Genomic DNA, 43539 nt, shown 5'->3' with positions numbered 1-43539 from the left:
CGGGGCTCTACCAGGAACGACAGTGGAAAGGCTGGGCAGACCAGCGGCTGCCGGCTACCCATAACCTGGTTGTCCGCGCGCCGCAGGCGCACGGACCACCCACAAACCACGTCGGTGGATCCGGGCTCAGCCGCCGCGGTCATGAGAAATTCGCCCCGTTCGACGAATGGTGGAGTACCAATGTCATCGACGCCGCCGCCGGGCCGAAGGTCTATTCCCGGCGGCGGCTCATCCTGGACATGGCCAACAAGGATGGCGGAGCCCATGTCGATCCCAGTGGTCCCCCTGCCGTCTACGTAGGATTCGCCAGGACCGGACACGGGATTTCGTACGCCGACAATGACTCCTTCTCAAATATGCGGCCCTTTGCTGGGAACGCAGCAGCGGAGTCAGTGCGGCAGGTGGCCTGGGAAGTCTCGCAGACGGTCGAGACTGATCCAGCGATCCAGAGTTGGCTTGCTGTTAACTGAACCTTGGTTGGTTATGTAATAGCGAAATCCGGCCAAGATCTTGACTCAAGACATGTTCGGCGTGGTGATCTGCTGGGTGGGGATGGCGGTGATCGTACTCTCATGACCGAACTGATCCGAACACCGAAAGATATTGTGACTCAACGTATTTTGCGTGCGGTGGTGTTGGGGTCGCGGAGGTCGGTGTGGCCGTGTTGGTCGCAGTAGGCGGTGGTGATGAAGCGGGGGCAGCTGTTGTGGGCGAAGTCGGCCCACCAGGTTGCGGGTGCGCCGCAGGTTTGGCAGCCGATCCCACCGTCGGGTAACGGGGCGTAGTGACGGACGCTGCGGCGGGTGGGGCGGCCCATTATTCGGTCACCGCCTTGAAGACGCCTGCGCGTTCTGTGTCGGTGCATCCGGCGAGGTAGACGCGGGTATGGATGGCGGTGTGCCCTTCGATTGGGCGGTAGGCGAAGAGCCATTGGTCGGCGGGAACGGTGTCGGGGACAGGGCCGTGTTCGCTGGTGGAGGCTATGAACTCTTCGAGTTGGCGAAGGTGGGCGGCGATCGCTGCTGGGGCGGAGCCGTGTTCGGCGATTGCCGCGTCGTCGGGTGCGTAGGTTCGCCAAAGCAGATTGCGTAGGTGGTGCAAGCCTCCGACGATCTGGCCGTCGAGTTCGGCGGGTTGGGTGATTTCGTGGGTGGAGATGTAGGCGATCATTGCGGGTCTCCAGGGTGTGAGGTGCCGAGGTGGCGGGGGTGGCGGGCGCCGTAGGTCAGGCCGTTGGACAGGGTGCGGTCGAGTTCGGCGGAGGTGAATTCGTGCTGGCCGATGTGGGGTGTCGCCGCGGTGGTGAGTGCGGTGCGGGCGTGGTCTTCGGTCAGGTATCCGGCGGCGGTGAGTCGCCCGAGGGTGAATGCGGCCTGGAACAGGGTTCTGTTTCGGAAGTGGTTGGCGGCGTGGGTAACTCGTGTGGCTTCGGATGAGATGATCGCTGCGACATAGGCGTTCGGGCTGGCTGGTGTGGGTGCGGGGACCAGTGGTGGTAGCGGGGGTGCGAGCTGGTCGGTGAGCCAGTGCGGCAAGGCGGCAGGTGGGTGTGGGTCGAGGATTCGGTAGCGCCTGGCAGCGGTACTCGAGCCGGGGGCGACGATGTAGCCGCCGTCGCCACGGGTGTCGATGCCGGGCGCGAGGCGGCCGACGGTGCAGCGCCGTAGTTCGGGGGTGACGGGTGCCTGGAAGTACAGGTGCCGCCCGTGCGGGCTGCGCACAGTGAACGTGGCAGGGATCTCGATGCCGACCCGATCAGCCAGGCGGACAAGGGGATCGGGATCGGTGTGGGTATCGATGTCGATGACGTACAGGTCGCTGGGTCCGGTCGCGACACCGATGTTGCGGTGCGGGTCGGAGGTCCACCAGCGGTTGATCCGGGCGGGATCGGTGGTGGCGAACTGGGGCCAGCTGGCGATGGCGGGGGTTTTGCGGCCCGGACGGAGTGGGAAGACGAACCATCCCCGCGCTGCCGCCCAGAGTGCGGCGTCGCGAAAATCATTGGTGGACAAGACAACACCTCCGTGGATGGGGTGATGGGCGAGGTGTGAAGGTGAAAGTGGGCGGTATCAGAACCCGATGTGTGTCAGGTTCTGATACCGCCCGAGAAGGAAGGTGTCCTACAGGTCGGATCCAACGGGCTAGTGCCTACACCAAAACTGTTGGTGGGCAAGATATCCCGTCAGCTGATCGCTCTCATGCCGCCGGCTGTCGCTGATCCGACTCCGATACTGCCGGTGGCGAGAGTGCTGACTAGTGGCGGGTGTGGCACCGAGCTCGTCCGATCCGCGTATCCGGTGGGGCCGGTCAGTCGTCGGGCTAGAGGGTGTCGGGGTCCAGGTCGCCAGCGGCTGACTGTTCGACGGGCATCAGGTGGTGGCCCAGCTCGGCGAGGAAGTGCAGGTAGTGCGCGGTCGCGGTGTCCTTGTGGGCCCAGCCGTCCTTGCTGATGCGTGCTTCGTGGGCGGCGAACACGAGTGTGAGGAGCATGACGGTGCAGCGTCCCGGGCGGGCTTTGGCCGCAGCGTCGGCCAGCCCGGCTCGCCAGCCGGTGATCTTCAGCCAGTCCAGGGCGTTCTGGGTGGCCTTGTAGTCGTCGGGGCCGATGAGGTGCACGCCGGAGGTTTCCAGCAGGAACCGTTGCGCCGAGGTCGGTGCGGTGGTGCGTTCGGCGAATGCGCGCAGGAAGTCCTCGCGGGCGGCGGTGGCGGAGGCGAAGTTCTTGGTCAGCGCCTCATGCCGATCCCTGAGCCGCTTGGCCTCTAGTGCTGCGGCTTCCAGTTCGGCCTGTCGCTGCCTGGCCTGAGCCTGAAGTTCGGCGACCCGAGCCTCGCGCGCGGCTCGGGCAGCCTCGTCCTCGACAGGGTCGTCCTGGTGGGAGTCATCGTGCCCGGCATCGCTGTTGTCTCCCGGCAGTGTTCGCGCGGGAGCATAGTCGGAATCAGTTGCAGTGCTGCTATTTTCGGTCTCGGCGCGCGCTGGCGGATCGATCTCCTCGGGTACCGGGACTGGTGCTCGGTGGTACTCGCCGGTGTCGACGAGATTGACGGGCAGGTAGTAGCGCGGTGCCCAGATATGCCGGTGTTCGACGGCATTGGCGTGCAGCAGCCCCTCGGCGGGGGCGTCATCAGGGTGGTGCTTGGTGGTCCAATCGACAGCGTCGGTATCGATGACAGCCCCGGTGGCGGTCTCGACTAGGACTGCGTCGGCTTCGGTGTCCAGGTACGCGACCCATCCGGCAGGGTTCGCGTGGAGTACCTCGGGTGTGACGGGTTCACCGTCGGTGGTGACCACGTCCTGGGCGAGGACGTAGAGCGCGTCCGAGCCCAGGGTTTGCGGTTCCATAACCGCGATCGCGAACCCGGCGGCCGCGTAGGGCAGGCTGGCGGCGAACCGAGCGCGGTCTTCCTCGCGTTCCTGGCGGATCTGATGTGCCTGGTACAGGAACGTGGTGCGTGGGGCGTGCTGGAGTTGTTGGACCGCGGCGGTATCGCCGAGGGCGTCGAACTCGGCGAGGATCGCGGCTTGGTCGATATCGAGCTGGTTGTCATCGAGCATGCTGCGGGCGGTGCGGGAGCGGCCGACCTTTCCGGCTTTGCGGATCTTGTCGAGGTCCCGGATCGCCAGTGCATGGGAGATCCGGGTGACCGGGACGCCCAGGTCGAGCATCTGGGCGATGCCAGCGCCGCGGTCGCCGTCGGTGAGCGGGGCGCGGTGGTCGTTGGCGTTGATCTGTTCGATGATCCTGGCGATCTTGCGGTCCTTGGCGGTCAGGTCGGGGGCCGGTTCGGCCCACACGGGAACCACCGGGCATCCGACCTCGAGTGCGATCAGTACGCGGCGTTGGCCTTCGAATACCAGCAGCCGGCCGTCCGGCTCGCGATACGCCTTGACCGCGGCTTTGACTCCGTTGACGCGGATGTCCTCGACCGTTTCCGGGAAGTCGTCGAGGGTGAAGTTCTCTCGGACGTTGTCATCCAGGATCAGCTCACGGGGATCTACGTACAGGGCCTCGGCGGCGGGGATCTGTTGTCCCGCAACGTGATCGCTGGCTACGGCATCGGTATCGGCGGGATCGGGCACGGTGCTGTTGCCGGGTTCGAGGGTGGTTGTCATCGGGGTGCTCCTATCGTGGAATGGGTAGGGCCCGGCCAGCTAGTCCCTGGCCGGGCCCTACCCGGGGTGGTGAAACGGTGACGAGGTTGTTCAGGTGGCGGGGACGTTCTGGAAACGCGGCAAGCGGCGGTGTCCGGTGACCAGTTCGGTGATCAGCTGGTCGTAGCCGACCATCAGATCGGCCATTGCGGTATCGAGCTGGCGGGATTCGACACCAGCGGTGTGCGGATCGATGACCGCCCGCGTGACCGCGAACGTCACGAGCCGGTCGATGACCGCCGAAAGCGGCTCGGTGTGCATCGGCACGCCGCGCCGGGCCCGCACCGGTAGCGCGGCGAGAGTGAGCCGGTCGAGGGTGGCGATCAGCTCGTCGTGCTCGAACGCCACCTGCGTGGGCGAGATCGGCTCGCGCGGGTCCGCGGTGTGTTCGTGCATCGCCAACGCCGCCAAATCCCGTACCGCGTCCAGGATTTCGCTGTCGCCGCACGGAACGATCACCTGCGAGCACGCGGCCACGACCGCCGCCGCGGACGGCAACCGGGTGCGTGGACCCTGTGTCCAGGGCTGCCTGCGGATCACGAATATCGCTGCCCGCCTGCGGGACACAGGCCGCGCGGACCGGCTGCCCGAGGTCGCCGCGGTGCGGCGGCGTGTCGGGCAGGTGAGTGCGGCGACCATGTCCCGCCAGCCCGGGAAACCGAAAGCGCGCGAGACGATGTCGCGTTCGGCCGGGGTGATCGGGCGCGACCGTTCGGCGGGCCCGGTCATCGCGAGCCTTTGGTGCGGGCGGCGAGGTTGATCGGCTCGATGGTCATCAGCTCGGAGTCCTGTGCGATCAGGGTGTACCGCCAGTAGCGGCCCTTCCAATCGGAATGCTCACTGCGCCACCGGTGCGCGATCTCCTCGCCCAGCTCGGAGACCGGGCCCGCGGCGCCGAGGTAATGCAGGCGGTCGTACTCGGCGCGGGGAACAGTCGTGGTCATGATGGGTACCTCCATTCGATGGGTGATGAAACCTGTTGCGGTGCAACAAGACACAGTGGTTCAGACGAGGGCCATGGCGCGCAGGGCCAGGTCGTCGAGGGTGTCCGCGCGGGCGGGGTCGGGAACGGTCTGGGAATAGCTGGTGACCGCATTGGCGATCCCGGCCGCGGAGAGTTGTCCGGCGGCGATGAAATGGGTCAGGATCCCGGCGCGTTCGGTGTCGGTGAACCCGACCTGCTTGCCGACCACTTCGAGGGTCTTCTCCGGCTCCCGCACCGGGGTACCGGCCTGCTCCTCGAGTTCAGCGACCCGGTCGGCCAGGAACGTGGGGGAGAGCCACTCGGTGACGGTGTCGCGAGCCTCGGCGGTGATGACCGCCAGCTTCTTGCGGTAGGTGTCCTGCGACCAGCGGTGTGGATCGTCGGTCAGCCTCTCACCCAGGTGCCGCCGGGTGCGGGCGAACAACGGCAGCGACAGGCCGTTTCCGCACACCTGCACCACCAGTTCGGGTTTGAGCGTCAACAGGTGGTGTCCGGTCTCGGAATTGGCGAAACGGAACCCGGCGAACACGATCGGCTCGTCCCCGGGCCGATACCCCTGGCCTTCGCGTTCAGCGATCGGACGCCACTGCTCCAACTGCGAGACCGCGGCGAGCCGGTCGGCTTCGAGATCGGGGTTGGTAAACGGGTTGCGGTATCCGGCAAGGAAATTCGGTGCCAGCGCCGTGACTTTCGGGGCGTAGACCTTGCAGTGCATCGAGGTCTCGCTCAGATCGCATTCGCGGACCTCGGCCTGGGTGTCGGCTTGGCGGATCCCGTCCAGGACCGCGACCAGCACGTCGAGGTTGTCAATGATCCCGTACCGATCCGACAGGAACGCCCGCAGCACCCCTTGCTCGCCGGGCTCGGCGGTGAACAGGCGCAGCAGGAACGAGCGTTGATCGGGCCCGGCGATACCGGGGGAGCCCTGGAGCAGGCCGTTGACGTTGGCGTCGTACAGATCCAAGCGTGCATCCGCACGCAGCCGGGTCAGGTAGCGGCCGGGAACATCCAGCTTGGACGCGATCTGCGTATCCGCGGACCCGGTCGGCCGATAGACCCCGTCGATCGCGGTCACACCGCGTTCGTCGAGAACCGGTGCGATCCCGGACAGTTCGATCGACCCCTCGCGGGCGCGAATCGCGGTCGCGGGCACCACGAGATCGACCTTTGCGGTGCGCTGCTGCTCGAGCAACCTCACCATGCCGGGTAAGTCCGTATGACGAGCAATGGTGGAAACAGACATCGAGATACTCCCTTCGAAATGAACTGGATGGATGTGAAAGATGTTGCTGTGCAACCCAATTACGTGGCAGGTGCTGAGACCGCCCGGATAGGCTGGGTGCGGGAGACGGTCAGGTGCTGGGGTCGGTGGCCTGTGGCGGGATCGGTGAGAGGTCGCCGATATCACGGCCTGCTCGCCAGTTCGCCCAGGCCCGATCGATCGCGGGTCGGGAGGTGTCGCTGGCGACCAGGAGCGCGAACGCGAGCCCGAATTGGACCGCGTCACGCGAGCTGACGCCGAGGGCATCGCAATGACCACGGGCGTAGCCGATCGCCTCGAAACCCAGGTCACGGGCCAACCGATTATCGGCCAGAAGCCGCGACCACCTCTCGTAATCCGGTCGGCTCATTGCCCACTCCCGCCGATCACCGTGTGCGAACACCGTCGCGCACGATCGAGCAAAGAACAACGCGACATCGTGGTGAGAAATTCAGGGACCCAACGGGTTTGAACGATCACGTGGCTGTTCATCAGGCATTCTCTTCCGGAGTCGTGGAATAGGCCTCTGGTAAGGGTCATGGCGCGAAATTGTCTGGGGCACTTGTGATCTCGGACTCGCAGATCACTGTGCGCTCGAGTTGGGGTGCGGGAGACCGAGAGTGGTCCGGGCGGGGAACGGCAGCACCGAGGGCCTCGGGTGTGCGCGCAGCACGGTCGGGTCGGTGAAATCAGCGAGCGCGACCTCGGTGCGGACCGGGAGGTGATGCCAGTCCCGGTCGTACAGTGAGGTATCGATCCCGCAGCTGGGTGTGAGGTTGATACCGGTTCGGGCCACGAAATTCGAATACTCGGCACTGTGGGGGTTAGCCTGGAAGTGGTCGTGCTCCGACCGCAGGAACGGCGTACTGGCCTGCGGGATCAGGAACACCCCGTGCCGAGCGAGCCGGGCGGCCAACGCGATGACGTGATATTCGAACCGGCGACCGGTGTACCCGGGACCGCTCCCCGAACGGGTGGCATGCCCGTAGGGCGGGTTCGCGATCGCGGTATCGAACCGGAATCGACGCGGGGCCAGAGCGAACATGTCCTGGCACACCCAGAGCGCTTCGGGCACCACCTTCATCCCGACCCGCACCAGCTCCGGATTCTGCTCCACACAAACGAATTCACGGACAGGTTCGCCATTGTGCCTGTGGTCGAACAGATTCCGGCACGCGAACGCCAGATGTCCGATACCCGCACCCAGATCGACGACCCGAGTACCGACCACATGAAGCGTCATCGCCCGCGCCAACGCCGACGGGGTGAAGAACGCCCCAGCAGCGCCCTGCTCGGGCACCGTCGACTCCTGGAAATTATCGAGCACGAACTGCTTCTCGACTTCGGACAACTCCCTCGATAACTCCACCAACCGACACGCCTCGGCGTGCGCGGCGGCAGCAGCCTTACTCAACCCGTGCATAGAAAGCCTCCTGACATAGTGGAAAAATGTTGTGCACCAACGGGATCAGTGGATGGACTGGACCTATCGGTGTACGAGAACAGGTCTGCCCCGCCTGCCCGGCATCGTCATGGGGCTACGGTCGATGGTCAGGTGCAGCGATACATGACCGACGGAAGCTGTTGGGGCACACTGGATTTAGACAGTCCGTGGACGGTTACTTCCGCATGTTAGGGCCGATACGAGCGGACTCTTGCAACCTCAGTTGGTGTGCCGGGGCTGGGCCGGTGGCCGCCGCGCCCTCAACACCGGCGGCGCAACGGGTCCGGTCAAGCCTCGGCTTGACCGGACCGCCGCCGGTGTACCCTCGGCGCGGCCCACCGGCCCGCCCGGCACACCCACGCCCTCACCTGACCGCGCAACCACCACCCTGCATCAAGCGGCGGATCAGCCTGGTACTCAGGGAATTACTGCTCGATGCCCGAACCTGTCGAGGCATCGGCGGGTGAGTGCTCGAGCCCGGACAGGATGTCCTCGACGGACGTGACCAAGGTGGTCGTCCCGAACTGGATGAGTCGGTGACAGCCCGCGGAAGCAGGGGCGGTAACCGGTCCAGGCACCGCGAACACAGGGCGACCCAGGCCCCGCGCCCACGCCGCGACATCGACAGCGCCACTACGTAACCCGGCCTCGACCACCACCACAGCACCGGACAACGCGGCCAGCAGACGCGAGGTGTCCCGCTGCCGGGGCCGAGCCAGCGGAGTGCCCGGGGGAAATTCGCTGATCACCATTCCGAGATCTGCGGCCCGGTTGACCAGCCCGCGATGCATCGCCGGATACGGCCGGTCCACCCCACACGCCTGCATCAGCAGGGGAGCACCCCCGCTATCCATCACCGTCCGCATGACCTGGCCATCGATCCCGAACCCACCAGTGGAGATCACCGGCCACCCACGCTCGGTCAGCCCACCCGCGATGTGGACCGCGACCTGCTCCCCGTACTCGGTGTTGCACCGCGCACCGATGATCGCGATCGGCCACCGCTCCCGCAACAACCTGGGCACGGCACCGCGGACCCACAACGCCACCGGCGGACTGTACGACCGGTCCGCACCCGCGGAGCACGGCTGCTCAGTGGACACCACCGCACCCCAGGCCGGATTGTCCCGGGTCAGCAGCCACCCGCCGACACCGGTCAGGACCTCGAGATCCTGCCGCACCGCCTCTGCGCTGACGGGCTCCAGCCCAGTGGTGTCGATGTTCGCGGGTAACCGTCCAGCCAGCAGCCGCTCAGCGGTCTCCACGGGCCCGAGCGTCTCAGCTAGAGCGAGCAGATGCGGATTCGGACCCAGCACGGCCCTCGACAGGACCGCCCACGCTCGCAGCGAGTCCTCAGACATCGTCCACCTCCGTGGCATCGGACGGGATGAATGACGTAATAGCAAGTTGCAGTAGGTGATTCATAGAGGAACCTGCCTTCGGAATACAGATCGAAGCCGAGCGGATTCGGTCGGTGTTGATGTGCTTAGCTGAGATATGGTGTGGCACAGCAAAGTTCGGCGATATCGTCCGACCCGATTGCTTCGGCGCGGCATTGAAATATCGATCCATGCCAGTCGTTGCTCGGCATACGGGCCCTGTCTGATGGATCGAACCGCTGGCTGATGTGCGATGTCGCCGAATATGTTGTGCGGCAATGTGATACCGACTATCTGCGCTGTCCGTCACCGGGCAGTGTGACTCCCAGCTCCTTAGCTCGGACCACGGCATTGCGGGCGAGCTGTTGGATATCGCGAGGCGGGAGACCGGCACCCAATGCGACCCGGAGAATTTGCCCGATCCGGTGCTGCGGATTCGCCTCGAGCACGATATCCAGCGCGATGCCCGCCAACGGGCCCGAGCCATTGGCGTACGCCCCCAGGGCCAGCAGAGCGGCGGCCTCGGCCCGCGCGGGAGCGGGGAGGGAGCGCGTCAAGTCGATCCACAACCGCTGCGCCATGACAGCCGAACTGGTAGCGGCCAGTCCGGCCAAGCAGTCCCGAATCTGCGGATTCTGAAGAGCCACAGCTACTTCAGCCAGTCGCGCTGGCGTCAACTGCGTAGTCGTATCCAGATAGGACAGCACCAATTCCACACCCCGGCGGATATCGGCATGCGGATCCTGCTCGGTCACCGTTGCCGCGTATCGGCGGTCCGCGTCGGTGGCCTCGGCCAGATGCGACCGCACCGCTTCGACAACTGCCGTATCCTGCTTGAGCGACGCGACAACCTCGGCACGAGATCCGTAGACCCGTTGTCCCGCAGCCGCTTCGGTCGACCGGGCGGCCACGGAATCGGCCGGATCGGGGATCACACCGTGCTCAGCGTCCAGAAGCTCCACCAGTATTCCCGCGCGTGGATCACCGGGGTGAACCACGCCCCCACCAGTTCGATGTCGGTTTCCGACAGTGCGATGTGAAGCCGGGCGAGAAACTCCCGGCACGCCTTCCCCAGCTCGCTGGTAGCGGCGCGGAGCGCCTCATCGACGACCAGCACGGCGACGTGACTGACGTTGTTACTCAAGCACACTCGCACCGTGCCAGGGATGCCGATCGAATTTCGGTCCAAGCACGAACCGAGGTCGGCCCGCATCACCGCATCCACCTGCAACTGATGCCTCGAAACTTCCTCCGGCGGCGGCGCACACGCCACCAGTACCACCGAATTCTCCGGATAGAACCCCAACAACGCTGGCACAGCGGCGATCAACTCACCCACATTCCTCACAGAACTACGCGATGCACCCACAGCCAACTCCTTCCATACACGGAACGACGAATGGCTGATCCACGAAACCAGCTGCTCAGCAACGGAAAACAGCACCGGAACCGAAGACCAGACCCCCACCCCCGACACGCGCGATCGCGTCGGCCCGGGGCGGTGGGCGCACTCGCCCCACACCGGCGGCGCGCCCGCGTGGGGTGCCGCAACGCTCCACCGCGGCACCCCACGCCGCCGCCGGTGTAGAGTGCGCCGCCCCACCGCCCCGGGCCGACGAGGCCTGTGGGCCCTGTCGCTGCGCATTCTGGTGGCCGGGCGCGGCGAAGGTTCCGGTAGAGGAGAAGGTCCTGAACCTGGTTGCGTGCGATCCTGGCGCCAACCCGGTACTGCCCCAAGGACAATGGTCCGTGGTTGTGTAGTCGAAAATTCTCGAGTTCGCGGCCGGTCCGCCGATCGAATCCGGCTGGTGTACCGACGGGGACTGACTGGAATCGAAATACGTTGTTGCTCAGAGTATCCGGAGGAGATGAATCTCGAGAGACTGTGTCGGCCTCAGATCAGCGATATCCGGGCAAATCGGTTTCGGGTCGGGTGGCGGATTCCTTGGGCTGCAATGTTTCTCGATCACCGCGTGCCTGCGGTGTGACTCGGTAGCATCGGCGCTATGTCGATTGCCGACTCATACCAGGGTTTGCGTGCAACCTACCGTGCGATGCAGAGGCTCGATGGTTTGACACCGCAGAGGCGAGGCCAGCAGTTCAACGAATGGCTGGCGGATCTCCTGCGGGCCTGTGGCCTCGAGGCCAAGGCGAGTCAACGATCCGCTGGGGAGATCGATGTCGTCTTCTCGATCGGCGATGTCCGTTACATCGTGGAAGCGAAGTGGACGAAGACCAAGGCGGACACCGGACAACTCGCCAAACTGCAGAAACGAGTGCGGCAGCGGCTCTCCGGCACCTACGGTGTCTTTGTCTCGATGGCGGGTTACACCGACGAGGCGCTCAAGGATCTGATCCACGGCGACCGGCTCGAGTTGCTTCTCCTGGACCAAGAGCACATCGAAGCCCTGCTGAGCGAAGAGATCAGCCCGCAACAGTTGCTGTCCGATCTGCGAGACGCAGCGGCCTTCACCGGGCAGCCGTACACGAAGATGACGGACCTGCGATCCGCCGGAGGATCCGGGGCATCGTTATCCGCAGACCGGATGTCGCCGCGAGTTCACCCAATTTCGAACGCAGAACGCGATAGTGCGGGTACGTGGGATCCGCACCAGTCCTCGCGCGGGAACCCGACTGGCCAATACGTTGCATTCAGCGGCTACCAAGCCATCTACTGGGCACTGGTCGGAATCCTGGTCTTGCTCGCAGCCATCACGACCGTGCTAGCGATCGGCGATCAAGGGTTCGGGCGGATCTTCGCCGTCGTCGCTGTTGTCTTCGAAGTCGTGCTCATCATGGGATTCTGGCGGCTGGCAATGCATCCCATCCGGCTCGAGGTCGGTCGAATGGGAATACAGGCATTCTTCCCGCAGGACACCGCGTGGATGCCGTGGGACCGTATCGATCGCGTCGATGTGGTCCGAGTGAACGGGAACCTCGCGGTGGTCGCTTGGAGCGAGTACGCCAAGTTGTACCCGACAACCGGCGAGGCCGGCCAAGGGCCGCACTATGTTCCGACGTTCGACGCTGTCGCGATCTGTCCTCTCGGACCACTACGCGCCAGACGGCATGAAATCGTTCGAGCTCTGCAGAGCTATGGACAGAACCGCTGCTGAATGCCGAGTTGCCATCGACCAAGGAAACCAACCCACCCGGGCCCGTGGAACCCGGCTGTCAGCCCGCTGCGCGGGCCGACAGCCCTGCCTACAACCCGGGAACTACGATCGAAACACCAATCCGAACCCGATCAGGCCAGGCCATAACCCCGGTGAAAGATTGAGGTTGGAGGCAGGGGCGTGGTAACACGCCCCCGCTACCCGCCGAACGCTGGTTCGGATTCCTCACTGACCAGCTGTTGCGCTGCGGAGTCCACACACAAAAGCGTTGCGGCACTGGAGAAAGACCTCACGGCGTGGATCGAGCAGTGGAACGCCGAACCGAAACCATTCGTCTGGCGCAAAACCGCAGAGGAGATCCTCGAATCACTCGCAGAATATCTTCTACGCATTTCAGACGCGGCACACTAGGTTTTCGGAGGCGTTGCCCGGACCTCTTCGATCGCCCCGGTATGGACAGCCTTCTACTGCCGCAGGTCCGGCGGGTCTGCCGGACCACGCTCAAGGCTGAACGCCTGGAAATCGGATGTCTTGGGAGGTTGGGCCATCCGGTGACAATCGCAGTCCTACTGCCTCTTGATGGCTACCACCCTGACCTCGGTGTTCATCGTGCGAAGTTTTATCAGCGACCTGACTAGTGAGATCTGAGAGAACGCAAACAGCGAATCGGTTGTGATTTCCTCGCCCTCGTTGAGCAGGATTGCGAACACGACTTTCAGGGTGCCGATGTCCCGGACCATCGGGTGGTCGGGGTTGTGGCGCGCGATGCGGTCGCGGAACTTCTTCGCGACGTCCTTGTCGGTGCGCAACGCCGTGACCGCGTTGACAGCCTGAGCGAACAGGTGGCTCAGCGGTGCACTGGTGGTGGCCTTCTTGACGCAGATCAGCTCGCAGTCGGGGCCGAGGACGTCGCAGATCTCGAGCCCGCCGCCGCGGTAGAAGCTGGTGACGATGTTCTTCTTGTCGAAGAGCTGGTAGCCGGCCTGCTCCGCGACCCGGTGGTTGAACCAGTCTTCGTCGTGGGAGTCCCGGCCCTTTTTCGGTCCGCTGGTGAGCTTCGGGCCTTTGGTCCAGACCGGGATGGTGATATCTATTGTGGCTGTGAGGAGTTCGTGAAGTTCTTCGCGCAAGGTTTCCAGGTGCCAGGCACCGATTTCGTGCCAGTAACCCTGCCCGTAGTAGTAGCGGACGTCGTCGGATTCCACTTCTGCGACCAGCCAGTCGGTGCCGCGGGTTTCTGGACCGACCGGCACGCTCTGGTCCTGGTCCTCGTACATGGTGATCCGGAGTCGGTGCAGGTCGGGTACGCGGCGGTGTTCGTCGCGGTCGTGGATCTGTGCCAGCAGCACGCCGAGGCCGATGTCGTCGACGGTGATCGCTCTGCTGCCCAGCGTGATACGGAACCGACCGCGCGGCACTGTAGTGGTCGACGCAGTTGTCGGGCAGGGTGATGCCGAGCCGTGCGTTGTCGGGGTCGCTCAACAGTTTCGCCAAGGTCTGGTCGGCGGCCAGGGCTGCTGGGCTGTTCTTGTTCAGTTTCCGGAACTTCTGGACGAAGGTGAGGCCGTGGAGCGGGTCGTCCTTGTCGCAGATCCGTTCGATCTCGGCGAGGTCGGCGAGGAACTGGGCCGGAGTGGCCGCGAGCGGCAGTTTGATCGCATGGCCAGAGCATTCGACCCGTACCGCACGCGACGTGCGGGGCTGGGCGGTGAGGTTCAGATGCGCGCTGCCGCAGATCCTGCGGACCAGCGAGCTGAACTTGTCGAGACCAAACCCGGCGATGTCGCTGCCGCCCAGCATGGTGTAGTCCTCGACGCGGCCACGCCGGTCCATAATCTCGCTGCGGAACCGGGTGACGTCGTTCTCGTCGAGGCAGCGGACGGCGAACCCGAGTCCGAAGTCGTCGTCGCGGTAGGCAGGATCGAGGATGTGGTGTCCGAGGCTGCCGTAGGTCAGCGCATAGAGCCTGCCGGTCGAGCGGGTGAGCAGTAGGCCGCCGGTCTGGCTGGTGTGCACCGAGACCCGCAGACCGGTGAGCGCTTGTGCGGCCGGGCACCATTCGGCACGCTCCGGAGTCTTCGCGCCGCTGATCAGCAGTCCGGTCAGGCCGTCGCGGCTGAATTCCCGTACCTCATAGCTGTCGTCGTCAAGGTACTTCTCGCGAACGAAAGTGCGCAGTTCGAGCGGGTCGTCGGCGGGGTCGATCAGACGGTGCAAGCTCGACCACCAAGTGGCCGCCTTTCGTGCCGCTGTGCTGTCGTCGTCATGATTTTCGTCGGTCACGTTCGCTCCGTTCCGACCTCCGTGACGGAGGCCGTTGTGTGAGACTCCGAGATGACAGATGTCACCGCGAGCGCAACTCGGCCAGAAATCACCCGGTTCCGCGCGCGGCGCGTCACAAGGTGGGGTAGCGTCGGGGGGTCCTGCCAAGACACACCCGAGGCTCTGCTGGGAGTTCCGCTTCCGGCTCAGCCTTCGGCGTCGTTCCGTAGGTGTTCGGTTGTAGAAAGCCCTGAGGTGGACTTTCGTCCATGCACACAGGATCCCACACCCTTTCGGTAAGATCACGGCTCGATAACGCCCGTAGTGCGTGAAGCGAATGACCGTAAAACGGTGATTCCCGCAGGCTGAGGCGGCTCCGTTCTTGAATTCCTTCCGTCGGCCACCCTCTGTCATGTGACCAATATTACTGCATTATTGTTACCTGGATCACTTGACAATTTGGATGGGAGCCTGGTTTGAGAATTTAATTCCAATTGCCAGGTGAGGGTTGGATCTCGGCCTTGATGTTCGGTGACTATCGACTGCGAGCCGGGTGATCCGCCAACTGGCGGTCAAGTCCGCTCGGCGCCTACAAGTGCGCACAGAGTGTCGACCGGCTAGGCGGGGCTCCGACGGACTCGGGTCTGGACTTCGATCCGAGTCTGGGGTGGGGCGGTGGGCTCGGGGGTGCGTGGTTGCTGAAGGGATGCTGTGGTGAAAATCGGTCGGCGTGTTGAATTGCGACACGCCGGGGTGTGTATGTGATTGGTCTACCGCATCGTGTGGGGCGGACTGTGGGCTGAGATGATTCCGGGTCTGCGGTGGCGCGGTCGAGGCGTCTATGCGCTTGGCTCACGCTGGGGCGCGAGGCGAGTGGTCTGATGGCAGGCTGCGATCCGTTTCCAATGTCCGCAAGACTGCAGGGTTGGAGGAACGAAAGCGCGGCGGGTTGGCGGGGCCTGGTACGTACTCGACCGACAGGACCTGCCTCGGCTTGAACCTCTTGGGTGCTAATTCGCAATACCCCGTATGGGTATGGTGGAGATCCCGTGATTGCCCCGTTGTATATGTCGAATCGTTGGGATTTCTTGGGAAGCATTGGGAAGTTCTGGATCGAATTTCAGCAGGTAGAGGCGCGAAAAAGCCCCCTAACAGGCGGCCTGCGGCGCAACCGAGATCATGAAGGAGATCATCGGGCGTTCGCTGAAACTTGCCTGATAGGGGGCGGTTTCGGGGATCAGGAAGCGGCGGAAATCCCGTATTTATCCCGTCCCAGGTCTGAAATTGCTTCGTTTCGAGAGGGGTACCCGACTTGGGTACCCCTTTCCGGGCGGGTGAAGGTTCCTTCGATCGCATCTCGCGTGTGGCCGTCCTGCTCCGGCCACAGGTGGGTGTAGACCCGCAGCGTGACGTCCGGGGGAGTCGCCGAGCCGGACCTGGACGGTCTTGACCGAAGCGCCCTGCTGAATCTTGCAGGTTCGGGTTCTCGCGCGGCCGGAATTGCCATGGCCTACAAGCTGATCGAGGCCGCCCGGAACCGGTGGCGCAAGATCAACGCGCCCGAACTCGTTGCGCGTGGTCCGGGTCGGCGCGTACCACGGCGAGCCGGTGACACTACCGCACCGTACCTGCGGCCGGACCTTGCGAACCAGATCGACGGGCGTATCGACGTGTTCGCGCTGGAGCCCGCCGCCGAAATCTTCACCGCGCTCGTCGTGGTTCTCGAAGCCGAGCGCGCTCGGCCGCGGACCGGGATTCACCGCATGTCGCGTCCGTTCGGGTGGGTCGGCGCGGTCGTGCCGGGTGGGTCGGCGCGGTCGTGCCGGGTGGCGAGACCGTCGAGAACGATGCCCAGGTGGCGCTCGAACCTCTGATCACTATCGTCGCGAAGGTGCCCGGCCACCTTGGTCAGCGGCGCGTGCTCGCCCAAGCCGGCGTCGCGTTCGGCGAGCGAGTACCGCGTGGGATCGGTGTCGGCGGACTGGAGCCGTTCCTGTTCCTCGATGACGAAGCCGACAACGAACGCGACCACCACGTCCAGCGCGTCGTCCGCCTGTACGAGCGTGAGTCCCGCTTCTGTCCAGCTTCGGTACAGCGGCTCCTTGATCCGCACCACCACCTCGGGATCGGACACCCGCGCACCGCTGAAGACTCGGGCGCCGTCGCGGTGGCGCAGGTACTCGGCCCGGAGCACGCGGGCGTACGCAGCCAGATCTTCACGCCAGCTCGAACCGGGAGCCGGTAGCACATCCGCGATGCGGCGCAGGACCGTGGTGCTCATCTCGTCGAGCAACTCCTGCTTGTTGCGCAGGTGCCAGTAGAGGGCCGGCGCGCGGACGTCGAGCCGTTGCGCGAGCGCGCGGACGGTGACCCCGTCGATGCCCTCGTCGTCGAGCAGCGCCAGTGCGGCTTCCACGACCTTCTCCCGCGTGATCCCCTTCGGCATGGTTGACAACTTATCAAAGTTAAGCCAAGCTGGCGAATGTCAAATTAACTTAGTTAAGGGAGCTTTCGTGTCCACCACCGTTCCGAACCGCTCGGGTTCGAGGATCCTGTCGGTTCACCAGCGTCTCGCCACGTCCGGCGCTCGTAGCGCGCACGTTTTCCGCGTCGGTGACCGGCTGCACCTCGTCGTCCCGCAGCTGGCCGAAGACGTGCCCGGGCAGGCCGCCGACATGCAGGGCGGCAATGCCGACATCGACGCCCTGCTCTACCGCTGGGAGGAGGGGCGATTCGCCGAGCATGACCGCCTGCCCAGCCCGAGCGCGGAGGACGCGTTGAGCTTCCACAGCGGCGGGACGACCTACCTGGCCTTCGCCAACCTCCGGACCGGGAAGGGGCCTTACGAAACCGACGTCGACTCGCTCATCTACCGCGAGGAGGACGGGAAGTGGATCCTCGACGAGACCCTGCCGACCTTCGGTGCCAAGCAGTGGAACCACTTCTCGATCGACGATCGCGAGTTCCTGGCCCTGGCCCAGGGGTTGATGATTCCCGGTCTCACCCTCGCTCACCGGGGCCACGGCCGTTCGGTCATCTTCGAGCGCGTCGAGGGTCGTTGGCGGGAGTTCCAGGTCCTGGGCGGGCGAATGGGCTACAACTGGGCCTGCTTCCGCGTCGGCGGACACCATTTCCTGGCGTACGCCGACCAGCTTTCGCCCAGTGTCGTCTACCGATGGGACGGAGATTCCTTCATCCCGTATCAGACGTTCGGCGAGCGGTTCGGCCGGAGTTTCCTGCACTTCTCCCACGACGGCGAGGAGTGGCTGGCGTTCGCGTGCATCACCGGCGAATCGACGCTCCACCGGTGGAACGGCGAACTCTTCGAGCCCCACCAGTCACTCGGCGGCGCCGGCGGTCGCGAGTTCGAACTCTTCCGTCGCGGCGAGGACCTGTACCTCGTCCGGGTCTGCTTCGTGCAGGGGATGCCCCCCGCGCCCAAGACCGACCTGATGTCGCAGCTGTACCGGTGGGAGAACAGCAAGTTCGAGGTGCTCGAGGAATTCCCCACCTTCGGCGGAACCGACGCGAGCTACTTCGAGGCCGACGGCAGGAGCTTCCTCGTCGTCGCCAACAGCCTCACCCCGGACGTGCGGTTCCGCCAGGACAGCATCGTCTACGAACTCGCACTCGACAACGCCTGACCCGCACCACCAAGGAGAACTTCGATGCGATACCAACCCAATCCGCACTTCATGCGGCTGTTCGAGCTGTTCACCTCCGCTCCGGACAGTATCGGCGCGAACCTGCAGCGGGAGCTGGGCGAGGCCCACTCCGACACCCCGCTGCTGGTGGCGACGGGCACCGATCTGGTGCTGTTCCCCGGCGGCGGCCACCCGCCCACGTCGGTCGACTTCAGGAAGGGCACCCGGGGGTTCTTCGAGATCACCGCGGTCTCGCACCTCGGTCTCGCGATCCCCTACCTGGCCCGGCTGCGCCAACTCGACCACCCCAGCTGCAAGAAAGACGCCCGCGAGCTCATCGCGCAGTGCCGCGTCGTCCAGGACTTCAACAGCGTCTCGTACTGGCGTGACGAGGTCGCGGCCGCCGCCTGGCGAGGGCGTGAGGAGAAGATCGCCGATCTCGTCGACTACACCTGCGCGACCACCGCGGACTTTCTGGAACGAGCGATCGAGAACCCGAAGCTCCTGGACTTCGGGTACCTGCGGGCGAACCTGCTCGAAGGCGACGGGCCCGAAGCTGTCCCCGTGTCGTTCAACGACATGATGGCGGCGACGTTCGCGCTCTCGGCGCTGGACTCGGTGTACCGGAGCTTGAAGTGGCTGCACGAGCAGAGCATCGACTGGGCGCGTCTGATGGTGCTCGTCGTCGGCAGTGCCGGACGCCCGAGTGCCGGGCTGACCTGGCAGAGCAACAACGTGTGCTCGCTGCTCTACGAAGCGTCGGGCCGCAAGCTCGACCCGGCCCGGCTGATCATCGCCCCGGGTGGGCCGACCATCGAACTCGAGAAGCTCGCCGACAGCGCGGCCGCCGCCCGGATCGAGGCGCTGTATCGCAAGTTCTGGTACAGCTCGCTGTCGTCGGTGGAGATGAGCCGTCTGATGTGGCCGGACTACCCGGGCTTCGAAAAGAGGATCGAAACGGCACCCGTGGTCGAGGACGACACCGAGACAGTCGACGCGATGCCGGTCGTGCGGTCGGTCGACGACAAGCGGGCCATCGTCACCCGGCTTCGCTACGTCATGGAGGACCCGGGCGCCCAGATCGCGACCGCGGGCATGCAGTTCGTGCTCGACCAGTTGAGCGCCAACGGAAACCGGCCCGAACTCGTCGAGCTGCCCGGCTTCACCTACACCACCTACCCGACCTCGAATCGCAAGTAGGGCTTGCCCGCGCGGCGCGAGAAACAGCGGCCGGCGGCCCTGCTCGCCGCCTGTTCCGGTCGTGGAGATCTTTTTCCAATTCGCAGCAGTACCTCAGGAGTGAACAGTGACACAACCAGATTCGGCTGAGCTGATGCTCGCCGAGGACGCGCAGGACATGCTCTTTCGCGAAGCCCGTACCGTCACGGACTTCCAGGACGTGCCGGTGTCGGACGCCCGGATGCGTGCCATCCACGACCTGATCAAGCACGGCCCGACCGCGATGAACCAGCAGCCGCTGCGCGCCGTCCTCGTTCGGTCGGAAACGGCACGCGGGCGGCTGGTCGAGCACGTGGTGGACGAGAACAACAAGGCCGAGACCCGGGCAGCGCCGTTATCGGTCGTTCTCGCTGCCGACCTGAACTTCCACCTCAGGTTTTCCGAGACCTTCCCGGTGCTGCCCGAGGCCGAGCAGATCTATGCCGAGGCCGAGCCGGAGGTCCGCATCGCGTCCGCGCTCATGAACGCCCACATCCAGCTCGCCTACTTCATCATCGGCGTTCGCGCGGCCGGCCTCGCTGCGGCGCCCGTCACCAGGTTCGATCACCAGGCTCTCGACGGGGACTTCTTTCCTGGCGGCAAGTTTCAGGCGGTGGCCGTGGTGAATGTGGGCATGCCGGTCCAGGGCTCGCCCGGCTATCCACGTCTGCCTCGCCTTCGATATGACGACGTCTTCACGACCGTCTGATCCTGCGACCGTTCGACAAGAGACAAGAGGAAATTCCCATGAGTACAACACCATTCATCGGCGGCTTCACCCCCGCGACCGAGGAGATCACGGCCTTCGACCTGGAGGTCACCGGCCGTATCCCGGCCGAGCTGAACGGCCGCTTCCTGCGTAACGGCCCCAACCCGCTCAGCCTCGACGACCCGCGCGCCGGCCACCTGCTCACCAGTGAGGGGATGGTGCACGGCCTGCGGCTGCGCGACGGCCGCGCCGAGTGGTATCGCAACCGGTGGGTGCGCAGCGCCGACGTGGCGCGGCAGCTCGGCGAGGAACCACGTTCAGGGCCGGTGCACGCCGGCATGGACCTCGCCCCCAACACGCATGTGATCGGGCTGGCCGGGCGCACATTCGCGACGCAGGAAGGCGGAGCGCTGCCGTACGAGCTGAGCTACGAGCTCGAGACGATCGGCTCGTGTGACTTCGGCGGCGGACTGTCCGGTGGGTTCACCGGCCACACCCACTTCGACCCCGCGAACGGCGACCTGCACGCGGTGGCGAACTTCTTCGGCTGGGACCACCACCAGCACATCGTCATGGACCCCACGGGTGTGGTGAAGCAGGTCACGAAGATCCCGGTCCCCGACGGGCCGATGGTCCACGACTTCGCTCTCACCGAGCGGTATGTGGTGATCTATGACCTGCCGGTGACGATCAGCCTGCCGCACGCCCAGAGCGGGGTGCAGCTGCCGTACGCGTGGAACGAGGCGCACACCCCGCGGCTCGGCCTCCTGTCCCGCACGACCGGCGACGTGTGCTGGTTCGAGGTGGAGCCGAGCTGGGTGTTCCACACCCTCAACGCCTACGACGATGGCGACGAGGTGGTCGTGGACGTCGTGCGCTACCCCAAGCGGTTCGTGGACGCCCAGCTGACCCGCGGAGGCGCGCCCACGCTCGACCGCTGGCGTATCAACGTACGCACCGGACGCGTGACGGACACCCGGCTGGACGACCGGTCGCAGGAGTTCCCGCGCATCGACGAGCGCCGCACCGGCCTGCCGTACCGCTACGGCTACACCGCCGCCACACTCGACATGGACGAGGTCTTCCACCCCAGCGAGGAGCCCGAGGACCTGCCCGACGAAGCGTTCGACAACACCTTGATCAAGCACGATCTGGAGCGCGGTACGCACGAGACGCGACGGATGGGGCGCGAGTCGTTCGTCGGCGAGCCGGTCTTCATCGCCGCCGGCGAGGCGGAGGACGACGGCTACGTGCTCTCCTACGTCAACAACCCCGAGCGGGGCGCGGCCGACCTGGTGATCCTCTCCGCGCAGGACTTCACCGGCGACCCCATCGCCACCGTCCACCTGCCCGCCCGTGTGCCGCTCGGCTTCCACGGAAGCTGGATCGCCGACTGAACTCGAACACCGGTCGTTCGTTGTGGCGTCATGGTCTGTCATCGGTGGGGATGACGAGGTGGACGAGTCGCCGGATTCTGTCGAGATCGACGTCGGTCGCCAGGCTGGTCCGCTCCGGCGTCTTCTCGGTGAGTGGATCGACTCCGAACAGTAGCCGGGGCAACGTCGGGTGGATCGCGAGGCCGATCAGATCGTTTGCCGCGTTCTGGGCCTGCTGGTCCGCCAGCCCCGACGCTGTCACCAGATACGCGGCGAGATTGCCGGTCGTGATATCGAACAGGACCTCGTAGAGTCCGGCCGCCAGGTCCGGAAGACGTTCGGCCTCGCCGATGCCGAGGCGGGCCATGCGCCCGACCGAGGACCAGCACAACAGCTGCACGAAGCGCCCGCAGTACCGCACGATCGCCTCCGACGGTTGCTCGGCGTAGTCCGCGGGCACACCGATCCGTTCGTCGAACAGGGTGCGGATGCGCTCGACGACGGCGACGAACAACGCGTCCTTGGTCGGGAAGTGTGCGTACAGCGAACGTTTCGAGGTTTCCGCGCGTGCCGCGATCGCGTCCATCGAGGTTCGTTCGAAACCGGTCTCCAGGAATGCGAGCTTTGCCGTGTCGAGGATGTGCTCGCGTAGCGCTTCTCCGCGTCGGGCCATGACATCCCTCCAAGTAAACGGTACAGTAGAGTCTACTTCTGTTTCTCTCTGTTGATCGGAGTCATCATCCATGATCGTGATAACCGCCCCGACCGGGCAGATCGGCAGCAAACTCGTGGCAACGCTGCTGAGGCGGGACGAGCCGATCCGCCTCATCGTCCGGGATCCCGGCAAGCTGCCCGCCGAAGTGCGCGACCGAGCCGAGATCGTCACCGGGTCACACCGCGATCCCGACATCGTGGACCGCGCCCTCCAGGGGGCCGACGCACTGTTCTGGCTGATGCCGGCGGCCGCGACGGCGAGCAGTCCCTACGAGGCGTACGTCACCGCCTCGATCCCGGGCGCGGACGCGGTGGTGCGCCATTCGGTGCCCCGTGTCGTGATCGTTTCCGCGCTCGGGCGCGGATCGCAGATCTATGCCGGGCACGTGTCGGCCTCGCATGCGATGGAGGATCTGTTCCGCAGTACCGGGGCGCATGTGCGTGCCCTCGCGTTGCCCACCTTCATGGACAACATTCTCCGGCAGTCGGCCACGATCGGGACCGGGGTCATCACCGGGACGCTACCGGCCGATTTCGCGATGCCGTGGATCGCGACGAAGGACATCGCGGCGCTCGCGGCCCGGTATCTGCTCGACCGCACCTGGAGCGGGCAGGACACGGTCGATGTCCTCGGTGGCGAGGACCTCTCGCACCGCGATATCGCCGACATCCTCACCGAGGTTCTCGGTATGCCGATCGGTTACCGGGTCGGCGACCGCGCCGCGGTCGAACAGTTCCTCATCGACCGCGGACTCTCCGCGGCGATGGCCCGATCCGCCATGGACATGGACCTCGCCGGCGAACGCGGCATCAACAACGCCGTACCGCGCACCACCGAGAACACCACGCCCACCACGTTCCGTGAATTCGCCGAAGAAACCCTCGAGCGGGCGGTGACCGAATGACACTGATCTGTATCGAAGAACATGCGATCGACCAGTCGATCGCCGCGGCGGCCGGTCCGGTCCTGGCTCGGGAAGCGCCGTACATGCGTACGCAGAGTTCCAGCTCCTCCCCGGTACCGCCAGGCCCGGGCCGGCGGCCCGCGGTCGATATCGCGCAAGCGCTCCGTCTCGGGAACGACCTGGGTCCCGACCGCATCCGCCGGATGGACGAGCACGGCATCGACATGCAGATCGTCTCCTGGACCAGCCCGATCCAACTGGTCCCCCAGGACGAGGCGATCGCCCTGTGCCGGTCGGCCAACGACCGGCTCGCGACCGCCGTGGCCGCCCACCCCGATCGGCTCCAAGGGCTGGCGGCGCTGCCGTGGCAGCTACCCGCCGCGGCCGTGGCGGAGGTCGACCGTGCCGTCACCGAACTGGGCCTGCGCGGAGTCCTGATCCTGGGGCGCCCCGGCGCCGGGTTCCTGGACGATCCGGTGTACCGACCGATCCTGGAAAGGATTGCCGCGCTGCGGGTTCCGCTGTATGTGCACCCGTTCCATCCGGTCCCGCAGGTCCAGCAGGCCTACTATGCGGGCTTCAACGAGAAAGTGACCGCCGAACTCTCCCTGGGCGCGTGGGGCTGGCACCACGAGGCAGGCATCCACGTACTGCGGCTCATCCTCGCCGGAGTCTTCGAGCACCTTCCCGGCCTGCAGGTCATCAGTGGCCACTGGGGTGAGATGGTCCCCTTCTACCTCAGCCGCCTCGATGACGTCCTCTCGCCGGGTGATACCGGGCTGTCACGGACGATCACCGAGATCTACCGCTCGAACGTCTGGGTCACCCCCAGCGGGATGTTCCACCGACCGCACTTCGACTTCATCCGCACGGTGGTGGGACTCGACCGACTGATCTGGTCGACCGACTACCCGTTCCTGCGGCTCGAGGGCACACGGGAGTTTCTCGACGAACTCGACATCACGCCCGGCGAGCGGGAGCAGATCACCCATCTCAACGCTGAACACCTCTTCCGGCTGGGCGGGGAGTAGCCGGACGTCCCATCCGCCGGGACCTGGTGAGCTGACCGGGCCGTCAGCTCACCAGACCGGCCGAGAGCCCCGCCTGGTGCTGCCTAGGGCTGATGCTGCGGATCGGGGGTGGTGAAGAGTAGTTGTGCTGCGCGGGTGATGGTGTGGCGGATGTCGGTGATGTTGGCGGGGTTGGTGGTCAGGTCGAGCAGGCAGGTGGTCAGGACGTGGCCGAGGATCAGGGCCTGGTCGTGGTCGTCGGTCCAGTCGGGGTCGGCGAGGGCGGCGCGGACCAGTTCGGTGAACAGTGGCCGCCATACCCTGATTCCGGGTCCGTCGCCGGAGTGCACGGAGTTCATTCCGGCTTGCAGCAGGTTACGGTCTTCGGCGGCCCAGTCGATGAATTGGGAGAACGCGGTGGCGATCCGGTCGGCGGGTTCGGCGGCGGGGTCGGCCGGTAGCCGGGTGAGGCGGTCGAGGGTGTCCAGGGCCCAGTCGGCCATGAGGTGCTGGATCAGGCCGTCCTTGGAGCTGAAATAGCGGTAGACGGTGACCGGGGTGGTGCCGGCCTGGGCGGCGACCTCGCGGATCGTGACGCCCTTGTAGCCGTGCCGGGAGGCCAGCGCGCGGGCGACCGCGGCGATCTCGGCGCGGCGCGCGCGTTCGGCGGGACCGAACTCGCGGACCACCCGCAACGAGTCACGGGACTCGCGCAGCAGGGAAGCAGTGTCATCGATCACCGGTGAAGGGTACCGCAAAACGAGAACACGTTGTATAACACGTTATACAACGTGTGAAAGGACGGTGTCGCCGATGACCACTGCCGATGTGTTCTCTGCCGAGGCGTTGCAGGACCCGTATCCGCTGTTCGAGCGGCTGCGTGGTGCCGGGGACGTGCATTATCTGGCTGATCAGCAGATGTATGTGGTGCTCGGGTTCGATGCGATCCGCACCGTGCTGGCCGACCCGCAGACCTATTCGAGCAATCTGGTCGCGGTGTTGTCGGCGGTGTCGGGGTCCGCGACGGTGTCGGTGGCCCAGGCCGGGGCCGGGGTGGATGTGCTGGCGACCGCGGATCCGCCCGCGCACACCGCGCAGCGGGCTCTGGTGATGTCGCGGTTCAGCCCGCGTGCGGTCGCCGAGACGACCGAGCTGATCGACGCCGCGGTCGCCCCGGCGGTGACCGGGCTCGTCGCTTCCGGCGGCGGTGACTGGATGGCCGCGGTCGCCCACCGGGTGCCGGTGCGGGTGATCGGTGAGTTGATCGGGCTCCCGCGCGCCGACCATGCGCGGCTCACCGCGTGGTCGGACGCGGCGATCGATCTGGTGTCCGGCGTCGCCAGTCCCGAACGCGCCGGGAAGGCCGCGCTCTCGGTGCTCGAATTCGCCCAGTACCTGGGCGAACGCCTCGACCAGGCCCGCCCGGGCGCGGACACCGGGGTGCTGGGCAGTGTCGCCGCGGCGGTCACCTCGGGAACCCTGACCCGTGATCAGGGCGCGATGCTGCTGGTGCAACTGGTCACCGCGGGCGCGGAATCGACCACGAGCCTGCTCGGCACCGCGGTACGGCTGCTGGCTCGCGATGAGCACCTGCAAGCCACGCTGCGCGCCGAGCCCGACCGGATCGCCGCGCTGGTCGAGGAAGCCGTGCGCGTCGAGAGCCCGTTCCGCGGCCATTTTCGCGTCACCACCGCCCCCACCCGGCTGGCCGGAATCAAACTCGAATCCGGTGCACGACTGATGCTGATGTGGGGCGCCTCCAACCGCGACCCGCGCATCTTCGAGGACCCTGAGCGGGTCGACCTCGACCGTGCCCAGCCGAAACTGCATCACAGCTTCGGGCGCGGCATCCACTTCTGCCTCGGTGCCCACCTCGCCCGCAAAGAAACCACCCAGGCCGTGCGCGCACTGCTCGAAGCCACCACCACCATCGCGCTGAGCGGCCCCGAACCCGCCTACGTCCCCAGCCTGATCGTGCGCCGCCTCGCGCACCTGAACCTGGCGCTCACCCCCGCATGACCAACCGGTGGCGATGGCCGCCGTCACGTCACTCGTCGCCCCCGTCAGTGCCTCGGCATGCAGGTCGCAAGTCGGGGCACCTGACCAGAGATTGAGGTTGGGTTTGCCGTTACTGCCTCGATAGGGAAGGAAGTTGACCCGTTCGATCGGCTACTCCGCACCAGATGGTGAGAGCCTCGCGCAAGGCTTCCAGGTCCGGTGCACCTTCGCTGACCCAGGCGATATAGCCATCGGGCCGGATGAGCACCGCCGAGGGCGCGGCGACGGTACTGCCATCGGCCAGTGCCCACGGCGCGGTGGTGGTGGCGGTGACAATGGTGATTCGCTCCGTCCATCCGGCGACAGCGTCGGCAAACGTTGCTTCACCCGAAAGGTGCAGCAGCACAGGCTTTGCCGAGCGCATGAGCCGATGGATCGTGGCCGTCTCGCTGCCGGTGTCGATCTCGGCATCGGGGACGCGGCGGCCCAGCAGCGGGTGTGTGCCGGTGCCGGAGTATCGGATGTCGAGGCCCGACAGCGTTGCGGCAAGGTAGGCGTTGACCTCGTTCATACCGATGAGCCGGGTGAAGACGGCGTGCAACTCGGAGACCGGCTCGCCGGGCCCGAGCAACACCGATTGGGCTCGGGTCAGCTTCAGGGTTGCGGCGCCGACCGCATGCCGTTCCTCGTGGTAGGTGTCGAGCAGCGCGGCGGCGGCCTCGCCGCGTAGCACGGCGGCGAGCTTCCAGCCGAGGTTGAAGGCGTCCTGCATACCCATGTTCATGCCCTGCCCGCCATATGGGAAATGGATGTGCGCGGCGTCCCCTGCCAGGAGCACCCGCCCGATCCGATAGCGCTCGACCTGCCGGGTGGCATCGTTGAAATGCGAGAGCCACCGCGGGCTGTGCATCCCGAAGTCGGTTCCCGCCACCCGCCGCGCCGATGCTCGCAGTTCCTCGATAGTCACGGGAGCGTCGGGAGCCGCGCGGCGTTCGGATTCGGAGGTCTGTACACGAAACCAGCCGGGCCGGAACTGCATCGCGCTGATCGTGCCCAGCTCACGGCGGTCCAGGAACAATCGCCGCGGCGGCGGGTCGTCGAGTTCGACATCGCCGGTCAGCGACACCGTCGTGGCATCTGTGCCGGGGAATGCGACTCCGGTGAGCTTGCGAATGGTGCTGCGTCCGCCGTCGCAGGCCACGAGGTAGCTGCCTCGCAGTGTCGCGGGCCCCGCTGGGCCATCGACGGCGACGTCCACGCCGGTGGCATCCTGCTCCACCCCGGTCACCACCGTGGACCACCGCACCGGCGCGCCCAGTTCGGCGGCGACGTCCTCGAGGAGCCGTTCGGCGTCGGCCTGGAAGATGTTGAGCAGGTAGGGAAATCGACTCGGCAATGCCGAGTAGTCGACAGTGATTCCGGCGAAGCTGCTCAGGTCCGGTGCCGGTGGGCCTTCGGCGAGGAAGCGGTCCGCGATACCGCGTTGGTCGAGCATCTCGAGCGTGCGGGGCTGCATTCCGGCGGCGCGAGATCCGTCCACACTGCGATGGGAACGCTGCTCGAGCAGCAGCACGTCGATCCCCCCTCGACGCAGTTCGGCGGCCAGGGTCAGGCCCGTGGGCCCGGCCCCCGCGATGATCACCTGGCTCATGGGGTTATCACTGCGCATCTCGAACTCCTCGATCACTGCTCTATCAACGATAATTAGATCCCTATCGTTGATAGAGAGTACTGGTTCGATGATAGATTGACCAGGTGGCGAAGAAACTGACCCGAGAGGCCATTGCCCGCGCCGGACTGCGCTTGCTCGACACCGGCGGCATCGACGCCATCACCACGCGCGCGTTGGCCGCCGAACTTGGTGTCCAATCACCAACCCTGTACTGGCACATCAAGTCCAAGCGCGAGATCCTGCGCGCCATGGCGGTGACCATGAGTGCCGACGCGGCGGCGACGATCACCGCCGCCGACCGTCGCGCCCCCTGGCAGCACCTCTTCACCAGGTGGGCCTGTGCGCTCCGAGCGGCCATCCTCAGCCACCGCGACGGCGGGCGGGCGTTCGCAGGATTCCTGGCCGCCGACCCGGCCACCTTCGACATCACCGAATCATTTCTCCAGGCCCTGCACGACGCAGGCACACCACCGGATCTCGCACCCCAGTGCGCGATGCTGCTGCGACACTTCGTCGTCGGCTTCTGTGTCGAAGAACAGGCACTAGCCGAACTGCGAGAGCGTGCCGAGGATTCCAGCGAATCGGCGGCGCCCGATCCCACCAGGTATCCGCTCTCGGCCCGAGCGATCCAGGCCGTCACCACCACCCACCAAGACCAGCGCTTCCAACTCGCCCTGCGCATCACGATCGCCGGCCTCACCACCCTGATAGATGAAGAGCGCCAACGGAGTTCATCTGCCGCCACGGGCTCGCCGTAGCGCGACGAGCGCGGGCAGGGGCCGCGGCTATGAGTGTGACGTGCCGGAGCGAACCGACCGGAGCGTTGTCATGTGAGTTCACCGGTTTCAGGGGCGCCGCTGCCTCGCATTCGACCAAAGCCGGATGGCGAGTGCGGCATGGCACGAGAACCTGCGCCGCTACTTCAAACCCTCACCCAAGGCCATGCGCGAACCGACCGCGTCCGCGGGCGCCGCGGACGGGTCGTCCATCCTCGCCGCGAACATCAGGTTCGTCAGGGCCGGAGCGCGTACGGAGAACCGCACGTACACCAGCACGCCGCCTGCAGGGCCATCGCCGCCTCCGCAAAGTCCTATTCGATGGAACACCCGGCCCTGCCGAAAGTGCGACAGGGTCGGCGATCCGACACTCCCGTGCGGTCCGATGTCGTACCCGGGGCCGTCGTCTCGCGGTGAAGACAGCCGAGGATGGTCGTGGCGGAGTCGGCGCGCAGGGCCCCGTCGGTTACCGGTAGATGTAGATGCCGCCGGTGCCGAACGGGATGGCGCGGTCCACGGGGTGTGGAACGCCGTTGTCATCGTTCTGGGTGCAGTCGTGGGGGAACAGTGAGTAGTGGCCGTCGCCGCCGCTGCACATGAGCGGTCGGGTGGTGCCGTAGGGACTGATCAGTATGCGTGAGGACAGCATCACGTTGTTCTGTGAGGCGAATCTGCTCGACCAGTCGTGCGGGCCGAATACGTCATTCGAATCGGCGGAGGCCAGTGGCGCCGCGGCGAGCAGAGCGGCGGCGGCGATTCCTGCACACGCGAGTACTCGTTTCATACGACCACTATCGACCATCGGGAAAGCGATGTCGTGGTGCCACCCTGGCGCACGGATCCGAGACCATCGCGGCCTCGGCGACCAGGACGAGGCGCTAGCGTGGAAGCCGTGGCGCAGACTCCGGATCGCATACCGGCCGACACTCCTCCGGCCGATGAGGTGGACGCGACGTTGGTCATCCTGTCGTTCGTCGACAACGCCGGGATAACGCGGGTGAAAACTGTTCCGGGAGCGCGGCTTTCGGACGCGGCTCGGTTCGGGGTGGGGGTATCGCCGTGTTTCGACACGTTCGGCTTCGATGATGTGATGGTGCCCGGCCGGTATCTGGGCGGCCCCGATGGGGACCTGCGCTTGGTGCCCGATCTGTCCCGGTTGACCGCGTTGGCCGCTCAGCCCGGTTGGGCGTGGGCGCCGGCGGACAAATTCACCCAGGACGGCACTCGTTTCGCGGCTTGCCAGCGGCGTTTCGCCGCACGGCAGGCGGAGCTCGCGCACGAGATGGGGCTGGAGCTGTCGATGGCGTTCGAAACCGAGTGGGCTCTGGGCGCGGACGCCACGGAGTTCGACCCGGTCGTGGAGGGTCCGGGGTACGGAATCATCCGGCTGGGCCGGGTGTCCGACTATGCGGTGGCGTTGGTCGAGGCGCTCACCCGGCAGGGCATCGAGGTGGTGCAGTTCCATCCGGAATACGCGCTCTCGCAACTCGAGTTGTCGATCGCGCCGGGCGACCCGGTGGCCGCCGCGGACGACGTGGTGCTGGTACGGCATACCATCCGCCACTTGGCGACCCGGTACGGCTGGCGTGCGCAACTGGCGCCGTGTATCGATCCGGACGGCGCGGGATCCGGTGCGCACCTTCATTTTTCGGTGCGCGACGAGCAGGGTTCACTGTTCACCGGCGGGCAGGGGCCCTACGGAATGCGGGCGGGCGGTGAGTGTTTCCTGGCCGGGGTGCTGCGGGAGTTGCCGGCCCTGATCGCGGTCGGCGCGGGCAATCCGTCGAGTTTCCTGAGGTCGCAGCCGTCCCGATGGGCCGGGGTGTGGCAGTGCTGGGGACACGAGACCCGGGAGGCGGCACTGCGTTTCATCACCGGACTGCGCGGCACCGAGGAACAGGCGGCCAACGCCGAGATCAAGTGCTTCGACGCCACCGGCAACCCGTATCTCACCGTCGGCGCCGTCATCGCGGCCGGGCTGGCGGGCATCGCCGAGGATCTGCGACTGCCGCCGGACATCCACGGCGACCCGGCGACGTGGGATCCCGCGGACCGCACCGCCGCCGGGGTCCTGCGTCTACCGACCACCGCCGCCGAGGCTGCCGACCGTCTTGCCGAATCCCGCGTACTGTCCGCCGCGATGGGACCGGAGCTGCACGATTCCGTGGTGACCGTCCGCCGCGCCGAAGCCGAACGCCACCGCCACGCCAACCCTGCGGATCTGGTCGAACTGGCCCGCTGGCGCTTCTGAAATACCATCCCGGCATCGGTTGCTGTCTTCGGCAGGTCGCTGTCACGGTGATGGGCTGACCGTCATCCGCGTGCTCGGTTGGCACGTGGCTGCCACCGTGCGCAAGCCGGAATCGTTGTGACGCAGTCGCTTCCGTGACGACTAAGAGCCGGTCGACGGCGGATGTGCCGAACGGCGGCCGTGCAAGGTTCTCGAAAGGTCTTGCTGGGAGCATGATTACGGCAAGTGAGTCTGCTGAGAAAGGATTGATCACATGCGATGGTCAACTCTGGCGGTCGTGTCGGCAGGGGCGGTGGTGTCGGCGTCGGGCTCTGCCCGAGCCCATCCGGGAGGGCCGCAGTACAGCTTTGACCGGTTCCAGTCCCCGTCGGGCAATATCGCCTGCATGATCACCGACGGTACCGATGTTCGTTGCGATGTCCGCGATTTCGTGTTCACTCCGCCGGCGCAGCCGGTAGGTGGTTGTGGCGCAAGCGGTTACGGGCACACGGTCACCATGGCGGTCGGCCGCGCGGCGCAGTTCACCTGCGCCGGAGACACGGTGGCGGATCCGGGCCTGCCGGTGCTCGGCTACGAAACCACCACGGGGGTGGGACAAGTCGAGTGTTACAGCACCACGGACTACATGTATTGCAGCGCCGGCAGTCACTACTTCCGCCTGTCCCGCGACGCTTACACCTTGCGGTGAGCATGGCGCGATCCGACGAGAGCGGCTGATTCCCGGCCGCGGATGCCGCTGATCCGGAAGATATCGTAGAGTCCGGGCTTTCGCTCGGGCCGATCAGCGAGCCGGTCGGGGTGAATGGTCGGCTCCAGCTCGACCGGCGGAGGGGACTTGTTCCGAGGGAGCTCTATTCCGCGGTCGGGATGCGAAGGGGCGGTCGATAGCGCTGCCCGAACAGACCGACCGCACGGTACCGCGTACCGGGAAACCGGTCGATGCTTCATGGGAGCGCTGGCAGAATGTTCCCGCATGGATCGGAGTTTCGAAGAGTTCGTGGACGACTCCGCGGCAAGAGTCGATGTCGGATAGCGTTCTGCCGCAATGATTCTCATCCCGCAGCGGGCACTCTGCGGACAGGTCGGGAGGGTCCTTCGCTCGGTGTTCCTGCCGCAGCCGCGGTGGCGATGCAGAACGGGTGCCCGGCGGGGTCGACGAGGACACGGAAACGCTGACCGCCGGGTTGCTGGGATGCGAGCGTGGCACCGTGGTGGATCAGGTGCTGTTCGGTCGGTGCGAGGTCGTCGACCTCGAAGTCGAGGTGGAGTCGGCGCGGTGCGGAGGGGTCGGGCCATGGCGGTGGCTGATGGTTGGCGACGCGTTGAAAGTCGAGGCGGACACCGTGGTCGCTGGTGAGTACGACGAAATCCGGACTGCCCGAGCGCAATTGCCCGCCGAGAAACACCTGATAGAACTGGGCGAGTCGGGTGGGGTTCGGGCAGTCGATGGTGACGGCGAACAGGCGGGCGGTGGGGGTCATTCTGCATATGCTCCCAGCCGCGGAATTCGGTGGTTCGGCAACGGAGTCCGCCATCGGATCGGCGCATGCTGGGGTCGAGGCCGCAGCGGAGCAGCCCCGGTTTCCCCGTCGAGCATGGTGATCGCGGCGCGCGGGTTGGCTAGCCCCAGTTGGTGGTGAGGGTGAGGCAGAAGGGGTGGCCGCTGGGGTCGAGTAGGACGCGCCAGGTCTCGCCGGGTTGGAAATCCGGTACTGTGGCGCCGATTTCGACCAGTTGTTTGCTGGCGATGTCGAGGTCTTCGACTGCCAGGTCCAGGTGGAACTGTTTGGTGCCGTTCTCGTTCGGCCAGGTCGGTGGCTGGTAGTCGGGGATCGTGCCGAAGCCGAGTGCGTGGTCCGGGCCGGTGAGCATGGCGTATTCGTCCTGTGCGTGTGCGATCTTCCAGCCGAGCGCTGCTGCCCAGAATTCCGCGTCTCGCCGGGCGTCGGCGCTGTCCAGAGTGAGCATTTTCAACGTGGCGATCGCCATGGGGTTTCCTCTCCGCAGCAGAATTACTGTCAGCAAGCAGCCTGCAATATCGATGCCGTGTGCGATTGCAAAAACGCGACATCGACCTGTGTTCGAGATCGGCGGCAGGGTGCAAGGCGGATCGCTGATGCCCGCGTGCTGAGGGCGTACGACGGATCCATCGCGACGTCTGCCGGCGTCGACGTAGGTCGGCTAGTGGTCGGTTCGGTTCGCGGTAAAGTGTTGCGGGACTTTGTGATTCGTGCGGGGGCCGCCGGGGGTGTCCAGGCCGTATCGGTCGGCCTCGGCGGTGAGGTCCAGTGGTGTGGTGGGGGTCGTCATGTTCGCCAGCTCTGTCGCGATCGCCGAGTCCGGCACGAGCCAGCACACTTCGAATTCGAGACCGTCGGGATCGGCTCCGTACAGGGATTTGGTGACGGCGTGGTTCGAGGCGCCGGTCAGTGCTCCGGCGGTCCGCAGTGCGTCACCGATCCGTGCCAGCTCTCGGAGGGTGTCGACCTCCCATGCCAGGTGGTACAGCCCTACTCGGCCGGTATCGTGCCGGGAGGTCTGCTCGGGGCCCTGGAACAGCCCGAGGTCGTGGTCGTTGGCCGACCCGGCCGCTTGCAGGAACACCCCTCCCGGAATTCGGCCGATCGGGCGGAATCCGAGGACGTCGCAGTAGAACGCGGTCGAGCGCTCCAGGTCGGAGACGAACAGGACGGCGTGGTTCAGACTCTGGATGGGCATGAAGCGCTTCCGTTCGGCGATGGGCTGCTTGGACTTTCGTTGGGAAAATACCCGGGCGGGGGTCTGGCGCCGAGTGGCGTTTCTGCTCAGCGGGAAGCGCGGGGTTCAGCCGCGGGGCGAGGCAGGTGCGCGGTGGCGATCCGCCGGGCTTCCTCCGGCGCGATGCCCAGCGCTCGCAGAATCAGTTCGGCGATGCTCGAACCGGCGTCGCGCCAGGTCTGACGCCCTTCGAGCACCGAACCCATCGCGCTGACCGTGCTGCCGACGACCAGTGATGCGATGCTCAACGCCATCGTGGCGGGCACGGTGTAGCGGCCCGTGGCGATCCCGGTGTCGATGTCGCGCATGGGTGGTCCGGCCAGGACGGTGTGCAGCGATTCCTCGGTGAGGCCGAACCGGACCACGAACCTGCCGAGCGGGGGATTGTCGTGCGGCAGGCGGGTGAACAGTCGTATTCCGGTTGCTAGCCGCAGTGCGGGGTCGTCCGCGCCGGTGTTGTCGAGCGTGGCGGCGATGCCCGCGTGGATCTCGGTGGTGATGCTGTCGATGAGGCTGGAATAGAGCTTCTCGACCGATTCGATGTTCCGATAGAGGGTTCCGCGGGCGACCTGGGCCTCCTCGGCCAGCTCACTCATCGTCACGTCGGGACCGCCGCGGCTGGCGAACAGTCGCATCGCCGCCGCGTTGATCCTGGCCTCCGTCGGGGTCACCCGAATCTCCTCGCCGGTCTGGGGTGAACGTTCCTCTCGTAGCCCGATAATACCGTGATGAACACTATTGACTCAGATTGAACACTACTGTTCAATCTGTGGGGAGTGAGGCGGAAGGGGACAATCGATGAACGGCCATCACGATGTGCACTCAGATCTGCACAGCGAAGCGGGCGCGCTGCCGGGTGAACATCCCGGCCGGGCGCGCAACCCGGTGGTGAAGGTGCGCGACCTGGCGTGGCTGGAGTTCGAGAAGCCCGACCTCGACGACGCCGAAATATTCGCGCGCGCATTCGGTTTCACGACCGCGTTGCGGACCGAGGCCGAGTTGCATTTGCGGGGAACCGATCCGGGCTCGCCGTGTGTGCTGATCCGCCGAGGTGTGCGGTCGCGGTTCATCGGTCCGGCATTTCGCGCTGCGGATTCGGCGGATCTGCTGCGACTGGCCGAGGTGGGCGGGAGTTCACCGGCTCCGCTGCCGGAAACTCTTTCCGGGTACGCGGTCGATCTGCGCGATCCGAACGGTCTGCGTGTCCGGGTCGTCGCGGATGTCGGTGTGCTGGCGGAATTGCCTGCGCAACAACCACTTACGATCAACACCTGGCACGATGTCGCGCGGGTCGGTGCGGTGCAGCGGCCCCCGCGAGCCCCCGCGCGGGTGCAGCGGCTCGGACATGTGGTGGTGCAGACCACCCGCTATCGGCAGACGCTGGATTGGTATCTCGAGCATCTGGGCCTGATCGTCAGCGACTTCCTCTACCACGGCGGTCGGCGTGAGCGCGGCCCGGTGATGAGTTTCATCCGCTGCGACCTCGGCGGCACGCCCACCGATCATCACACCCTGGCGTTGATGCTCGGCCCGGCGGACAAGTACGTGCATTCCGCCTACCAGGTCAGTGATCTGGATGCGCTGGCGGCAGGAGGAGAATACTTGCGGGAGAACGGGTTTCGGCGGTCCTGGGGAATCGGCCGCCATATCCAGGGCAGCCAGATCTTCGACTACTGGCGTGACCCCGACGGCTTCATGGTCGAACACTTCACCGACGGCGACCTGTTCGACAACACCCTCGAACCCGGCTGGGCTCCGATGACAGCCTCCGGCCTGTCCCAGTGGGGTCCACCGGTAACCAAGGACTTCCTCGGCCTCGCCCCCGTCGGCGCGGCACTACGCGAACTACGCGCCTTCGCCACCGCACTGCGCGAGGACAACGAATTCGACCTCCATCGCCTGCGTGGCCATCTGAAGGTGGCGAACTCGTGAGTTCGCGGCTCTGATCGTCGCGCGGGTCCCGAATTCGATTGCGGGTCGAGCGATCCAGAGAATGAAGGGCAATCGGTGGCGGATTGTCAATGGGGACAAGGGTTATCGGTTTGGAGGTAGGTGTCCTCGGTTCGGTAGTCGAAGGAATGGGTGAAGAAGGTGTCGGTTGTGGGTAGGGTCCAGAGTCCGTCGGGAGCCTGGTGGGCGGTCGAGACGAGCCAGTCGATTTCGGTGGTGACTGTTGTCGAGTAGTTGCCGATCGGCTTGTAGCCGAGGGTGGTGGATGCAGTGGTGTCCAGCGTGATCGGTGGTCGGGAGTCCCAGGGGTGATGGCCGAGGATGGGGTCGGGGTGGTTGTCGAGGAGTACCTGGTCCCAAGTATGGGCGAGATGATCGGCGATGATGTGGGCGATTTCGCGGCCGGTCGGTGCGTCGGGGTCGGCGCTGTTGAGGATGCGGCAGCCTGGTTGGGCGGCAATGGTTTCGATCAATGCGGCGGTGTTCGCGGCGGCGGTTGGGTGGTCCACGCCGAGTCCGTGTCCGGCCAGCAGGATTGCCGGGCGTCGGTCCAGGGCGCGTTTCACGAAGTACCACTCGCGGGGGCGGCGGGCGTGGGGGCCGTGTGCCTTCGACGGCCGCACGACGGTCACTGGGTAGCCGCTGTCGAGTAGAACGTGTTCGGCGGCAACCTTGTTCGCTCCGTAGCCTGCTCGGGTGGTGTAGTCGCCGTTTCCGGGTGCGAGGGTCGGCCAGGTTTCCGGTATGGGGCCTGGGAAACGCGGTGGCTCCGTGGAATTCGGATGTCGTCCCGCTTCGTCCTGATAGACCGCTTTGCTGGAGATCATGACCGTTGCCGTGGCATCTCGTGCGAACGGCAGTAGTTGCCGGGCGTGTTCGGCGGTGTAGCAGACGCAGTCGATCAGTAGGTCCGCGCCGTGTCCGTAGACCGCTGTGAGCTGTGCCGGGTCGTGTCGATCGGCGGCGACGAATCGTCCTCCGGCAGAGGCGATCTCGCTCGGCAGTCTGCCTGCTTCTCGCCCTACGATGTCGACTGTCCAGCCTGCGGACAACAGGTGTCGAGCGACGGCGATTCCGATGACACCGGTCCCTCCCAGTATGAGCGCGCGCTTCATGGGGCCGACGATACTGTCGTGGTGGCGGTGTCGATGGAAAGAGCCGTCCCGGTGGGTGTTTCGGGGACGGCTCTTCGATGTGGGTCAGTAGCAGTACTCGTAGTCGTAGTTGCCGATGTAGTGGCATTCCTGTTGGTATTGCCACTGGTCGGGGACGTCGGAGTTGGGGATCGAGGCGCCGGATATGCCGCCGATGATCATGCCGCCGATGATGCCGGCTGCGACTGCGGCGATGCCGATCGGGAAGGCGAGGGGGATGAGTACGCCGCCGGACAGGACGCCGAGTACGACGGCGATGAAGATGCCGGTGGCTATGCCGCCGAGGGCGCCGAGTGCGATGCCCGCGCTGATGCTGCGCTGGCGCGGCGAGGTGAGTTCCCAGTGGCCGATGTCCTCGGCGGATACCCGTGCTACCAGGTGGGTTCGGTCGACGTGGGTGCCGAGGTCGGTGGTGCGGTCGCCCATGTTCAGGTGGAGGAGGAGTGCGGCGACCGGTGAGCCGTCGGCCGCGACGATCGTGACCGTGCTGTCGTCCAGGCGCAGGGTGCCGCCGGTGACGTCGAGCGCGATGGCGTTGCCGTCACGACGCATCTAGAAGCCGACGCCGTGGTCGGTGCCGTGCGCCGTGACGGGTGAGATGAGCGTGGTGGGAGCCGGGGTGGATGTCGGGTGAACATAAGACTGTGCATCCCGAAAAGTGGTGGGGGATAGGGACTTTGGACACTCGGTGAGACGGATCCGGCCGAGGATTGCAGTGTGAGTCCTCGGTTTCCGGTCCGAGCGGCGAAAATCGTTGGCGGTTATGGGCTTTGACGAGCTGTCGGGGGAGTTATCGGGGCTGGGGTTTGTGTTTACCCGGGGAACCCCGTGACTTTCGGTCGGCGCGATCGGTGACCTCTGTATACCTCGTCCGTCTACTGCGGACGTCCGCCGAGGGCGGCCAGGACGGTCTTGAAGGTCAGGTCGGCTCGCGCGCCCGCTTCTCCGAGCGTGCCTTCCGCCGCGGACGGCAGATCCGGTGACTCGACGGGCAGCCGGGCGACTTCGTGCACTACCGCCAGGTAGATACCCCGGCACCACGCCGTATCGGTGGCGGTGATCTCGCCGGCGTCGCGTAACCGGGTGAACAGCAGGTCGAGTCCGGCGACGACGTCATCGTTCGGCGGGGTCATCTCGGTCTGCGGGTCGGCGGTGAGTTCCATGGCCACCCGGTTGCTGACCTTGAGCTCGAATAGCAGCTCGGTCAGCCGGTGCAGGGCCGCGACGGGCGGCGCCGTCGCCACCCGCGCCTGCTCGATCGCGTGCAGGTAGCGCTCGTGCAACAGCTCGGTCAGCGCCTCGAGCAGCGCCTTTCGGGACGAGAACCGGCGGTGCACGGTGGCGCGCGCGAGCCCTGCCACGTCGGCGATCCGTTCCAACGTCGCGTTCGGGTCGGCGGCCAGGGCCTCCTCGGCCGCCTCCAGGATCCGAGCCGTGCTGCGCTGCGCGTCCGCCCGCACGCGCCGCGGCTCGACGTCTGCGCTCATATCACCTCCAGTGTTCCGGATCAGCTTACATTCGGAGCGTCAGCGGATCACCTATTGATTTAAATAAGACTTGTATGTTGCACTTATGGCGACAACTCAGACAGAGGAGAATATCATGGATCTGGATATTGCGGGCAAGCGCGTCCTCGTGACCGGGGCGAGCACCGGCATCGGATTGGCGATCGCCGAGGCATTCCTCGCCGAGGGGGCCGAAGTCGTCGCGGTGTCCCGGAAATCCACGCCCGAGCTCGAGGCCACCGGCGCGAGGTTCGTGTCCGCCGACCTGAGCACACCCGGCGGACCGCGGCAGCTGGTCGAGCAGGTGCTCGCGGCCGATCCGCGGCTCGATGTGCTCGTCAACAACGTCGGCGGCGGCGAAGCGTCCGACGCCGACCTCCTCGATCCCTTCGGCGGCTCGCCCGGGGCCTGGGATCATGCGCTCGGGCTGAACCTCCTGGCCGCCGTGGAGGCGACGCGTGCCGCGATGCCCGCGTTGATGCGGTCGCGGGGGGCGGTCGTCAATACCAGCTCGGCCGGCGCCCGCGACCCGCGTGGCGTCCCGCTGTCCTACGCCGCGGCGAAAGCCGGACTCAATGCCTTCTCTCGTGGGTTGGCGGAGAAGGTCGCGGAATCGGGGGTCCGGGTCAATGTCGTCTCACCCGGCTCCGTGCGAACCCCGATGGTCGTGGGCGCGGATGGCTACGTCGGCAGGTTGGCGGCAAGCATGGGCGTGGATCACGACACGTTGATCGCCGCCATGCCCGCGCAGTCGGGAATGGTGACCGGCACGTTGATCGAACCGGCCGAGATCGCCCGCGCCGTGGTTCTGCTCGCGTCGCCGAGGATGCCCAGCGCGGTCGGCTCCAACTGGATCATCGACGGCGGGACGCTCAAGACTCCGTGAGAACCTTTGTCCGCGAGGGTATCTGGTGTCCTGGTCAGGTCGCGGGTGCGCGGAGATCTTCGGGGTGGCCGGCTGCGAGAGTGATCGCGCGTGTCTCGGGGACGCCCAGCATCAGCAGGCTGGTGATCGTCGCGGCCCGGGGGCCGGACGGGTCGTTGTCCGCGATGGTGAAGACGACGCCGTAGGCGATCTGGCTCAGGATGTCCGCCGGTAGGTGCCGGGCGAATACGTCGCTGTCCTGGCCGCGTCGCACGAGCTCGGCGAGGAGTTCATCGACCGGGCCGAGCAGGCTGTGGATCGCCGCGCCGTACTCGCCGCGGCGCAGTGCCAGCAGTACTCGGTACCGATGGGTCACGGGCCAGACGTGTGCGATGAATTCGGCCCACATCGCATCGGCCGCCGCGTCGGTGGCGGCGAGTTCGGTGAGTACGGCCGTCATCTCGGTGACGGCGCGTTCGGTGAGGGTGCGGATCAGGTCGAGGCGGGAGGGAAAATGGCCGTAGACCGTGCGGCGGACAACGCTTGCGGCGGAGGCGATTTCGCCCATTCCGGCGTCGGGGTTCGCGCCCAGCACGTCGAGGGCGACGTCGAGGATGCGGTCGCGGGTCTCGTTCATCGCGCGCGTGCGGGGGGACTCGGTGGGCACGCCGTCATTGTTGCACACTGGTGTGCAATGAAATAGATTGCACGCCAGTGTGCAACGGAGGGTTGCGCTTCGACGCCCAGGAGATGGCAATGACCGCATCGACCTCCACCCTCGTCCGCCCGTTCACCGTCTCGATCTCGGATTCGGAGATCGACGACGTGCGGCGACGGCTGGCCGGAACGCGATGGCCGGATCCGGAAACGGTGAGCGACTGGTCGCAGGGGGTGCGCGTGGCGAACGCCCGATCGCTGGTCGACTACTGGGAGCGCGGCTACGACTGGCGGCGGCTGGAGTCCGAACTCAATCGTTTCCCGCAGTTCCTGACCGAGATCGACGGGCTGGACATCCACTTCATCCACGTCAGGTCCAAGCATCCGGACGCGATGCCGCTGCTGCTCACGCACGGATGGCCGGGCTCGATCCTCGAGTTCCTGAAGCTGATCGGCCCGCTGACCGATCCGGTCGCGTTCGGGGGAGACACCGCTGATTCCTTCGACGTCGTCATTCCGTCGCTCCCTGGGTTCGGGTTCTCTCGGAAACCCACGGAAACCGGGTGGACCGTCTCTCGCATCGCGAGCGCGTGGGCGGAGCTGATGAAGCGGCTCGGCTACCTGAGATGGGTTGCGCAGGGCGGTGATTGGGGTGCAGTCGTCACCACCGCCCTCGGCGCAGTGCAACCCGAGGGGCTGCTCGGAATCCACCTGAACACCCAGTACGCCTTTCCCGCGCAGATACCCGACACCCTGTCGCCCGACCAGCGCTACGCAGTGGAGACCCTCGCCCGCTATACCGGCGAACTCGGCGGTTCGAACCACCTCCAAGGCACGAAACCCGAAACCGTCGGATTCGCCCTGGCGGACTCTCCCGCAGGTCAGGCGGCCTGGATCTACGAGAAGTTCCAGTCCAAGACCGACAATCAGGGCCTGGCCGAGGACGCCATCGCCGTCGACGACATGCTCGACACGATCTCCCTCTACTGGTTCACCAACAGCGCGGCGTCCTCGGCCCGCATCTACTGGGAGAACCGCTCGGCGAGCATGGCGGGCCCGAAACTGACGCTCCCGGTCGCGGTGACCGTCTTCCCGAAGGACATTCCCCGCCTGCCGCGCAGCTGGATCGAAGACACCTACACCAATCTGATCCACTACGGCGAGGCCGCCGAGGGGGGACACTTCGCGGCCCTGGAACAACCCGAGATCCTGGTGGACGAAATTCGTACCGGTCTGCGGACTCTGCGGTCCTGAGGTCGGCGTGGATGTCGGTGCCGGGGATGTACGGCGGATTCGACATCTCGCTCGCCGAATCCGGTGCCGAAGTCGAACTGAGTGTGGAGAGTTGGCGCTGACCGTTCGCCGGTGTGGGGAGCGCTTCGACACGTCACCGTTCGAATCGTCTTGCGCTCGCTATCTCTAAGACTTTAGAGTTATCGCGGAATGTGTTGGGTCCCAACGCCGACTCGAACCCGATGAAGGGAATCGATTGTGAGAGTTCAAGTGGACGCCGAACGCTGCCAGGGGCATACCCTGTGCGCGATGATCGCGCCGAAGGTCTTCACGCTCAGCGATTTCGACGGGCATTCGTCGGCGATCGGTGCGGACGTTCCCGCTGATCAGGGTGAGAACGCGCGGGAAGCCGTGCACTCGTGCCCTGAGCGCGCCATCTCCGTCGTCGAATAGGGCGGGCGGACAATGACTGTCGAGAACATCGCACACCGTCAGCCGGAATATCGATTCGATCGGCACCTGCCGCAGTATCGCGGGCGATTCGGCGAGATCACCGCCGAGATGCAGAGCGAGTGCCCGGTCGCCTGGTCGGACACCTACGGCGGGCACTGGGTCGCCGCGGGGAACCGGGAGGTGTTCGAGCTGGCCCGCTGCCCGTTCGTGTCCAATGATCATGACCCGCAACAGGTTCGGCGCGGGTACAAGGGCATCTCCATCCCGTCGCCGGACGTGCCGGGGATGGTCCGCTCGGGCATTCTGGAGATGGATCCGCCCGAGCAGAAGGATCTGCGCGGCGCGCTGAATCCGTATCTGTCCCCGGCGGCGGTGCAGCGCTGGATTCCGTTCGTGGACGAGGTGATTCGCGCCGCGATCGACGAGCGGATCGAGACCGGCAGCATCGATTTCGTCGACGATCTGGCCAATATCGTGCCCGCGGTGCTCACGCTGGCGATGATGGGCATCCCGATCGCGCACTGGAACATCTACAACGAGCCCGCGCACGCCTCGGTCTACACCCCGCCGAACTCGCCCGATCAGGCCCGTGTGAACAAGATGCGCGAGGCCATGCGCGTGGATCTGATGGCCAATTACGTGGAGATCAAAGCGAATCCGCGGCCGGGCATGATCGACGCGGTGGCCCGGGCGATCGTGGTCGGCGAGCCGATCGCGGACGGCGATGCGCTGGGCATGCTGGCCCTGATCATCGGCGGCGGCTTCGACACCACCACCGCGCTCACCGCGCACGCGCTCGAGTGGCTCTCGGAGAATCCGGAGCAGCGCGAATTGCTCAGTCGCGAGCGCGAACTCATGCTCGACGCGGCGACCGAGGAGTTCCTGCGGTACTTCACCCCCGCGCCCGGTGACGGCCGCACCTTCGCCGAGGACTGCGAAGTGGGCGGCAAGCAGTTCAAAGAAGGTGAGCGACTGTGGCTTTCGTGGGCCATGGCCAACCGCGATCCGCAGGCGTTCGACAATCCGGACGAGATCGATCTGGAGCGGCGCGGTAACCGGCACTACAGTTTCGGCCTCGGCGTGCACCGCTGCATCGGATCGAATATGGCGCGCATGGTGTTCAAGCGGATGTTGCAGGCGGTGTTCGATCGGATGCCGGACTATCGTTGCGACCCGGACCGCGCGGTGCACTACGACACCATCGGCGTCATCCAGGGGATGAAGCATCTGCCCGCGACGTTCGCCCCGGGGCCGCGGCTGGGTTCCGGACTGGACGAGACGCTGGCGGAACTACAGCGGATCTGCGATACGCAGCGGCTGGCCGAACCGATCACCGCCGCGCGCGCTCGGGCGGAGAGCTGAACCCGCCGGTCACCGTGGCACAACCGGTGAGGTCGGTGGCCGATTAGACTGGCGGCGATCATGCGGAGGAAACCAGACGCCGCCAGTCGCCGCCGCGAACTCTGCGATGCGGCCATTCAATTGCTGGCACAGGAGGGCCCGAAGGGGCTGAGCCACCCCAAGGTCGACCTGCGGGCGGGAGTCCCCAAGGGGACGACGTCGTTCTATTTCCGCACTCGGGAGGCGCTGCTGCTGGGGCTCGCCGAGCGATTGGCCGAACTGGACATGGCGGATCTGCGCGCGGTCGCCGGTCCCGGAACCGGCGACCCGGACCCGCCGCCGGTCTCCCGGCTGGCGGTGGCCATCACCCGGGCGGTGACGGGCGACGGCCTGCCCCGGACCAGGGCGCGGCTCGCGTTGATGTTGCAGGCCGAGCGCCGGTCCCCGCTGGCGGAGGTCTTTCATCGCAACTCGGAGATCCATGCCGAGTTGCACCGGGAGATCGTGGTGCAGTCGCTGCCGCCGGGCGAAGCGGTGGATCCGGACGTCGTCTCGGATCTGACGTTCGCGACCTTGAACTTCATCAGCGGCTACCTGATGAGCGTCGCCACCGACGAGTCGGCCGTGCGCAGCGCCGAGCAACTGGACCAGATCCTGATCGGCATCGCCGACGGCCTCGCGGCGCGGTCGCGGCAACCGACTCGCTGAGGATTGGAGTGGTTCGGTGTCCGGCCCACAGCACCGTCCGT

The 43539-nt window shown here is 66.0% G+C and carries 42 protein-coding genes and 2 pseudogenes; 18 read left to right on the top strand and 26 right to left on the bottom strand.

What is annotated here, in order from left to right; translation table 11 throughout:
• Positions 1-470, top strand: a pseudogene (locus tag NRB20_RS37675) (hypothetical protein); the annotation flags it as partial.
• A 346-nt stretch (positions 471-816) separates the two neighbouring features.
• Here NRB20_RS37675 and NRB20_RS23800 read toward each other — a convergent pair.
• The 11 genes from NRB20_RS23800 to NRB20_RS39020 form a co-directional block, all read right to left on the bottom strand.
• Positions 817-1170, bottom strand: a complete 354-nt coding sequence (locus tag NRB20_RS23800; protein WP_153412652.1) for a hypothetical protein — start codon at positions 1168-1170, stop codon at positions 817-819.
• Positions 1167-2012, bottom strand: coding sequence for a bifunctional DNA primase/polymerase (locus NRB20_RS23795; RefSeq protein ID WP_153412650.1), 846 nt, complete (start codon positions 2010-2012; stop codon positions 1167-1169). The genes NRB20_RS23800 and NRB20_RS23795 overlap by 4 nt, the downstream gene beginning before the upstream one ends.
• 307 nt (positions 2013-2319) lie before the next feature.
• The gene (locus NRB20_RS23790) at positions 2320-4116 is read right to left on the bottom strand and encodes a ParB/RepB/Spo0J family partition protein (RefSeq protein WP_153412648.1); all 1797 of its coding nucleotides are present in this window, start codon (positions 4114-4116) and stop codon (positions 2320-2322) included.
• Positions 4117-4206: 90 nt separating this feature from the next.
• Positions 4207-4884, bottom strand: a complete 678-nt coding sequence (locus NRB20_RS23785) for a hypothetical protein (RefSeq protein ID WP_153412646.1) — start codon at positions 4882-4884, stop codon at positions 4207-4209.
• The gene (locus NRB20_RS23780) at positions 4881-5099 is read right to left on the bottom strand and encodes a hypothetical protein (RefSeq protein ID WP_153412644.1); all 219 of its coding nucleotides are present in this window, start codon (positions 5097-5099) and stop codon (positions 4881-4883) included. The genes NRB20_RS23785 and NRB20_RS23780 overlap by 4 nt, the downstream gene beginning before the upstream one ends.
• Positions 5100-5159: 60 nt before the next feature.
• Complete coding sequence (locus NRB20_RS23775; protein ID WP_153412642.1) at positions 5160-6383, bottom strand: hypothetical protein; 1224 nt, start codon at positions 6381-6383, stop codon at positions 5160-5162.
• Between the two features lie 109 nt (positions 6384-6492).
• Entirely contained in the window at positions 6493-6771 is a 279-nt protein-coding gene (locus NRB20_RS23770) for a hypothetical protein (protein ID WP_153412640.1), read from the bottom strand.
• 213 nt (positions 6772-6984) lie between these two features.
• Positions 6985-7824 carry a class I SAM-dependent methyltransferase gene (locus NRB20_RS23765; RefSeq protein WP_194289983.1) on the bottom strand — a complete coding sequence of 280 codons (840 nt, stop codon included), beginning with the start codon at positions 7822-7824 and terminating at the stop codon, positions 6985-6987.
• 446 nt (positions 7825-8270) lie between these two features.
• Positions 8271-9206, bottom strand: a complete 936-nt coding sequence (locus NRB20_RS23760; RefSeq protein WP_194289982.1) for a DNA-processing protein DprA — start codon at positions 9204-9206, stop codon at positions 8271-8273.
• A 308-nt stretch (positions 9207-9514) separates the two neighbouring features.
• The gene (locus NRB20_RS39025) at positions 9515-10186 is read right to left on the bottom strand and encodes a DUF4192 domain-containing protein (RefSeq protein WP_194289981.1); all 672 of its coding nucleotides are present in this window, start codon (positions 10184-10186) and stop codon (positions 9515-9517) included.
• Positions 10156-10668, bottom strand: a complete 513-nt coding sequence (locus tag NRB20_RS39020) for a DUF4192 family protein (RefSeq protein WP_194289980.1) — start codon at positions 10666-10668, stop codon at positions 10156-10158. Before NRB20_RS39020 ends, NRB20_RS39025 begins: the two co-directional genes overlap by 31 nt.
• 562 nt (positions 10669-11230) lie before the next feature.
• Here NRB20_RS39020 and NRB20_RS23745 point away from each other — a divergent pair.
• Entirely contained in the window at positions 11231-12340 is a 1110-nt protein-coding gene (locus NRB20_RS23745; protein ID WP_153412635.1) for a restriction endonuclease, read from the top strand.
• A gap of 566 nt (positions 12341-12906) precedes the next feature.
• Here the strand turns inward: NRB20_RS23745 and NRB20_RS39015 are convergent.
• The 3 genes and pseudogenes from NRB20_RS39015 to NRB20_RS23730 form a co-directional block, all read right to left on the bottom strand.
• On the bottom strand, positions 12907-13758 hold the full coding sequence (locus NRB20_RS39015; RefSeq protein ID WP_319945312.1) for a DUF6119 family protein: 852 nt from the start codon (positions 13756-13758) through the stop codon (positions 12907-12909).
• A gap of 46 nt (positions 13759-13804) precedes the next feature.
• Positions 13805-15016 (bottom strand): annotated as a pseudogene (locus tag NRB20_RS39660) (DUF6119 family protein); the annotation flags it as partial.
• Positions 15017-16358: 1342 nt separating this feature from the next.
• Positions 16359-17048 carry a TetR/AcrR family transcriptional regulator C-terminal domain-containing protein gene (locus tag NRB20_RS23730; protein WP_153412633.1) on the bottom strand — a complete coding sequence of 230 codons (690 nt, stop codon included), beginning with the start codon at positions 17046-17048 and terminating at the stop codon, positions 16359-16361.
• 67 nt (positions 17049-17115) lie between these two features.
• Between NRB20_RS23730 and NRB20_RS23725 the strand changes: the two genes are divergently transcribed.
• The 4 genes from NRB20_RS23725 to NRB20_RS23710 all read left to right on the top strand — a co-directional run bounded on the left by NRB20_RS23725 (position 17116) and on the right by NRB20_RS23710 (position 21570).
• Entirely contained in the window at positions 17116-18246 is a 1131-nt protein-coding gene (locus tag NRB20_RS23725) for a hypothetical protein (RefSeq protein ID WP_194289978.1), read from the top strand.
• Between the two features lie 24 nt (positions 18247-18270).
• Positions 18271-19446 carry a DUF5624 domain-containing protein gene (locus NRB20_RS23720; RefSeq protein WP_153412631.1) on the top strand — a complete coding sequence of 392 codons (1176 nt, stop codon included), beginning with the start codon at positions 18271-18273 and terminating at the stop codon, positions 19444-19446.
• A 106-nt stretch (positions 19447-19552) separates the two neighbouring features.
• Positions 19553-20173: a malonic semialdehyde reductase gene (locus NRB20_RS23715; protein WP_319945311.1), complete on the top strand. Its 621-nt coding sequence runs from the start codon at positions 19553-19555 to the stop codon at positions 20171-20173.
• 38 nt (positions 20174-20211) lie between these two features.
• A complete protein-coding gene (locus NRB20_RS23710; protein ID WP_153412630.1) occupies positions 20212-21570 on the top strand; it encodes a carotenoid oxygenase family protein in 1359 nt (452 codons plus the stop codon).
• 28 nt (positions 21571-21598) lie between these two features.
• On the opposite strand, the gene NRB20_RS23705 is transcribed toward NRB20_RS23710, so the two are convergent.
• Positions 21599-22222, bottom strand: a complete 624-nt coding sequence (locus tag NRB20_RS23705) for a TetR/AcrR family transcriptional regulator (RefSeq protein WP_153412629.1) — start codon at positions 22220-22222, stop codon at positions 21599-21601.
• Positions 22223-22292: 70 nt separating this feature from the next.
• Between NRB20_RS23705 and NRB20_RS23700 the strand changes: the two genes are divergently transcribed.
• Together NRB20_RS23700 and NRB20_RS23695 are read left to right on the top strand one after the other, a co-directional pair.
• Complete coding sequence (locus tag NRB20_RS23700) at positions 22293-23168, top strand: NAD(P)H-binding protein (protein WP_153412628.1); 876 nt, start codon at positions 22293-22295, stop codon at positions 23166-23168.
• Positions 23165-24199 carry an amidohydrolase family protein gene (locus tag NRB20_RS23695; protein ID WP_153412627.1) on the top strand — a complete coding sequence of 345 codons (1035 nt, stop codon included), beginning with the start codon at positions 23165-23167 and terminating at the stop codon, positions 24197-24199. Before NRB20_RS23700 ends, NRB20_RS23695 begins: the two co-directional genes overlap by 4 nt.
• Positions 24200-24282: 83 nt before the next feature.
• Here NRB20_RS23695 and NRB20_RS23690 read toward each other — a convergent pair whose 3' ends face one another.
• Positions 24283-24918: a TetR/AcrR family transcriptional regulator gene (locus NRB20_RS23690; RefSeq protein WP_194289977.1), complete on the bottom strand. Its 636-nt coding sequence runs from the start codon at positions 24916-24918 to the stop codon at positions 24283-24285.
• 73 nt (positions 24919-24991) lie between these two features.
• Here NRB20_RS23690 and NRB20_RS23685 point away from each other — a divergent pair, with 73 nt between their 5' ends.
• Positions 24992-26197 (top strand): cytochrome P450, encoded by a 1206-nt coding sequence (locus NRB20_RS23685; protein ID WP_153412625.1) that lies wholly within the window; start codon positions 24992-24994, stop codon positions 26195-26197.
• A 109-nt stretch (positions 26198-26306) separates the two neighbouring features.
• On the opposite strand, the gene NRB20_RS23680 is transcribed toward NRB20_RS23685, so the two are convergent.
• Positions 26307-27845, bottom strand: a complete 1539-nt coding sequence (locus NRB20_RS23680) for an FAD-dependent monooxygenase (RefSeq protein ID WP_153412624.1) — start codon at positions 27843-27845, stop codon at positions 26307-26309.
• 86 nt (positions 27846-27931) lie between these two features.
• Here NRB20_RS23680 and NRB20_RS23675 point away from each other — a divergent pair, with 86 nt between their 5' ends.
• Positions 27932-28606: a TetR/AcrR family transcriptional regulator C-terminal domain-containing protein gene (locus tag NRB20_RS23675; RefSeq protein WP_153412622.1), complete on the top strand. Its 675-nt coding sequence runs from the start codon at positions 27932-27934 to the stop codon at positions 28604-28606.
• A gap of 484 nt (positions 28607-29090) precedes the next feature.
• On the opposite strand, the gene NRB20_RS23670 is transcribed toward NRB20_RS23675, so the two are convergent.
• The gene (locus tag NRB20_RS23670) at positions 29091-29408 is read right to left on the bottom strand and encodes a hypothetical protein (RefSeq protein ID WP_153412620.1); all 318 of its coding nucleotides are present in this window, start codon (positions 29406-29408) and stop codon (positions 29091-29093) included.
• A 108-nt stretch (positions 29409-29516) separates the two neighbouring features.
• Between NRB20_RS23670 and NRB20_RS23665 the strand changes: the two genes are divergently transcribed.
• Entirely contained in the window at positions 29517-30875 is a 1359-nt protein-coding gene (locus tag NRB20_RS23665) for a glutamine synthetase family protein (protein WP_319945310.1), read from the top strand.
• Between the two features lie 385 nt (positions 30876-31260).
• Positions 31261-31563, top strand: a complete 303-nt coding sequence (locus tag NRB20_RS23660; RefSeq protein WP_153412618.1) for a hypothetical protein — start codon at positions 31261-31263, stop codon at positions 31561-31563.
• Between the two features lie 364 nt (positions 31564-31927).
• Here the strand turns inward: NRB20_RS23660 and NRB20_RS23655 are convergent, their stop codons facing one another.
• The 4 genes from NRB20_RS23655 to NRB20_RS23640 all read right to left on the bottom strand — a co-directional run bounded on the left by NRB20_RS23655 (position 31928) and on the right by NRB20_RS23640 (position 34303).
• The gene (locus NRB20_RS23655; RefSeq protein ID WP_153412616.1) at positions 31928-32356 is read right to left on the bottom strand and encodes a VOC family protein; all 429 of its coding nucleotides are present in this window, start codon (positions 32354-32356) and stop codon (positions 31928-31930) included.
• Positions 32357-32495: 139 nt separating this feature from the next.
• A complete protein-coding gene (locus NRB20_RS23650) occupies positions 32496-32864 on the bottom strand; it encodes a VOC family protein (protein WP_153412614.1) in 369 nt (122 codons plus the stop codon).
• A gap of 192 nt (positions 32865-33056) precedes the next feature.
• On the bottom strand, positions 33057-33593 hold the full coding sequence (locus tag NRB20_RS23645; protein WP_153412612.1) for a VOC family protein: 537 nt from the start codon (positions 33591-33593) through the stop codon (positions 33057-33059).
• Between the two features lie 86 nt (positions 33594-33679).
• On the bottom strand, positions 33680-34303 hold the full coding sequence (locus NRB20_RS23640; protein ID WP_153412610.1) for a TetR/AcrR family transcriptional regulator: 624 nt from the start codon (positions 34301-34303) through the stop codon (positions 33680-33682).
• 127 nt (positions 34304-34430) lie between these two features.
• Here NRB20_RS23640 and NRB20_RS23635 point away from each other — a divergent pair, with 127 nt between their 5' ends.
• A complete protein-coding gene (locus NRB20_RS23635; protein WP_153412608.1) occupies positions 34431-35564 on the top strand; it encodes a VOC family protein in 1134 nt (377 codons plus the stop codon).
• 86 nt (positions 35565-35650) lie between these two features.
• Here the strand turns inward: NRB20_RS23635 and NRB20_RS23630 are convergent, their stop codons facing one another.
• From NRB20_RS23630 to NRB20_RS23620, 3 genes are all read right to left on the bottom strand, one after another.
• The gene (locus NRB20_RS23630; RefSeq protein WP_153412606.1) at positions 35651-36697 is read right to left on the bottom strand and encodes an NAD-dependent epimerase/dehydratase family protein; all 1047 of its coding nucleotides are present in this window, start codon (positions 36695-36697) and stop codon (positions 35651-35653) included.
• An 84-nt stretch (positions 36698-36781) separates the two neighbouring features.
• Positions 36782-37288 (bottom strand): hypothetical protein, encoded by a 507-nt coding sequence (locus NRB20_RS23625; protein ID WP_153412604.1) that lies wholly within the window; start codon positions 37286-37288, stop codon positions 36782-36784.
• A 323-nt stretch (positions 37289-37611) separates the two neighbouring features.
• A complete protein-coding gene (locus NRB20_RS23620; protein ID WP_153412602.1) occupies positions 37612-38223 on the bottom strand; it encodes a TetR family transcriptional regulator in 612 nt (203 codons plus the stop codon).
• A gap of 115 nt (positions 38224-38338) precedes the next feature.
• Here NRB20_RS23620 and NRB20_RS23615 point away from each other — a divergent pair, with 115 nt between their 5' ends.
• Entirely contained in the window at positions 38339-39127 is a 789-nt protein-coding gene (locus tag NRB20_RS23615; RefSeq protein WP_153412600.1) for an SDR family oxidoreductase, read from the top strand.
• A 34-nt stretch (positions 39128-39161) separates the two neighbouring features.
• Here NRB20_RS23615 and NRB20_RS23610 read toward each other — a convergent pair whose 3' ends face one another.
• Positions 39162-39773 carry a TetR/AcrR family transcriptional regulator gene (locus tag NRB20_RS23610; protein WP_319945309.1) on the bottom strand — a complete coding sequence of 204 codons (612 nt, stop codon included), beginning with the start codon at positions 39771-39773 and terminating at the stop codon, positions 39162-39164.
• Positions 39774-39862: 89 nt separating this feature from the next.
• Here NRB20_RS23610 and NRB20_RS23605 point away from each other — a divergent pair, with 89 nt between their 5' ends.
• From NRB20_RS23605 to NRB20_RS23590, 4 genes are all read left to right on the top strand, one after another.
• On the top strand, positions 39863-41017 hold the full coding sequence (locus tag NRB20_RS23605) for an epoxide hydrolase family protein (protein WP_153412598.1): 1155 nt from the start codon (positions 39863-39865) through the stop codon (positions 41015-41017).
• Positions 41018-41254: 237 nt separating this feature from the next.
• Positions 41255-41449, top strand: coding sequence for a ferredoxin (locus NRB20_RS23600; RefSeq protein ID WP_319945308.1), 195 nt, complete (start codon positions 41255-41257; stop codon positions 41447-41449).
• A 12-nt stretch (positions 41450-41461) separates the two neighbouring features.
• On the top strand, positions 41462-42811 hold the full coding sequence (locus NRB20_RS23595; protein ID WP_153412596.1) for a cytochrome P450: 1350 nt from the start codon (positions 41462-41464) through the stop codon (positions 42809-42811).
• Between the two features lie 60 nt (positions 42812-42871).
• Entirely contained in the window at positions 42872-43498 is a 627-nt protein-coding gene (locus NRB20_RS23590) for a TetR/AcrR family transcriptional regulator (RefSeq protein WP_153412594.1), read from the top strand.
• The last annotated feature ends 41 nt before the right edge of the window (positions 43499-43539 follow it).

The organism is Nocardia macrotermitis, from assembly GCF_009604405.1.
GTDB lineage: Bacteria > Actinomycetota > Actinomycetes > Mycobacteriales > Mycobacteriaceae > Nocardia > Nocardia macrotermitis.
The sequence above is the reverse complement of the archived record's forward strand: the minus strand, read 5'-3'. Positions and strand labels throughout refer to the sequence as shown.

What these genes read in the sequence shown, in the direction of transcription:
- NRB20_RS23685 (WP_153412625.1), top strand. Translation starts at nt 24,992, where the DNA reads ATGACCACTGCCGATGTGTTCTCTGCCGAGGCGTTGCAGGACCCGTAT.
- NRB20_RS23705 (WP_153412629.1), bottom strand. Translation starts at nt 22,222, where the DNA reads ATGGCCCGACGCGGAGAAGCGCTACGCGAGCACATCCTCGACACGGCA.
- NRB20_RS23595 (WP_153412596.1), top strand. Translation starts at nt 41,462, where the DNA reads ATGACTGTCGAGAACATCGCACACCGTCAGCCGGAATATCGATTCGAT.
- NRB20_RS23645 (WP_153412612.1), bottom strand. Translation starts at nt 33,593, where the DNA reads ATGCCCATCCAGAGTCTGAACCACGCCGTCCTGTTCGTCTCCGACCTG.
- NRB20_RS23770 (WP_153412640.1), bottom strand. Translation starts at nt 6,771, where the DNA reads ATGAGCCGACCGGATTACGAGAGGTGGTCGCGGCTTCTGGCCGATAAT.
- NRB20_RS23615 (WP_153412600.1), top strand. Translation starts at nt 38,339, where the DNA reads ATGGATCTGGATATTGCGGGCAAGCGCGTCCTCGTGACCGGGGCGAGC.
- NRB20_RS23655 (WP_153412616.1), bottom strand. Translation starts at nt 32,356, where the DNA reads ATGACCCCCACCGCCCGCCTGTTCGCCGTCACCATCGACTGCCCGAAC.
- NRB20_RS23765 (WP_194289983.1), bottom strand. Translation starts at nt 7,824, where the DNA reads ATGCACGGGTTGAGTAAGGCTGCTGCCGCCGCGCACGCCGAGGCGTGT.
- NRB20_RS23695 (WP_153412627.1), top strand. Translation starts at nt 23,165, where the DNA reads ATGACACTGATCTGTATCGAAGAACATGCGATCGACCAGTCGATCGCC.
- NRB20_RS23590 (WP_153412594.1), top strand. Translation starts at nt 42,872, where the DNA reads ATGCGGAGGAAACCAGACGCCGCCAGTCGCCGCCGCGAACTCTGCGAT.
- NRB20_RS23630 (WP_153412606.1), bottom strand. Translation starts at nt 36,697, where the DNA reads ATGAAGCGCGCGCTCATACTGGGAGGGACCGGTGTCATCGGAATCGCC.
- NRB20_RS23800 (WP_153412652.1), bottom strand. Translation starts at nt 1,170, where the DNA reads ATGATCGCCTACATCTCCACCCACGAAATCACCCAACCCGCCGAACTC.
- NRB20_RS23680 (WP_153412624.1), bottom strand. Translation starts at nt 27,845, where the DNA reads ATGCGCAGTGATAACCCCATGAGCCAGGTGATCATCGCGGGGGCCGGG.
- NRB20_RS23775 (WP_153412642.1), bottom strand. Translation starts at nt 6,383, where the DNA reads ATGTCTGTTTCCACCATTGCTCGTCATACGGACTTACCCGGCATGGTG.
- NRB20_RS23620 (WP_153412602.1), bottom strand. Translation starts at nt 38,223, where the DNA reads ATGAGCGCAGACGTCGAGCCGCGGCGCGTGCGGGCGGACGCGCAGCGC.
- NRB20_RS23785 (WP_153412646.1), bottom strand. Translation starts at nt 4,884, where the DNA reads ATGACCGGGCCCGCCGAACGGTCGCGCCCGATCACCCCGGCCGAACGC.
- NRB20_RS23790 (WP_153412648.1), bottom strand. Translation starts at nt 4,116, where the DNA reads ATGACAACCACCCTCGAACCCGGCAACAGCACCGTGCCCGATCCCGCC.
- NRB20_RS23605 (WP_153412598.1), top strand. Translation starts at nt 39,863, where the DNA reads ATGACCGCATCGACCTCCACCCTCGTCCGCCCGTTCACCGTCTCGATC.
- NRB20_RS23625 (WP_153412604.1), bottom strand. Translation starts at nt 37,288, where the DNA reads ATGCGTCGTGACGGCAACGCCATCGCGCTCGACGTCACCGGCGGCACC.
- NRB20_RS23670 (WP_153412620.1), bottom strand. Translation starts at nt 29,408, where the DNA reads ATGAAACGAGTACTCGCGTGTGCAGGAATCGCCGCCGCCGCTCTGCTC.
- NRB20_RS23745 (WP_153412635.1), top strand. Translation starts at nt 11,231, where the DNA reads ATGTCGATTGCCGACTCATACCAGGGTTTGCGTGCAACCTACCGTGCG.
- NRB20_RS23730 (WP_153412633.1), bottom strand. Translation starts at nt 17,048, where the DNA reads ATGCCGAAGGGGATCACGCGGGAGAAGGTCGTGGAAGCCGCACTGGCG.
- NRB20_RS23650 (WP_153412614.1), bottom strand. Translation starts at nt 32,864, where the DNA reads ATGGCGATCGCCACGTTGAAAATGCTCACTCTGGACAGCGCCGACGCC.
- NRB20_RS23780 (WP_153412644.1), bottom strand. Translation starts at nt 5,099, where the DNA reads ATGACCACGACTGTTCCCCGCGCCGAGTACGACCGCCTGCATTACCTC.
- NRB20_RS23660 (WP_153412618.1), top strand. Translation starts at nt 31,261, where the DNA reads ATGATCACCGACGGTACCGATGTTCGTTGCGATGTCCGCGATTTCGTG.
- NRB20_RS23700 (WP_153412628.1), top strand. Translation starts at nt 22,293, where the DNA reads ATGATCGTGATAACCGCCCCGACCGGGCAGATCGGCAGCAAACTCGTG.
- NRB20_RS23760 (WP_194289982.1), bottom strand. Translation starts at nt 9,206, where the DNA reads ATGTCTGAGGACTCGCTGCGAGCGTGGGCGGTCCTGTCGAGGGCCGTG.
- NRB20_RS23720 (WP_153412631.1), top strand. Translation starts at nt 18,271, where the DNA reads ATGCGATACCAACCCAATCCGCACTTCATGCGGCTGTTCGAGCTGTTC.
- NRB20_RS23635 (WP_153412608.1), top strand. Translation starts at nt 34,431, where the DNA reads ATGAACGGCCATCACGATGTGCACTCAGATCTGCACAGCGAAGCGGGC.
- NRB20_RS23710 (WP_153412630.1), top strand. Translation starts at nt 20,212, where the DNA reads ATGAGTACAACACCATTCATCGGCGGCTTCACCCCCGCGACCGAGGAG.